Consider the following 57,671-nt stretch of genomic DNA (forward strand, 5'->3'; position numbering starts at 1 on the left):
ATTTCATCATAAAAACGCTCACGTTTCGCTTCACTCAACTTTTTCGAGTCATTTAACCCTGGAATATAAAAATCCTCAGGAAGAACGACAGCTGCCGTCACAACAGGCCCAGCCAATGGCCCGCGCCCTACTTCATCAATACCCGCGATATATGTGACCCCTTTTTCACGCAAAGCATTTTCATACTTGGACATTTCAAAAAACTTCTCTTTTTCTTTCTGTTCTAACTCTTTTTGTTTATACCACTTCAAAACGAGCTTTTGAACACCTTTTCGATCATCTTTCATTAACAGTTGAAAGCGATCATCTTCTTCATTCATAATTTCTTTCAATACATTTTCCGCTTCTTTTATCGTCATAGTTTGCATTTATACAAGCTCCTTTTTAAACATATCCAAAAAGAAAAGACGCACAAACGCACGTCTTATACTTCTTCTATTTTTTCCACATCTTCCACTTGCTCTCCAAACTCTTCCGGTGTTTCAAACGTCATTTTTCCAAGTTTGCCACCACGAAGCTCACGAAGCACAAGCTCAGATGTCTTATCATAATCAATCATTCCGCCGCCCATTAAGCAGCCTCTATTTTTTCCAATTGCATCGAATAATTCCACAATATCTTCTGGAATCTCATTTAAATTATAGCGTTCTTTCAAGCGTTCTGGATAATGTTTCTCCATAAAACGTAATGCGTAAACAGCTACATCTTGTAAATTTAAAATTGAATCTTTAATTGCACCCGTTGTCGCTAAACGAAGACCCACTAATTGATCTTCAAATTTAGGCCACAGAATACCTGGTGTATCTAACAATTCCATTTCCTTCCCAACTTTAATCCATTGTTGAGCTGTTGTCACACCTGGACGATCTCCTGTTTTAGCAATATTTTTCTTTGCCAATTTATTAATCAATGTAGATTTACCAACATTTGGTATACCTACAATTAATGCACGAATCGCTCTCGGTCTAATACCTTTTGCAACCATTTTATCAAATTTTTCTTTAACAAGCACTTTACAAGCTGCTGCAATTTCCTTCATACCTTGTCCAGCTTGCGCGTTAATCGAAATTGCCATATGGCCTTTTTCTTTAAAATATGCGATCCATTGTTTTGTTAAACGATCATCCGCCATATCCGCTTTATTTAAAACAACAAGCCTTGGCTTATGTGTAATGATTTCATCAATCATTGGGTTTCGAGATGATAATGGTAATCGAGCATCTACAAGTTCAATTACAACATCAATTAATTTTAATTTCTCCGTTACTTGGCGTCTAGCCTTCGCCATATGCCCTGGAAACCATTGAATTACCATGTTGCCACCTTCTTTTTCATTTATTTCACAATACGTGCGTCTTCTAACGGCCAATATAACATATTAGCTTTACCAATTACTTGATCCATTGAAATCGTACCGATTGAACGGCTATCTTTACTAAAACGACGATTATCACCTAAAACAAATAATTGATCTTTTGGAACGGTTTTCTTGCCTGTCATTTCTTCAAGATTAAAATCATATGTAAGCGGTCCGTCAGCAATTTGCTTTTTCTGCTTGTCTAAATACGGCTCCTCATAAGCCTTTCCGTTAACATACAGTTTATCATTACGATACTCTATTTCATCGCCTGGCAGGCCTATAATGCGCTTAATGTAATCTTTATCTTCTGTTGCTCGAAATACGATAATATCAAAGCGTTTTGGATCTCCAATGTGATAACCAATTTTATTCACAATCATTCGATCACGATCATGTAAAGTAGGTGCCATCGATACCCCGTCTACGAGAATTGGCGCAAAGAAAAACTGTCTAATAACACCAGCTAATACAACAGCAATCAAAATTGCCTTAATCCATTCCCAAAGTGAACTCTTCTCTTTTTTCATGCATTTCCCCTCCACGGTTATGTAAACTGCTCGTATTATACCAAAATTTCATATAGATTGGAAAAAGGGAGCTTGTGCATTTACAAGCTCCCATACATGTCTTATCGAATTTCTTTAATACGTGCTTTTTTACCGCGAAGGTTACGTAAGTAGTATAACTTAGCACGACGTACTTTACCACGGCGAAGTACTTCGATTTTCGCGATTCTTGGCGTGTGAACTGGGAATGTACGCTCAACACCTACACCGTAAGAAATCTTACGAACTGTGAATGTTTCACTGATTCCGCCACCACGACGTTTAATTACAACACCTTCGAAAAGCTGAATTCTTTCACGAGTTCCCTCAACAACTTTTACGTGTACACGTAAAGTGTCACCAGGACGGAATGAAGGAAGGTCAGTTTTTAATTGGCCTTTTGTAATTTCTGCGATTAATTGTTGCATATTAAATTCTCTCCTTTAAACAGATGCTCTTATAAAGTCTTAATAAATTACAGCGGAACATCGTTAATACGGCTACTGATTTCAGTAGCACAAATGTTATAATAGCATATTACTAGGCCTGTTGCAATAGCAAATATATGAAGTTATTACTGCTCTCGCTTTATTTCCTCAAGCCATTTTTTCTCTTGTTTAGATAACTCTCTCTCATCTAACAAATCCGGTCTACGCGTATACGTTCGACGCAAAGATTCCTTATGTCGCCATTCATCAATGTTTTTATGATTCCCTGACATTAATACATCCGGTACCTTCATACCACGAAAATCAGCCGGACGTGTATAATGAGGATGCTCTAATAAACCTGTACTAAACGAATCCTCTACTTGTGAAGCATGATTTCCTAGCACACCTGGCAAGAGACGTACAACACTATCAGTAATAACCATAGAGGCTAATTCTCCGCCCGTTAATACATAGTCACCAATAGAAATCTCATCCGTTACGAGATGCTCACGAATTCGTTCGTCATACCCTTCATAATGCCCACATACGAAGATCAAATGTTCTTCCCCTGCAAGCTCTTCCGCTTTCTTCTGCGTAAATCTTTCGCCCTGCGGACACATTAAGACAACTCTAGGCTTACGCTCTGTCTCTTTCGTCAAATCTTCTACAGCATCAAAAATAGGCTGAGGAGTAAGCACCATACCAGCTCCTCCGCCGTAAGGATAATCGTCTACACTATTATGCTTACTTGTTGTATAATCACGAAAGTTAACAACACGAAGGTTTACCGCTTCTTTTTCTTGTGCCTTCTTTAATATAGAAGATCCAAATACACCGGTAAACATGTCTGGGAACAACGTTAAAATATCAATTTTCATTATAGCAGCCCTTCCATTACATGAATGGTTACTAATTTATTTTCAATATTAACTTGAAGTACAACGTCATCGATATAAGGAATTAAGAGATCTTGACCCTTCGGGCGTTTAATTACCCAAACATCATTTGCACCAGGAGATAGAATCTCTTTGATTGTCCCTAGCGCTTCTCCTTCTTCCGTTACAACACTGCAACCAATAATTTCATGATAGTAGTATTCACCTTCAGCAAGTTCACCTAACTGCTCTTCTGGTACTTTTATTAAAGAACCTTTAAACTTCTCTACTTCATCTACATTGTTATATCCTTCAAATGTTAATAAATCGAATGTCTTATGTTGGCGATGAGAAGTTACCTTCACCGGAAGGTAGTCTGTGCCTTTCTCATTCGATATGTATAACGTGTTTCCTACTTTATATCGCTCTTCTGGAAAATCAGTACGAGAAATAACACGGATTTCTCCTCTTACGCCATGAGTATTTACAATTTTCCCTACGTTAAACCATTTTGTCATAAATAGTATGTCACCCCTGGTTTCTATATAAATTAAGCATCTCCATTTCACAGATGGAACATGCACTCTCTATTTAAATGTTAAAAAAGGGAGAGGAATAACTCCTCGCCCTTTTTTACGTTTATTGAATTTCCAGTGTTACTTTTTCATCATTATGATGTCCCACTGAATACAAGAGCATTCGAATCGCTTTCGCAACTCTCCCTTGCTTTCCAATGACTTTTCCAACATCCTCAGGATGTACAGTTAATCGATACTTTATCTCTCCGTTGCAAAGTTCCTGTGTAACTTTTACATCTTCAGGATAATCGACAAGAGGCTTGACAATCGTCTCGACTAACTTCTTCATAGTCATTGCCTCAATTACTTACCTTGTTTAGATAAGTGGAATTTCTCCATGATACCTTGGTTAGAGAATAAGTTACGAACTGTATCAGATGGTTTAGCACCATTTCCTAACCATTTTAATGCTGCTTCTTCGTTGATCTTAACTTCAGCTGGTTGAGCAACTGGATTGTAAGTTCCGATTTCCTCAATGAAACGTCCGTCACGAGGAGAACGAGAATCTGCAACAACTACACGATAGAAAGGAGTTTTTTTAGCTCCCATACGTTTTAAACGAATTTTAACTGCCATTTATAAAGCACCTCCGAATTTATTTCACACAGATAATTATATTAGCAAAAAGACTATTGCTTTGTAAAGTATTTTTTCTTAACAGAGCCATCTTTTTTTCCTTACATGAATGGAAACTTCAATCCACCTAGTCCTTTTTTCTTACCTTTTTGCATTCCCGTCATCGTCTTCATCATTTTTTTCATGTCATCGAATTGTTTAATTAGACGATTGATTTCTTGTACAGTTGTACCGCTACCTTTGGCAATGCGCTTTTTGCGACTAGCATTGATTATTTCCGGTTGTTCTCGTTCTAATTTAGTCATAGAACGAATAATTGCCTCAATATGCCCAATTTGTTTTTCATCAACTTGTGCATTTTTCAGCCCTTTAATTTTATTTGCACCAGGAAGCATTCCTAACAATTCATCAAGCGGCCCAAGTTGACGCACTTGTCCAAGTTGTTCTAGGAAATCGTCAAGCGTAAACGAAAGCGTACGCATTTTTTGCTCAAGTTCTTTCGCTTTCTCTTCATCAACTGTAGCTTGCGCTTTTTCAATCAATGTTAAGACATCGCCCATCCCTAAAATACGGGATGCCATACGCTCTGGATGGAACGCTTCAATTGCATCTAGTTTTTCACCCATACCAGCAAATTTAATCGGCGTGTTTGTTACAGCCTTAATAGATAATGCAGCACCACCGCGCGTATCACCATCTAATTTCGTTAATACAACACCTGTTAAACCTAACTGTTCATGGAAACTTTGCGCAACATTTACCGCGTCTTGTCCCGTCATCGCATCGACAACAAGGAAAATTTCATCCGGTTTCGCAACTTCTTTAACTTTCGCTAATTCATCCATTAGTTCTTCATCAATATGCAGGCGACCCGCTGTATCGATTAAAACATAATCGTGATGATCTTCTTTTGCTTTTGCAATCGCTTGTTTCGCAATTTCAACAGGACTTACTTGATCTCCTAAAGAGAATACAGGCATGTCCAATTGCTTCCCTAATGTTTCAAGCTGTTTAATCGCTGCTGGACGGTAAATATCCGCTGCAACAAGCATCGGTTTACGGTTATGCTTTTTACGAAGCAAATTCGCAAGCTTACCTGTCGTCGTTGTTTTACCCGCACCTTGCAGACCAACCATCATAATAACAGTCGGTGGCTTATTAGCAACAGCAATTTTGCTTTGCTCTCCGCCCATAAGTTCTGTAAGTTCTTCCTGTACAACTTTAATTACTTGTTGTCCAGGTGTCAAACTTTTCATTACATCTTGTCCGACAGCACGTTCAGACACACGCTTCACAAAATCTTTTACTACTTTAAAGTTAACATCTGCTTCTAAAAGAGCTAGACGAACTTCTCTCATCATTTCTTTCACATCGGCTTCAGAAACTTTTCCTTTGCCGCGGATTTTTTGCATTGTCTGTTGAAGTCGGTCGGCTAATCCTTCAAATGCCATATTGCCGCCCTCCTAATCTAATTTTTCGATAGCTTCAACAACTTGTTTCATTTCTTCATTTACATGCTCTTCTTCGCTGATTAGCTGTTTTAGCTTTGCAACAAGTCGCTGTCGCTCTTGAAACTTTTGAAGTAATACTAATTTTTCTTCATATTCTTCAAGCATCGCTTCAGTCCGTTTAATGTTATCATACACGGCTTGGCGACTTACATCAAATTCTTCCGCAATTTCACCAAGAGATAAATCATCTAGATAATAAAGCGACATATAACTTCTTTGTTTTTGCGTTAACAACGATTGATAAAAATCAAATAAATAGTTCATTCTCGTTGTTTTTTCGAGCATGTTGGATCATCCTTTGTTAAGTGATTTCCCTTTACATGAATTAGTTTACATGTAGTCCAAAAGAGTGTCAAGTTTTTTTCTTAACATCATATATTTTTTATAGAAAAAGAAGCGGAAATACCGCTCCTTTCACTTATACTTCTTCTGTTTCTACTAAGTTCGCAAATAAACCATACACATATTGTTCTGGATCAAACTGTTGCAAGTCATCCATTTGCTCTCCTAATCCAACAAACTTCACTGGTACATCCATTTCGTTACGAATCGCTAATACAATACCACCTTTAGCAGTTCCATCTAACTTCGTTAAAACAATACCAGTTACATTCGTTGCTTCACGGAATGTTTTCGCTTGGCTTAAACCGTTTTGTCCTGTTGTTGCATCAATAACAAGTAATACTTCATGAGGAGCACCTGGTACTTCACGCTCAATTACACGCTTCACCTTCTCTAATTCTTTCATTAAATTTACTTTATTTTGCAAGCGTCCTGCTGTGTCACATAGTAATACATCTACCTTACGTGCTTTCGCAGCTTGTACAGCGTCATACATAACCGCCGCTGGATCAGATCCAGATCCTTGTTTAATCACTTCTACACCAACGCGATCGCCCCATACTTCTAATTGTTCAATCGCTCCAGCACGGAATGTGTCTCCTGCCGCTAATAGGACTGACTTACCTTCTGATTTAAACTTATGCGCCAGTTTACCAATTGTCGTCGTTTTTCCTACACCATTAACACCAACAAATAAAACAACCGTTAATTGGTCCTCTTGCATATTAATTTCGTTACTAAAATCGCTGTCGCCTTTGTAAATTCCTACTAGTTTTTCTGAAATAACAGCTTGTACTTCTTTTGGATCTTGAATGTTACGACGTTGTACTTCTTCTTTCAATTGGTCAATTAATTCCATTACCGTCGCAACGCCAACGTCTGCACCGATTAAGATCTCTTCTAACTCTTCGAAAAAATCTTCGTCCACTTTACGGTAACGATAAACTAAATCATTCACTTTATCCGCAAATGAATTTCTCGTTTTTTCTAATCCTTGTTTAAATTTCTCTGTAACTGTATCCGTTTGTTTTGAAATTTTTTCTTTTAGTTTTTTAAAAAAACTCATACTTTCCCATCCTTCCTATTCACTTGCAATAAGTTCTTCTCCGGCGTCTAAACGAACCGAAACAAGTTTAGATACCCCTGATTCTTGCATTGTTACACCGTACAACACATCAGACTCTTCCATTGTACCTTTTCTATGTGTAATTACAATAAACTGCGTCTCATTACTGAATTTCTTTAAATACTGTGCAAAACGAGCTACATTCGCCTCATCAAGGGCTGCCTCTACCTCATCTAGTACACAGAATGGTACTGGGCGTACTTTTAAAATACCAAATAAAAGCGCAATTGCTGTTAAAGCACGCTCTCCACCTGAAAGTAAACCTAAGTTCTGCAGTTTCTTCCCTGGCGGTTGTGCTACAATATCAATACCCGTATTTAGTAAATCCTCTGGATTAGTCATTACTAAATCCGCTCTACCGCCTCCAAATAATTCAGAGAATACCGATTGAAACTCCATTCTAATGCCTTCAAACGTAGTAGAAAAGCGTTTTTTCATTTCTTCATCCATTTCGGTAATAAGCTGGTGCAATGTCGCTTTCGCTTCTTCTAGGTCGTCTCTCTGCTCTAGTAAGAATGTATGACGCTCCGCTACACGTTCATATTCATCAATTGCCCCTAGGTTCACTGTACCTAACTCTTCTATAGATAATTTGATTAATTTTACTTTCTTACGCGCATCTTCTGCAGGCATTGTCATTGTATATTTTAGTTTTGCCGCTTCAAATGAAATCGTATATGTTTCACGTAAATGTTGTAATCTATTTTCCAACTCTACATCAAGTCGATTTATTCTCACTTCTTGATCTTTCAACATTTCAAGAATATATTTATGTTTACCTGTCGTTTCTTTCAAATTGCGCTCTAAATGTTCTACCCTCTCTTGCAACGATACACGTTGTTCACGACGAGAGCGAATTAATTCTGAAGTTTGATTACGATCATATGCTTTCTTCTCAATCATATTCGTAATTTGCTCTTCACCACTTGAATTAGATGTCATTTCTTGTTTTAAGAACGCTAAATCCTCTTTCGTTTTTACAAGTGTCGCATCCGTTTCTTCTTTTTCCTTCGTCAATCGTTCAACTTTTTCTTTTTGATTAAATAAGCGTTGTTGCTTTTCAGCTACCAGCACTTTTAACTCCGTCATTTCTTTTTGAACTTTTTCTTTCGAAGAATGTTGCTCACTTTTTTGTTTTGTTAAAGCTACAATTTTACTATCTAACTTAGTGATATCAGCTTGAAGATTCGTTAAAATCCCTTCTAACTCCTCTTTACGCCCTTGCATTTTTACTCGATCTTGTAAAAACCCTTCAATCTCTAAATCATAAATAGACAATCGATCATTAATACGATGTTCTTCTAATTCTAGACGATTAATCTCTTCTCTTAATTTCTGCTCATCTACACGATCTACTTCTACAGTTTGCCTTAGTTCGCGTATTTTCACTTCTTTTTCTTGAATCTCTTGTTTTACTGCTTTAACAAAGTTTTCTAACTTCATTGTTTTTTCTTCCATATCAGTTAACTTGCGAGTCCACTCTTCCAGTTCACGTTGGCGTCCTAATAAAGAAGATTTCGCTTGCTTTACCGCCCCACCAGTCATAGAACCGCCAGGATTCACTACATCACCTTCGATTGTTACAATGCGATAACGGTATTGCAGTTGTTTCGCCAACTCATTTGCTCCGCGTAAATCTTTCGCAACAATAACCGTACCTAATAAATTTGAAACTACATTTTCATATTTATTGTTGTACTGCACAAGTTCTGCCGCCACACCTACAAACGATGGGTGTTGATTTGCAATGCGTAATTGCTCAAATGATAAAGACCTGCTTTTAATAACAGCTTGCGGTAAAAACGTTGCACGTCCATGTTTATTTTGCTTTAAAAATGCTATCGCATTACGAGCATGCTCCTCTGTTTGTACAACAATATGCTGCATCGCTGCACCTAGAGCAATTTCCATTGCAACTTCGTATTCTTTCGGTACCGTTAACAGTTCCGCAACAGCGCCCTCGATACCTTGCAACCTATTTTCTCTAGCTTTCAATACTTCACGTACACCTTGATAGAATCCAGAATAATCTTCTTGCATCTCTTCAAGCATTTCTTTTCGAGAACGTGCCTGTTGCACAAATTGATATGCTTGATACAGTTTTGTTTCATTTTCACTATACTGCGTCTTACATTTCCCAAGCGCCGCCTCTGTCTTCTGTATGTTTGAGAGAATGCCAGCTACTTTTTCTTTCGCTTGTTCGTAACTTTCTACAAGTTTCGTCTTTTTCGCTGTAATTTCCATACGCATTTCTACATATTTCGCATTCTCTTCATCTAGACGCTCGTTTTTAGACGTTTGCTGTTTAGATTGTTCTTCAATCATAGATAATTCATTACGATGACTAGCTTGTTGATTTAAAAGCTCAATATAGTCACCTTTTAAATTCTCAATCTGTTCCTCTAAATTGTCAGCAAAAGTAGCAAGCAGTTGCTCATTATCATGCAATTTTTGCTCCAACTCTTTTACTTCATTCACAAATTGCATTAAAGCTTCTGTACTTGACTCAATCTCACCATCGTAACTTTTAGCTTTCTCTGTTAATTCAACAATTAACTGCTCAAGTTGCGCACAATGCGTCGTAGCATTTTGCTTTCTCTCTTTTAACAACTCGCGCTGCCCTTCAAGTTTTTCTAGCTCTTTACTAGAAAGAAGAAGTACTTCTTGCAACGAGTCTACAGACTCATCTACCGCTTGTAATTGTCCTCGTAATTCCTCAAGCTCTTCTTCACTTTTTTGTAAATTCGTTGACATTTTAGCTTCTTCGTTTTTATTATGCCCAAACTGATTTCGAAGCGCTTCCCATTTCTCGTGCAATTCTTCAATTTCATGGACAATAAGCGCAGCTTCTACTTTCTCTAATTCTTCTTTATTCTCAAGATAATCTTTCGCAATAGAAGCTTGTCTTTCTAAAGGTTCTACTTGACTACTTAATTCATGAATTATATCTTGTACACGATTTAAGTTTTCTTGTGTTTCTGCTAATTTCCCTTCAGCTTTCTTTTTGCGAAGTTTGTATTTTAGTACGCCTGCCGCTTCTTCAAATACACCTCGACGCTCTTCTGACTTACTACTTAAAATCTCTTCCACTTTCCCCTGGCTAATAATTGAAAAAGCTTCTCTTCCCATACCAGAGTCCATAAATAAATCGATAATATCTTTCAATCTACATGATTGTTTATTAATATAAAAATCACTATCACCTGAACGAGATACACGACGTGTTACACACACCTCATTGTATTCAATTGGTAAACGTTGATCTTCATTATTTAAAGTTATTGTTACTTCAGCAACATTAACCGCTCTCCTCGTATCACTGCCTGCAAAAATAATATCCTCCATCTTTGCACCACGTAATGATTTTGCAGATTGTTCACCAAGTACCCAGCGAATTGCATCAGTAATATTACTTTTCCCGCTTCCATTAGGTCCTACTACAGAAGTTACACCTGGGACAAAATCAACAGATACACGCTCAGCAAAAGACTTAAACCCTGCTATTTCTAATCTTTTTAAAAACACGAAAGGCCTTCCTCCTATTCTCCGTCGTTATAAATGTTCTCTATACAAAAACAAGTATTATACGGATTTACCTTCTTTTTCATTATAAACAAAAAGAAAGTTTCATTCTATGCACAAGGAATCCCCCTCATTCAAAGGGGGATTCCTTATAGTTGTTCTTTTAATTTTTTCAATGCTTCTGCAGCAGCTTGTTGCTCTGCTTCTTTTTTCGACTTACCACTACCAAGACCTAAAGCTACGTTATTTAACGTAACACGTGACACAAATTCTCGATTGTGAGCTGGTCCTTTTTCTTGCAAAATTTGATACTCAACATTGCCACTGCCATCACGCTGAATCAATTCTTGCAACTGACTCTTATAATCCATCACATGAGAAAAAGCACCCTCATTAATTTTCGGATATACAATTTCTTTTAAGAATCCCCAAACTGTTTCTAGCCCTTGATCAAGATAAAGGGCACCAATAAACGCTTCAAAGACATCCGCTAATAAAGCTGGTCGTTCACGTCCACCTGTCATTTCTTCACCTTTTCCTAATAAAACAAGGCTACCAAATGACAATTCGTTCGCAAAACGAACAAGAGATGGCTCACATACAATAGCTGCACGTAGTTTTGTTAACTCTCCTTCGCTCATTGTCGGATATTTTTGAAACAGATACTGCGATACAGTCAGTTCCAATACTGCATCTCCAAGAAATTCAAGACGCTCATTATCTTCATGCGGTTTTTTTCGATGCTCATTCACATACGATGAATGCGTAAATGCTTGAATCAATAATTTTTCATCTGTAAACGTAATACCTATCTTTTCTTGAAACACTTTAAATGCTTCACGATATTTTGTTTCGTATTTTTTTTCTCTATATTTTCGGTACGGCATAGGTCCCTCCAGATATAAGCCAGAAAGCCCCGCTAAAAAACGGGACTTCACTTAAGCATTATAGATGACTCTCTATGTAAGTCACAGCATCGCCAACAGTAGCAATCTTTTCAGCATCTTCATCAGAAATTTCCATTTCGAATTCATCTTCTAATTGCATTACAAGTTCTACTACATCTAGGGAGTCTGCTCCTAAATCTTCCTTGAAGCTTGCAGCTGGTACTACCTCAGTCTCTTCTACTCCTAAACGATCAACGATGATTTTTGTTACGCGCTCTAAAACATCTGCCATTCCATTCACCTCCCCTCAAATATTATATTAAATATTGACCAAAAAAACTAGGTGAAATCGATTCTTTTATTACATTACCATACCGCCATCAACATTTAACGTTTGACCTGTAACATATTTGCTTTGATCAGAAGCAAAAAACGTTACAGCATTCGCGATATCTTTCGCTTCACCAAATTGAGCAGCTGGAATAACTTTTAACATTTCGGCTTTAATATTCTCATCTAGTACATCCGTCATATCAGTCGCAATAAAGCCCGGCGCAATTGCATTCACTGTAATATTTCGACTTGCTAACTCTTTTGCAGATGTTTTTGTTAATCCAATAACACCCGCTTTAGCAGCAACATAGTTAGCTTGTCCTGGGTTTCCTATAACACCAACAACCGAAGCGATGTTTATAATTCTACCGTGACGTTGACGCATCATATAACGAGATACTGCTTTTGTACATAAGAATACACCTTTTAAGTTTGTATTAATAACTGTATCCCATTCTTCTTCTTTCATACGCATTAATAAATTATCTTTCGTTACACCAGCATTATTTACAAGAATATCAACTTGTCCAAATGTATCTACTATTTGTTTCACCATATTTGTAACATCATCAGCATTTGCAACATCTGCTCTTACCGCAATTGCATCAGAACCTAATTTTTTAATTTCATCTACTACTTCATTTGCTTTTTGTTCATTACCAGCATAATTTACCACTACATTTGCCCCTTGTTTCGCTAAATCGATCGCAATCGCGCGACCAATTCCACGTGAAGCGCCAGTTACTAATGCTACCTTCCCTTTTAACATCAGTTTTCTCCTCTCAAATTTGAAATGGTATCTTTTAATGTCTCTTCATCGTATATCGCATATGCTTTTACTGATGAATCAATTGACTTCATAAGTCCAGCAAGTACTTTTCCAGGTCCAACTTCAATAAATGTATCTACTCCCTGGTTCACCATATATTCAATAGACGGGTACCATAATACAGGCGAATAAAGCTGTTCGATTAACTTTTCTTGAATGTCTGCACCACGTGTAATAACTTCCGCCGTAACATTTGCAATAACAGGAATATTCGTGTCATGAATTGTAATTTCATTTAAAACACTTTGGAACTTCTCAGCTGCCGGCTTCATAAGTGAAGAATGGAATGGCCCACTTACTTTTAGTGGAATCGCTCTCTTTGCACCATTTTCCTTCGCTCTTTGAGAAGCAACCTCTACGCCTTGCTTCGTTCCAGAAATCACAATTTGCTTCGTACTATTCATATTAGCGATTTGCACTGCATATCCTTCACTTGTTACTTCTTCTGTAACTTGTTTCAGCATATGTGGGTCAGCACCTAATATAGCTGCCATTGCGCCTTCCCCGCCCGGAACAGCTTCTTCCATATATTCGCCACGTTTCCTTACAGCATATACAGCATCTTCAAAAGTTAATGCACCAGCTGCTACAAGAGCACTATATTCACCTAAACTATGACCAGCGACAAAGTCAGGTGTAATGTCATACTCTTTCAAAGCTGTCAAAATAGCAAAACTCGTTGTTAATAATGCAGGCTGCGCATTTGTTGTTAATGTAAGCTTTTCCTGCGGTCCTTCAAAAATCACTTCTGAAAGTGAATCTTCCAACACCTCATCTGCTTTTGCAAACACTTTTGCAACCTCTTTATTATTCTCTGCTAATTGTTTACCCATTCCAACTGCCTGTGAACCTTGGCCCGGAAAAAGAAATGCTATTTTTCCCATTTCAAATCCTCCTCTTATTGGAGTGACTCTTTCTCCATTACGCTTGAAATCGTAGGAATTACTTCTTTCGCTACCATTTCTCTCGTTTGACGAATCGCACTAAATATCGACTGATCATTAGAAGAACCGTGAGCCTTAATGACAGGTGCTTTCAATCCAAATAATGCAGCTCCTCCATACTCCGAATAATCCATTTTATCTTTTAATACCATAAGTTTTGGCTTTAATACCGCCGCTGCTAATTTGCTCGTAAATGAACTCATTAACTGTTCTTTCAACATAGAGAATAGCGCAAGTGCTGTTCCCTCTAATGATTTCAACGCTACATTCCCTGTAAAACCATCACATACAACAACATCTGCTACACCTTGCAATAAATCTCTTGATTCAACGTTCCCCACGAAATTAATTGGCGCATCTTTAAGCATTGCAAATACTTGCTTTGAAAGCTCGTTTCCTTTTCCATCCTCTGTTCCAACGTTTAATAGTCCAACGCGAGGATTTTCAATTCCTCTTACCTTCTCAGCATAAACAGATCCCATTACTGCATATTGATATAAATGAATTGGTTTTGCATCAACATTTGCTCCAACATCTAACATAACAAAACCTTTTCCATCTACAGTTGGCATTGTAGGCGATAAAGCTGGTCTCTCAATTCCTTCCATACGACCGACTACAAATAATCCAGCTGCCATTAAAGCTCCTGTACTACCTGCGGATATACAAGCGTCTGCTTCTCCATCCTTTACTTGTTGTGCCGCAAGCACCATTGAAGCTTGTTTTTTTCGACGAACCGCTCTTACTGGTTCCTCCGTTGATTCTATTTTTTCGTCTGTATGAAGAATAGTAATTCGTTCATCACTCGTTAAGTATTGACGAATTTCCTCTTCTTTCCCTACTAACGTAATATGTAAATCAGAATATTCCTTAATAGCTTTCATTGCCCCTAATACTACAGCCTTTGGAGCGTGATCTCCGCCCATTGCATCTATTGCGATTTTCATAAGTTGTTACCTTCCTCACTATAATTACTAGATCGATACATTTCAAAAGTGCCTGTAAAAACAAGTTCTTCTCCAACGAAGCTACGCACTTTGACAACCGTCCGTCCTTTATCATTCTCTACATCTTCAACGCGCGCTTTTGCAACAACACGCTCTCCTAATTTTACAGGGCGAATGTATCGAATGGTAGACTTTGCAGTTAAAGCTAATTCTTCATCAATAACCGCAACAGCTAGTGAGTTTGCTTGCGCAAACAGATGATGCCCACGAGCGATTTGATTTCTTTTGAATACATGTTCTATCTTTACTTCAAAGATAGAGATTGCATGTCTATCTAATTCAATATCAATAATTTCTCCAACAACCTCTTCTAACGGTAAAGATTTCACATCTTCTTCATGTTGCTTTGTAGCTACATGTTTAATTCTCTCTCTTAATTCAGGAATAGACAATTCCATACGATCAAGTCGTACCGTTTGTATACTCACTTGAAATTTTTCCGCTAAATCTTCATCCGTAATAAAAGGATTTGATTCGATTGTTTGTTGTAATAACTCTTGTCTTTCTTTTTTACTTCTTCTTTTTTTCATACCGCACCATCCATTTTTATGACTAGGTACTAACAGTAGTATATAATCATTAAAAGTAGAATGCAACAAAAACTTTTGTTGACTCCCTTTAATCGAGCTTCTCTCCTTGGAACACACCTGTCCCATCAAGATACGTACGCAAGGCAGCATACTGATCATTGTGCCAAAACGCTTCTGAATCTACTAGTATCGCCGCATCTTGCCTTGCCGTTTCTAACGCTCGATAATCATGTACCATGTCAGCAACCTTAAATTCTGGTAAGCCACTTTGCTTACTCCCAAAGAAATCTCCAGGACCTCGTAATTCTAAATCTTTTTCTGACAATACAAATCCATCATTTGTTTCAGTCATTATGCGCATTCTTTCTTTCCCTGTTTCTGATTTAGGGTCTGCTATTAATAAACAATATGATTGTTCACTACCACGGCCGACACGCCCTCTAAGCTGATGAAGCTGCGATAAACCGAAACGTTCTGCATCATAAATAACCATTACAGTCGCATTCGGTACGTTCACACCTACTTCAACAACTGTTGTCGATACAAGAATTTGTACTTTATTTTCACTAAACTGTCCCATTATCTCTTCTTTTTCCTGAGACGATAATCTCCCATGCATCAATCCAACTTGGCATTTCCCTTGGTAATGATGCGTCAGCATACTATGTAAGTCGATAGCATTTTGCACATCAAGTTTCTCAGATTCTTCAATTAAAGGACAAATAACGTATGCCTGTCTTCCTTTTTTTATCTCCTTTTCAACGAAACCGAGAACGCGATCTAACATATCATGTTTTGCCCAGTATGTTTCAATCACCTTTCTACCTGCTGGCATCTCATCGATTATCGAAACATCCATCTCTCCAAATGCAGTAATTGCAAGCGTACGCGGAATTGGTGTCGCTGTCATAAATAATACATCTGGACTTTCACCTTTCTCCCGTAAAACTCGGCGCTGCGCTACACCAAATCGATGCTGTTCATCTGTAATAACGAGACCCAACCTATGAAATATAACTTCATCTTGAATTAAGGCATGCGTTCCAACAAGAATATCTATTTCTCCTTGTTCTAACTTCGCTAAAATTTCTCGACGTCTCGCCCCTTTAACAGAACTTGTTAACAGTTCCACCTTCATACCAAAATGCGAAAACGTTTCAGCAAGCGACTGATAATGTTGCTCAGCTAAAATTTCTGTAGGAACCATTAAAGCACCTTGATAATGGGCTAATTTCGATGCATAAAGGCCAATCGCAGCAACAACTGTTTTCCCAGAACCAACGTCACCTTGCAATAGTCGGTTCATCCGATAAGGAGATGTCATATCTTTCAAAATTTCATCTACAACTCGGCGCTGCGCACCCGTTAATGGAAACGGCAGTGCATCGATAAATTCTTGTAATTCTACTGACGGAATCTCTTTCTTCGTCCCTTTTGAATTTTCCCTCTCCATTTTCCGGAGCGTTTGCATTTTCAGCTGAAATAAGAAAAATTCTTCATATACAAAACGGCGACGCGCTTGCTTCAAATCTTCCTGTCCTACCGGAAAATGCAATGCCCTGAGCGCTTCATATCTTGGTAATAATTTATATCGCCCTAACAAACCATCCGGTAACACTTCGACTATAGAATCTCCATATTCCTTTAACGCTTGAGCAATAAAACGACGCATCTGTTTTACTGTAAGTTTCCCCTTTACTGAATAAACAGGTTCCACTTCTTGTTGACGTACAACCGGTCCAAAATGAAGTTCTGATACAGCAATTGTTTGACGATGTTGATCCCATTTACCAGTAATCGTTATCGTTTCATCTAACTTTAATTTTTGCTTATAGTAAGGCCTATTAAAACATACCGCCGTAATTAAATAACGACCGACGAGAACACGAACTGTTAAACGCGATTTCTTCTTACCATAATATTGCAGCAAAGGAGCACTATGAACCTTCCCTTCAACCGTTACACGTTCATCATGCTTTACTTCAGCAAGATCTTTCATCGCATAATCTTCATAACGGTACGGAAAATGTTCTAATAGATGAGAAACTGTATAAATACCCATCTCATGTAGTAACTCAGATGTTTCTCCTCCGATCCCCTTTACATCCGTAACAGGAACTTGTACAACATCATTCAAGATTCTCACACCCCGTCACATTATTTTCTTTATTGCATTTTGTTTGAGTACCAATTAGCATCTGTAATCGCTCTCTTTCACCTTATATATTCTATCATAGGCATTCTAAGAGAAACTACTCAAATCCCTTATATAAAACAAGTAAAAAAGAGCCTCACTATTAGCAGCAAGGCTCTTTTCTCTCTTCAATATGCTAGCCTTTTGAATAAAAACTAGTAATAAACTTCATATTACTACTTCTTATTCATTAGCAAGTAAGTAATCCATTTATTTTCAAAACGAATCTTATCTTATTCTACAGAGAAGATGAAAGAATACACTGGTTGGTTTCCAGCATGTACTTCTACTTCTGCATCTTCAAATTTCTCTTCTACAAATTCAACTAACTCCGCTACTTCTTCGTCAGTTGCATCTTCCCCTTGTAGAATCGTTACGATTTCAGAATCTTCATCAATAAGCGCTTCTAGTAATTGCTTCGCAGCTCCTACTTTTTCAGCATTTGTAGATACAATTTTCCCATCTGCAATACACATGAAATCATCTTTTTGAATTGCTACACCATCAATTTCCGTATCACGTACAGCATACGTAATTTGACCTGTTTTCACATGAGATAAAGCTTCTTGCATGTTTTCTTCATTCTCTTCTAACGTTCCAACTGGGTTAAATGCTAACATTGCTGCCATACCTTGAGGAACTGTTTTCGAACGAACAACAATAACTTCTTGATCTACAACTGATGCCGCTTGTTCTGCTGCCATTACAATATTTCCGTTATTCGGTAAAATAATGATTTTTTCAGCATTTGCTTCTTCAATTGCCTTCACGATATCCTCCGTACTTGGATTCATCGTTTGACCACCTTCGATAACTTTCGTTGCGCCGATGCTCTCAAATAAAGTTTTAATACCAGAACCCATAGCTACAGTTACGATACCATATGGTTGTTTTTCCTTCGATTGAGCTGGTTGCTCAGGAACCATAGTAGGTTCATCTAACAAAGCAGTATGCTGTTCACGCATATTTTCTACTTTAATCTTAATTAAACTACCGTATTTTTGCCCGTAGTTCATAGCGTCTCCAGGATGTTCTGCATGGATATGAACCTTTACAATTTCATCATCAGACACAACTAGTAGAGAATCACCATATACACTAATATCTTCACGGAATTTTTGTTCAGAGAAATTATGCTCTTTCACCTTTTCAGCCTCTAATTTCACCATGAACTCCGTACAATATCCATACTTAATATCTTCTGTACTCAATTGGCTTTGTACACTACGGTGATGTTCTGCGCGTACCATTTCATTCATAGATGGTTGCGTCGGTGCATCAGAAGAAATCGTTTCTCCTTTTAAGTCAGCTAAAAATCCTTCGTATACCACTACAAGACCTTTACCACCGCTATCTACAACGCCAACTTGTTTTAATACAGGTAATAAATCTGGCGTACGATTTAACGATGCGTTTGCTTCTTTCACAACGTCTTCCATAAACAAAACAAAGTCGCGCTGTTTTTTCGCAACTGTTACTGCATATTTACCCGTTTCTCTTGCAACCGTTAAAATCGTTCCTTCAATCGGTTTCATAACCGCTTTATAAGCCGCCTCTACTCCAGCTTCTAGTGCTGCAGCAAAATCAACTGTTGTTAATTCTTCTTTTTGTTCAATGGATTTAGAGAAACCACGGAACAACTGAGATAAAATAACTCCAGAGTTACCACGAGCTCCCATTAATAATCCTTTGGCTAAACTTACGCCGACTTTACCAGCATGCTGTGAAGGATTTGCTTTCACTTCACGCGCACCTGAAGTCATAGATAAGTTCATGTTTGTACCGGTATCGCCATCTGGAACTGGAAATACGTTTAATGCATCAACAAGCTGAACATTATTTGTTAAATTATTCGCTCCTTGCATGATCATTTGTGATAAACGTTTTCCATCAATTTTTTGAATTGACACAGATTTTCCTCCTTAATGCACATTACAAGTTTATTACTTTAACTCCTTGTACGTAGATGTTTACAGAATCTACTGCTAGTCCTACAGTTTGATCTAATGTATATTTCACTTTCGTCTGCACATTATGTGCCACTTCTGAAATTTTCGTACCATAGCTCACAATAATATACATATCAATATGTACTTCATCTTCATCTTTACGAACAATAACACCTCTAGTGAAGTTTTCTTTTCGTAAAATGTCTGTTAATCCATCTTTTAACTGATTTTTTGATGCCATACCTACGATACCGTAGCAATCTACCGCGGCACCTCCAGCAATTGTTGCAATTACATCTGTACTAATATCAATTTGACCGTACTTCGTTTTAATTTCAATTGACATCTCGTTTCCCCCTTCATAAATGGTGAAAGTGAGCTAGACTACTTTAGTTACTATCATATAATCTTTTTAAAGAAAATTCCATCGTTCTTTCTTTTCACTCTCATATTTTATGTTTTAAATTACACTTTTTTATGATGAGCAAAATAGTCCATTGTTATTATACAACATGTACCACTATAATATGTCAAGCAATTTTTATGGATTTCAACTTTTCTTCATTGACATATAGTGTCAAGTAAATTTTCTTGATTTCTTTTTTCTACGGTGTTGCATTCTCTTTTTAGTTGTGTTAAATTATAGTAGTGTTTTTAGCATCGCATAAAAGACTAACATTGAAAAATTACGTATGGTAAGGTATCAAGGGAGGGAAATATAAATGGCTCGTGTTTGTGCTATTACTGGAAGAAAAGCTCGTTCTGGTAACTCTCGTTCTCACGCAATGAACGCTACAAAACGTAAGTGGGGCGCTAACCTTCAAAAAGTTCGCGTACGCATCGACGGAAAAGTTCAACGTGTTTACGTTTCTGCTAGAGCATTAAAATCTGGCAAAATCGAACGTGTTTAATAATAAAAAAAAGAGCCGATAGGCTCTTTTTTTACTATAACAATGGAAAAAGCACCGGTGATAGGTGCTTTTTTTAATCTTTTTTGAAGGTATTTAACATTGCACGAACAATTCCACCAAGAAATTTAGGTAACTTAATTGTATAAAATCTCATGGTTTCCCTCCTAATCCCCATTACTCCACTTGGTCACTATATGATGTAAGGAGCAAAATTGTTTCTTCAATCAGTGCTTCTTATCAACATTAATATGCCAGAAGTAAATGAAAAAGTACCTTTTTCCTCAACGAGTTCGTTACTAATACAAAGTGTTGATCCCCACTCTATTGTTTTATTAGTAAGCGGGTACTTAAAACCAAACAATGTAATCCCTTCCACTATTTCAGTAACTGGTACAAAAGATACATAAGGAAAATTTTTATTTTCTTCAATTATATGTGTACCCACTTTTTTAACTGTTATTTCATTTTTATTGTCCACAATACACATTTCTATCTCTACTTCTAACCCTTTTAAAAGCATCTGTATATTTGCCAAACCGTGATCAAGCCTTCCACCGGTAGCACCAAAAATACGAATTAGTGCCGGCTTCTGTCCTAATGCCCAGTTAATTGCAATTTCTAAATCCGTTTGATTTTTTTCTCGCGGAACAATATGTAATTCGTTCGTTTGCTGTCCCATCCATACTAATTCTTCTTCGGTAACTGAATCGTAATCTCCAAACGCAACAGCCGGTGTAATCCCTTTCTTTAATAGACGGTATACTCCCCTATCAACCGCTGCCCACACTACTTCCTCATTCTCATATCGAGCAAAATCTGCACAATATTCCGAAGGTCCTCCTGCCAAAATATGAATAATCATTTTTTCTTCCCCTTCCATTGTAAAAAGGCAATCTGCCATTCGGTAGATTGCCTTTTTACATATTTTTACCCTATCCTATAAATACCTTACTAGGATAAAAGTTCATCACTACCCACGAATTACGCGAATTGCTTCACCGCGGTCTTTTTGATTGTATACTGCTGACCCAGCTACAAGTACATTTGCTCCTGCTTCCACACAAAGTCTTGCTGTTTCAGCATTTACACCACCATCAACTTCAATTTCTACTTCTAGATTGCGCTCTTTCACCATGTCTGCAACTTGTTTAATTTTCGGTAATACAGAATGGATAAACTTCTGTCCACCAAATCCAGGGTTTACTGTCATAAGTAATACCATATCTATATCTTCTAATACATGCTCAATTACTGAAACTGGCGTATGTGGATTTAATACAACGCCCGCTTTAATACCATGAGATTTAATTAACTGAATTGTACGATGTAGATGTGGACACGCCTCTACGTGAACAGTAATAATATCCGCTCCCGCTTGTGCGAAAGTCGGGATATAGTTATCAGGATTTTCAATCATTAAATGTACATCTAATGGTAATGATGTAATCGGACGGATTGCTTCTACAATTAACGGTCCAATCGTAATATTTGGTACGAAATGTCCATCCATTACGTCAACGTGAATGTAATCCGCTCCGCCCTTTTCTACATCTTTAATCTCTTCCCCTAATTTTGAAAAATCTGCTGATAAAATCGATGGTGCAATTTTAATCATAACTAATACCTCGGCTTTCTCTCTCTAATTTCTTCTACGAATTGTTTATAGTTCTTATAGCGATATTCTGTAATCTTCCCTTCTTCAACCGCAGCTTTCACCGCACATTTCGGTTCAGAAAGATGTGTACACCCTCTAAATTTACAGTATTGGCTCGCTTCTTTCAACTCTGGAAAACAATATGTAAGATCTTCTACTTCTATATCAATGAAATCTAGTGAACTAAACCCCGGTGTATCTGCTACTAGTCCACTCCCAATTGCAATTAATTCTACGTGTCTTGTCGTATGCTTCCCGCGTCCTAAATGGGAGGAAATATCATTTGTTTTCAGCTCTAATTCTGGACGTAGCACATTAAGCATTGAAGATTTCCCCACACCAGATTGACCCGCAACGACAGAAACACAATTTTCTAAGTATGGTTTTAATATATCAATACTTTCTGACGTATTAATAGAAGTAAATAAAACATCATAACCCATCTCACGATAATCATTCGCATAAGCTTCAACAGTTGCTTTCATCTTTTCATCTACTAAATCCATCTTGCTAATACAAATAATTGGCTTAATGTTATGATATTCAATCAGCACTAAAAATCGATCTAACAGTCCAGGATTAAAATCTGGTTCTACTGCAGAGAACACAAGGATCGCTTGATCGACATTAGCAATAGGAGGTCTAACAAGTTCATTTTTTCGATCAAACACTTCAAGCACATAACCTTCAGTTGGATTATCTGCCTGAAAAACAACTTGGTCTCCTACAAGTGGTGTAATTTTATTTTTTCTAAATACACCTCGTCCACGACATTGCGTAACCCCTTCTTCATGCTGCACGTAATAAAACCCACTTAAAGCTTTTATAATTTTTCCTTGTGGCATAGAATTCTCCTTTTTTGTATAAGGTGATGCTGAATTTAAAAATGAATGGATTTAAATTTTCTAAATAACGATTTCAAAACCTACCATATATACTTTCGCTAATATACATTAAATTTCCCATTAAATGCAAAAAAATATTTACAGCTGCATCACGTTACTAGCTTTTTGAATCATATATTTTTGCCTGCTATACCGTCCACTTTGTAGACAGCATAACAGGCAATAATAATAAGTAGACTTTCACTATTATTGAGTTGGATATGGTACTTCTTTATCAATAATCGTTACTCCATCTCGTACAATTTTATAGTGTCCCTTTGAACCTTCTTGAATTACAAATTCTAAAGAAATAGTCGCTGATTCAGTAATTGTTCTCGTTTCAACCGGTCTATCCATTTTTTGCTGCATGTCTTCTTTATAAATTTCTATTGTTTGCGGCTTTTTTTCACCTGTTACAGCAGGCTCATATGGGATAGAGATATTGTCCAATTTTACCGTTTTAGTCACTTTAGGCTTTTGACCATCAGAGATAATAATAGTTACTTTATCTCCCTCTTTTAATGGTGTACCTGGTTTTGGAAATTGCGAAATTACAAGTCCTTTTTCGACTGTATCTGAATACTCTCGTTTTATATCTGACGTTAGTTTTCTCTCATTCAAATAACCAGTTACACTATTTTCAGTCCACCCCGAAAAGTCACCTGGTCTAATTTGATAAGGACCTTTACTTACCCAGATTTTCAGTTCTTGCTCCGCTTCTATAACCATTTGATCAGGCGTCGGAATTTGCTCTACAATTTCACCTTTCGGCTTATCATTTTCAATATAATTTACTGTAACTTGTTTATATTTTTCTTCTAACTCAGCTTTTACACTCTCAAAGTTTTGCCCTGTGAAATTCGCCATCTTACTTTTCTTTTTCCCACCTGATTGATAGATAGTAATTTTAGCGTTTTCTTTTACGACTCTTCCTGCTACAGGGTCCGTTTTTATTACATCCCCAACTTCAACATCATCTGTATATACAATATTAGGCTCCGTCACCTCAAAGCCCTTTTCTACTAATGTATTTACAGCTGTCGTGTATTTCATACCAGCCACATCAGGAACTTTCACATCTTTCGGAATAAATAATCCTGGAATAACCGTAAGCGCTAATGTTATTCCTATTGCTAAAAATAAAAATGTTGAAATTAAAACTTTAAGCCACTTGTTACTCCGTTTTTTCTTCTTATCTAACTCAGCTGCTTCTGCTCTTATCGGTTCTTCCACCTTACTCCCTTTTAAAACAATCGTTTCATCACTTACATTTTCAAATAATTGTTCTTGTTGAATAATCGGAATCGCTTTCGTCGCTTCCATATCTTCTGGTATGTAAAACGGTTGCTCATTTATCCTCTCTGGATATAGCGCAGTTTCAATATCTCGCTTCATCGCATTGGCAGATTGATATCGATGGAACGGATCTTTTGCAGTTGCTTTTAATATAATATTTTCAACACTTTGCGGAATATTTTCATTCCATCTTTTTGGTGATGGGATTTCACTTTGTAAATGTTTTAAAGCTATAGCAACAGCAGATTCGCCAGAAAACGGTTGTCTTCCTGTTAACAATTCAAACATAACTATCCCAAGAGAATAGATATCTGATTGTTTATTTGCTATTCCGCCACGTGCCTGTTCTGGTGATAAATAATGGACTGAACCGAGCACTGAATTTGTATGTGTAATTGTTGTTGCACTTGTAGCTGTCGCAATTCCAAAATCTGTTACTTTTATTATTCCATCAGCTCGAATTAAAATATTGTGCGGCTTTATATCACGATGCACAATTTCAAAATGATGGGCGTGTGCCATAGCGGATGTTAACTGCTCCATAATATCAAGAGCTTCTCCTATAGGTAACATCCCTCGCTCAATTATGTATTGCTTCAATGTTTGTCCTGGTACATATTCCATGACAAGATAGTATATACCATCTTCTTCTCCGACATCATACATATTCACAATATTTGGATGCGACAACGTTGTAACAGACTGCGCTTCTCGATGGAAACGTTTAATAAACTCTTCGTTATTTGAGTAGTCGAGTCTTAATATTTTTACCGCTACATCTCGGCCAAGTATATCATCATGAGCTAAATATACATTGGCCATTCCGCCACCACCAATCATTTTCAGCAGCTTATAACGGTCATTTAAGCGTTTTCCAATCAGCACGTTGCACTTCACCTACTTTCGTTTGTCGAACCCGCATAATCAATAAGAACAAGTGTGATATTATCTTCTCCACCGCGATCATTTGCCAATTGAATGAGACACTGCCCTTTACCTTCAAGCTGTTCATTTAACTGTAAAATTTGTCGCATATCATCAATAGAAACTTTGTTTGATAACCCATCAGAGCAAAGAAGTAATTGATCATCTTCCTCAATCACCAACGTTTTAACATCTAACCCAACTTTTTCTTCTGTTCCTAATGCTCTTAATAACACATTCTTTTTCGGATGATACTCTGCGTCTTCCTTTGAAATTTCACCATGTTTCACAAGCTCATTTACAAGCGAATGATCTTCCGTTACTAGCGTCATTTCTCCTTCTGATACCATATAGCAACGACTATCTCCTATATGCCCTATTGTCACAAAGCTTGGTGTACAAACAGCTATTATAAGCGTTGTTCCCATACCATTACATTCTGCATTTTGCTGAGCATATTCATATATACGCTCATTAATAATCCCAACACTAGTATGTAACCATTGTTCTACTTTTTTCGGCTCATTCATATTATGTGTTTGCTTCCAATAATCATGGAATAATTGAATGGTCATCGAGCTAGCTACATCACCAGCTCGATGACCTCCCATTCCATCTGCTACTACCGCTAATACATTTCCATCTAAATTGTGAAAAACTCCTGCACTATCTTCATTATGTTGACGAACTTTTCCTTTATCCGATAGAAATACGGCTTTCATCTCGTCACCTCGTCTCTTCTTTGCGCTCCTTCGCACGCAACTGACCGCAGGCTGCATCAATATCATGACCTTGTTCACGGCGAATCGTTACATTCACTCCACGATCTTTTAACGTTTTTTCGAACAAGAAAATTTGTTCACGTGGCGTACGTACATAATCACGTTCAGGTACGTAGTTTACCGGAATCAAGTTCACATGACATTTTACACCTTTTAAGAGCGCAGCAAGCTCTTCAGCATGCTCTACTTGGTCATTTTCTCCTCCAAATAATCCATATTCAAAAGTAATACGACGCCCTGTTCTATTTACATAGTATTTAATAGCTTCCATTAAATCTGGTAATTTATAAGCACGGTTAATCGGCATTAATTTTGAACGTAATTCTGAGTTTGGAGCATGTAATGAAATCGCAAAATTAATTTGTAGATCTTCTTCAGCAAACTTATAAATTTTCGGGATAATTCCACTCGTCGAAACAGTCATATGTCTCGCACCAATATGAAGTCCTTTTTCATGGTTAATGATGCGTAAGAATCCCATTAAATTATCATAGTTATCAAATGGTTCTCCAATCCCCATAACAACAAGAGAACTTACACGTTCTTCTGTTTCATCAAGCGCACGCTGAACTTCTACTACTTGCGCTACGATTTCTCCAGCTTCTAGGTTTCGCTTTAATCCACCAAGTGTCGAAGCACAGAACGTACACCCAATACGACAACCAACTTGCGTTGTTACACAAATGGAATTTCCATATTCGTGTCGCATTAATACCGTTTCAATAGAATATCCGTCATATAATTGGAATAAGAATTTAATTGTTCCATCCGAAGACGTTTGTTTTACTAACGTTTTTAAAGTAGTAATATCAAAGGAATTCGACAATTTATCACGCAATCCTTTAGAAAGGTTTGACATATCCTCATAATTTTTTACACGTTTTTTATATAACCAATCAAAAATTTGTCCAGCACGGAACTTCGGTTCTCCTTGTTCCTTTAACCAATCTTGCATTTCATGAAGTTGTAAAGAGTAAATTGATGGTTTCTTCGTTTCTAAATTTTTCTTTTGTTTTCTTACAGTCGTTTCCATGATGCTACACCTTCTTCCTTAAACAAGCAATATAAAAGCCATCCGTCGCAAAATAATGCGGTAAAATTTGCACTTGACCTTCATCAATATACGGAGTTAATTTTTCTGGCATACGCTCTTTAAGCGTAGTATCCCATTCAAATTCAGGATGTTCTTGTAAAAATTTCTCTATTACTTGTTCATTTTCTATTTTCTCAATTGTGCACGTACTATAAACAAGACGACCGCCTTGTTTTAATAATGGTGCTATTTTTTCTAGTATTGCAATTTGAATCGTCGATAATCTTTCACTATCGCCTTTATCTTTTCCTAACTTAATATCAGGTTTACGTCTAATTACACCAAATCCAGAACACGGTGCATCTACCAATATTTTATCAAACGTTTCATTTGCAAAGTGCTCTTGCACTTTTCTAGCATCTAGCGCTTTAGTTTCGACATTTTCTAGACCAAGTCGCTCTGCTTGCTGTTTAATTAAACGTACTTTGTGTGCATGTAAATCAAGGGACATGACCTTACCAGTTCCCTTTAATCGTTCCGCGATATGCGTTGTTTTTCCGCCTGGAGCAGCACAACTATCAAGAACTGCATCTCCCGTATTCGGTTCTAAAGCGCGTGCTACAAGCATAGAACTTTCATCTTGAATAGAAAGAAATCCTTTTTTAAACGCTTCTGTATGCGCTACATTTCCTCTTTCAATCTGAATAGCATCATCTGATAAGTCACCACGTTTTGCTTCTATACCTTCACTTGCTAACAACTCAATCGCTTCTTCTACAGTTACCTTATCAACATTCACACGCGCTGTTGGTACAGGGGGTAACATGTTTACTTCGCACATTTTTTCTGCAGTTTCTAAACCGTATTCTGAAGTCCACTCTTGGACAAGCCAAACTGGATGACTTGTTGTAATTGCAAGACGTTCTACTGGATCCTTGATTTCATCTACAGAAGGTACACCTTCTCTCTGAATCGAACGTAATACACCGTTCACCATACCAGCAATTCCTTTATGCCCGCGACGCTTTGCAATCTCAACCGCTTCATGAATAGCCGCTCTTTCTGGCACTCGGTCTAAATAAATCATTTGATATAAAGATAAGCGAAGCAATACTCTTACCCACGCCTCAACCTTCTTTTTTAAAAAAGGCTGTAAATAATAATCTAATGTGTCACGACGTTGAATCGTTCCATATACAATTTCAGTTAATAAACCAATATCTTTTCTATCAATTGCACTTTTTTCAATTAGATTATTTAAAAGTAAGTTGCTATATGCACCACTTTTTTCCACTTGAATTAAACCATCAAGAGCTAATTCACGAACATTTTGTCTCATGCATTTTCTCCTAACTTCGTTCCAATTTCAGGTTTTGTTCCACGTAAAAATTGTGAACAACTCATACGCTTTTTACCAGAAGGTTGCAATTCAGTAATTTTAACACCTGTTTCATTACTCGTTGCTACAACAAAACCATCTTCTTCGATTGCAACAATCGTACCTGCTTCAGCCGGTTCAGTTATAGGCACTTTTTCCCCCCACCATACTTTAACAACTTGTCCTGCTAATGTTGTATAAGCAACTGGCCATGGATTCAATCCGCGAATGTGATTGTATACTTCTTCACCTGTTTTTGTCCAATCAATTTTCTCTTGCTCACGTTTTATATTGTACGCAAACGTTACTTCTTCTTCGTTTTGTTTAATCGGTTCTAACTTACCTTGAATTAATAAAGGCACTGTTTTAGATAGAAGGTGTGCTCCTGCTTCACTTAATTTATCAAATAATGAGCCTGTCGTTTCACGCTCTTCAATTTCAACTTCCACTTGCGTTAAGATATCACCAGCATCCAATTTTTCTACCATATACATAATTGTAATACCTGTTTTTTCTTTACCTTCCATAATTGCATAATGAATTGGTGCACCACCACGAAGTTCAGGAAGTAAAGAAGCGTGAACATTAATACACCCATACTTTGGTGCTTCTAAAATTTCATTTGGTACAATCTGCCCAAATGCAGCTGTTACAATTAAATCTGGCTCTAATGCCAATACTTTTTCATATTCATCTTTTTCACGAATTTTTAACGGCTGTAACACAGGGATACCATGTTTTTCCGCTTCAACTTTAACAGGTGTAGGTGTTAATACTTTTTTTCTACCTACTGGACGATCAGGTTGCGTCACAACACCTACTACCTCATAGCCATCTTCAATAAGACGACGAAGCACCGGCACTGAAAAGTCCGGTGTTCCCATAAACACTACTTTTATCATTTAAAAACCGCTCCTTTTAACACCTATTCTAGTTCGTTTTCTTCATAATATCTTGTCACTTTCGATGTAAATAAAACACCGTGTAAATGATCAATTTCATGTTGAATTGCACGCGCTAAAAATCCTTCCGCTTCTAATAAGAATACTTTCCCACGGCGATTTTGCGCTCTTACTTTAATATAATCGGCACGTTCTACTTCACCATAAAGTCCCGGGAAGCTTAAACAGCCTTCGGGACCTACTTGTTCACCACGTTTTTCTAATATTGATGGATTGATTAACTCGATTTTCCCAGTATCATCATCGACATCAACAACCGCTACTTGCAAGCTTACACCTACTTGAGGCGCAGCTAAACCGACTCCGTCCGCAATTAACATTGTTTCATGCATATCTTTCAACAATTTCACTAACTTTTTATCAAAGTTAATTACTCTTTCGCATGGTGTTTCTAACACTTCATTTGGATGCTTTATTATTTCTAAAACTGCCATATTTCCCTCCGCTACATTAACATTGTTGGATTAAAATCAATTGAGATTTGTAGCTCTTTTTGCATTTCTGCTTGATAATGTTCATTTACCATTTTGAGCACGTTCTTTAAGTTTGGTTCCCGTTTGTATTTTATCATGCATTGATAACGATATCTATCTTTTATCCTTGGAATCGCTGAAGCAACTGGTCCTAGCACCATTGTTTGCTGTGAGCAATGCGTTCGTAAATACGAGGCAATTTTTTCCGTCACTTGTACCGCTTTTAATAATTCTGGATGAGATACAGTTACGAGTACAACATAGTAATATGGGGGATATTGTCTTGTTCGTCTCATTTGCATTTCTTGGTCAAAAAACACATCATATTGTTGGTTCTTCGCTAACTCTATACTGTAATGTTCTGGCGTATACGTTTGAATCACAACTTCCCCTGGCAATTCATGTCTACCCGCTCGTCCACTTACTTGCGTCAATAACTGATATGTCTTTTCACTCGCCCGAAAATCAGGTAAGTGAAGCATCGTATCTGCAGTTAAAACCCCAACGAGCGTTACTTTCGGAAAATCTAATCCTTTAGCAATCATTTGTGTTCCAAGTAATATATCTGCTTTTTCTTCCCCAAACGCCTTTAATAATTTTTCATGCATTCCTTTTCGACTTGTCGTATCTACATCCATTCGAATGACTCGCGCCTCTGGAAATAGTTTTGTAATTTCTTCTTCTACCTTTTGTGTACCTGTACCAAAGAAACGAATGTATGTACTTTGACAAGCTGGACACTCAGTTGGCATATTCTCTTCGTAACTACAATAATGACATTTTAAACGATGATTCATTTTATGATATGTCAATGAAATATCACAATGCGGACATTGGACAACATACCCACAATCACGGCACATAACAAATGTAGAATGACCTCTTCTATTTAAAAAGAGTACCATTTGTTCTTTCTTTTCTAATCGATCTGCTATTTTTTCATGCAGCGCCTTAGAAAACATTGATCGATTCCCGTCACGAAGTTCTTCTCGCATGTCAACAATCTCTACCGTTGGTAAAGCTTGTTCATTCATACGTTTTTCCATTGTTAATAGTTCATAAACACCTTTTTTCGCCCTTGCAAACGATTCAAGTGTTGGTGTCGCACTACCAAGAACGATAGGACATTTATGATATTGTCCTCTCCAGACAGCTACATCTCTTGCATGATACCTCGGATTATCTTCTTGTTTGTAACTTGATTCATGCTCTTCATCAATAATAATAATCCCTAAATTCTCAAAAGGCGCAAAAACAGCTGAACGCGCACCAACTACAACTTTCACTTCTTTTCTTAAAATCTTACGCCACTCGTCATACTTTTCTCCAACAGACAACGCACTATGAAGAACTGCAACTTGCGAGCCAAACCTACCTTTAAAACGATCCACCATTTGGGGCGTTAGTGCAATTTCAGGAACAAGAACGATAGCTTCTTTTCCTTTCTTGAGCACTGCTGCTATAGATTGTAAATATACTTCTGTCTTTCCACTTCCTGTAACACCATATAGTAAAAATGGATTATAAGTTTCATTTGTAATTGATGATAAAATCGGTGTAATAACTTGTTTTTGTTCCTCCGTAAGTGGAAATGGTTTTGTTTGTTCAAAATCATCATCGTCATACGGATTTCGGTATACTTCCACATACTTTTCTGAAATGAATCCCTTTTTAACAAGTGCTTTTATTGGAGTATCTGTTATTTGTAACTCTTCTGTAATTACTTTCAACGGTACACTTTTATAATTTTCCACAAAATAATAAAGTACATCTTGTTGTTTTTTACTTTTCAGTTCAAATGCCGCTAATTCCAATTTATCTTCTGGCAACTCCGGCTGAACCACTCTTTGCTTCTTCTTTTGTACTTTATCTTTCACTTGATAAACGACTTCAACCGTACCATTTTTAATTTCTTGTTGAATAGTTCGGTATAAATGTGGCTGTTGCTCGATTACTTCAAAATCAATTGCTTCTTTATCCTGAAATAAATATAGTATTTCAGGTGCTATTTCTTCCTGTTTACAAAGTTGTAGACGTTTTTTATACGTTGCTTTTATCGCAGTTGGAAGCATCACTTGAAAAGCTGAAATCATGTAACATAACGTTTCACTTGTAAGCCAATATCCAAGCTTTAATAATTCATCATTTAAAACCGGTGTTACATCTAATATTTCATGGATTGTCTTTAACTTCTTACTTTCTACATCCACCGAATCTTTAATCCCAATAATAAAACCTTGCAATTTTCTTGGCCCAAACGGAACTACTACACGCATTCCTGTCTGTACAATATCTTCCCATTTTTTAGGGATAATGTAATCAAATGGTCGATCTGTCTGACGGGCAGGTACATCAACAATTACACTTGCAAATTTCATAAACGATCATCTTCTAACATCATTTCAATTTGCTTCAATATTTCACGAGCTACCTCTTTTTTCATTAAAAGTGGCAACTCAATAACTTTTCCATCTTTTCTATACATTGTTACAATATTCGTATCCGTGCCAAATCCAGCTCCTTGTGCTTTTACATCATTCGCGACAATCATATCTGCATTTTTCTCACGTAGTTTTTTCGTTGCATATTCCTCTACATTTGTCGTTTCAGCAGCAAAACCGATAAGTAACTGTTTATCCTTTTTCTGACCTAACGTTTTTAAAATATCCACCGTTCTTTCAAGTTCAATGACAGCATCACCATTTTGCTTTTTCATTTTATTCTCATGCACATATTTCGGACGATAATCTGCAACTGCTGCTGTTTTAATGACAACGTCTACGTTTTGATAATGTTGAAGAACTGCTTCTAACATATCTTGTGCAGATTCCACTTGTACTGTCGTTACATGTAACGGTGGATTTAATGCTGTCGGTCCTGAAACGAGTATAACATCAGCGCCTAAATTTGCTGCCACTTCCGCAATCGCATACCCCATTTTTCCAGAAGAAAAATTCGTCATAAAACGAACTGGATCAACCTTTTCACGTGTTGGGCCAGCAGTTATTAATATTCTTTTTCCCTGCAATGGTTTGTGTTCTGAGAAAGCTTCCTCTAACCGTGCAATAATTGCTTCTGGTTCTTCTAGTCGTCCCTTCGCTACATATCCACATGCTAAAAAGCCTTCCCCAGGCTCAATAAATGTATATCCTAGCGTTTTCAATGTCATCATATTTTTTTGAACTATTTTATTTTCATACATATGCACATTCATAGCAGGCGCAATCCATACCGGAGCTGTAGTAGCTAACAAAGTAGTTGTAATCATATCATCTGCAATACCACCAGCTAACTTTCCAATACAATTGGCAGTAGCAGGTGCGACAAGTACAACATCCGCCCAATCTGCTAAATCAATATGAGCAATAACAGCTGAGTCTTTCTCATCAAATGTATCCGTATATACATCATGGCGAGAAAGCGCTTGGAATGTAAGAGGCGTAACAAACTTCATTGCCGACTCACTCATCATTACTTTTACAATCGCGCCAGATTGTGTCAATTTACTCGTTAACGCAGCTGCTTTAAAAACCGCAATGCCTCCTGTTACACATAGAAGTATCTTTTTCCCTTTTAGCATATGACTCGTCCTCTTTCTTTTTCAAACTTATAATACTGAAATAGAATTCTCAGCTCGTCAGTACCGATATTTCATTCCTTTCGTAAAAAAATAACAACCTACTTGTAAATAGGTTGTTACCGTTACATAGAAAATTATAAAGTCTATGTTTTATTTTGTCGAAGGCAAAGGCTTATTCAGCTACTTTATCTTCACTTGGTACGTAGCTTAATGCTTCTGCATCGATTTCTTCTAATGCTTTACCTACACATTTATGAGAAACAGGTTTTTCTACAACACAGTTATTAGCAAGTTGCATTTCACGCGCGCGTTTTGCAGCTACTGTTACTAATGTGTACTTAGAATCGATTTTTTGTAGTAATGAGTCAATTGATGGATTTAACATAATTATAGACCCTCCGTCATTTCTTTATAATATTTTGCTACCCTTTCGCGGCGGCAATGTTCGCCAACCACAATTGCTTTAATTCTATCACAAGCTAATTCAACTTGATCGTTTTCTACTACATAGTCGTAAGCGTCCATCATCTCGATTTCTTCTTTCGCTACAGTTAAACGATTTTCAATAACATCTTCAGTCTCTGTACCACGTCCGACAATACGGCTCTTTAGTTCAGATAAACTTGGAGGTGCTAAGAAAATAAATACACCTTCTGGGAAAGCTTTCTTAACTTGAATTGCTCCTTGCACTTCAATTTCTAAGAATACATCTTTTCCTTCTTGTAATGTTTTTTCAACATAGTCAATCGGTGTTCCGTAATAATTACCTACGAACTCAGCCCACTCAAGTAATTTTTCATTACGAATCATTTCCTCGAATTCTTCTCTTTCTTTAAAGAAATAATCCACACCATCTACTTCACCTTCACGCGGCTTACGTGTCGTTACTGAAATAGAGTACTGAAAACGTGTATCCTCATGGCTAAACAGCTCTTTACGAACCGTCCCTTTTCCAACCCCAGAAGGCCCTGAAAGAACGATGAGCAATCCTCTTCTACTTCTCATAAATATGTAAAACCTACCCTTCCTCACTTAAATCTTCTTTATTATTCAAACGATGTGCAATCGTCTCTGGTTGAATTGGACTTAATACAACATGCCCATCATCCATAACAATAACCGCCCTTGTTTTTCTCCCATACGTAGCATCAAGCAAAGCATTATGTTCGCGTGCTTCCTGTACTGTTCGTTTAATAGGAGCTGACTCCGGACTTACAATAGCAATAATTCGATGAGCAGATACAATATTTCCGTATCCAATATTTAAAAACCGCATGGCCATAGTTTGCGCCTCCTAGTAAGTCTATCCGATTTCTCCACCACGTATAACTTTATATATTTTTTGAAAGCTACTCAATATTTTGTACTTGTTCACGAATTTTTTCAAGGTTATTTTTCATTTCTACAACATATTTTGAAATTGTTAAGTCATTTGCCTTAGAACCAATCGTATTAATTTCTCTATGCATCTCTTGCACGATGAAATCCATTTTCCTTCCAACAGGCTCTTCAATCTGCAATGTTTCACGAAATTGCTCTAAATGACTTTGCAAACGAACTAACTCTTCATGAATATCACAACGCTCTGCAAAGATTGCGACTTCTGTTAGCAATCTTTGTTCATCTAGATCTTGATTATGTAATTCTTTTAAGCGATTTTCTAATCGTTCACGATATTTTTGTGTAACAATTGGTGCATGTGGAATAATTGCATTTACACAATTGCTAATCTCTTGTAAACGATACGCTATATCTTTATGTAATCGTTCTCCTTCGCCATCTCTCATCGTTTTCAACATATGAGCAGCTTGACGAACAGCCTCATATAAACTGTTCTCAAAATGTTCATTTACATTTTCTATTTCTTCAATTGCTGTTACTTCTGGCATTGCCATTAATTGCTGAAGTGTAATAGAATCTTGTAATTGAAATTTCCCTTTTATATCTTCCATCATCGATTGGTACTGCTCAAGAAGTGACCAATTCACACTTAATTTTCTTTCAACAAGTCCTTCACCCGCTATACTAATAGACACTTCAATGCGTCCACGTCGAACTTGCTGTGCAATTATTTTACGAATTTTGTCCTCAAATACCATCATTTGCTTAGGAAGTCGAATACTCATCTCTAAAAAACGGTGGTTCACCGATTTCATTTCTACTGTAATTTGAAAAGTATCACTTTCTACTTTCGATCTTCCAAACCCTGTCATACTAGAAATCATTTTTATCACATCCAAGCCATAAAATAACTCAATGAAAAAGGTAATAGAGACAAGGCTCTACTACCTTCTGTAAATTATATCACATTTTCATAACATTGACTATTTCAAGTTTAATCCCTTCTTATATAACATCGGCTTTTTCTTCTTAGCCTTTTTCCCTGTTAATAAAGAACCTACTAGTAAGAAAGTCGGAATTGATGACAAACCTCCAATTAATAACCAATCTCTTGCTTGTATCGGCATTGTGCTAAAGATCGGTTGTAACGGTGGATAATATATAACCACTAGCATAAGTAGTAACGAAATAATAACCGCCCCTACTAAATACACGTTCCCAAATGGATTACGGTGAAAGACAGAATGCTCACTACGACAATCAAATACATGAATAAGCTGTGCAAGTACCAACGTCGCGAACGCTACAGTTTGTGCATATTTCAGTTCATTTGGATGTTGGTTATACGCAATAATAAACGCCACTAACGTCACTGCTCCAATTAAAAACCCTCGACTTATTATTTTCCACGCAAGCCCTCTAGCGAATACCCCTTCTTTCGGGTGACGCGGTGTTCTCTTCATCACATCTCCTTCAGCCTTATCCAAACCTAATGCCATCGCTGGTAAACCATCAGTAACTAAGTTCACCCATAAAATTTGAATAGGAACCATCGGCAGTGGTAATGCAAGTAACATCGCAAATAACATAACTAAAATTTCTCCAACATTTGACGCCAATAAGTAGCGAATGAACTTACGTATGTTCTCGTATATATTTCTTCCTTCTTTAATCGCTGACTTAATTGTAGCAAAATTATCATCTAGTAAAACAAGTGAAGAGGCTTCTTTTGCAACATCTGTCCCTGTAATCCCCATCGCTATCCCAATATCCGCTGTTTTTATAGCTGGAGCATCGTTCACTCCATCACCTGTCATCGCTACTATATGTCCTTGATTTTGCAATGCTTTAACAATTTTCAATTTATGCTCAGGTGATACACGAGCGAATACATACGTATCTTCTACAACATTTTCTAATTCCTCCACATCCATATTCGCGAGTTCTACTCCTTCAACAACGCGTCCATCTGGTGGTAAAACTCCTAATTGTTCAGCAATCGCCATTGCTGTCACTTTATGATCACCTGTAATCATTACTGTTCGAATACCAGCTTCTTTACACTCTTTTACCGCCTGCGCGACTTCTGGCCTTGGCGGGTCAATCATACCTTGTATCCCAACCAACATAAAATCTTTTTCAACGTCTCTTTCATGTTCAATAGAATCCGTGACTTTTAAAGGTTTAAACGCAACTGCAATTGTTCGAAGCGCTTGACTACCTAAGCTATGAATAGCCGCCTGTACTTCTTTTCTATATAGCTCACTTAACGGCTGCTGCTTATCCCCCCATAAGATTGTTTGACTCATTTGCAAAAGAACATCCGGTGCTCCTTTCGTAACAATAAACTTTTTCCCCTCTCGATCTCGTACAATAACACTCATCATTTTTCGAGTTGAATCAAATGGAAATTCACGAATAATTTCAAATTTCCCTTTCAATGCCTCACGTGTTATCCCAGCTTTCATTGCTGCAGCTACAAGCGCTCCCTCTGTTGGATCCCCATCTAATACGTACGCCTTTTTCTTTTGCATAATATTTGCATTGTTACATAGTGAACCAAATGCAAGTAGCTGATAAAGTGATTTTGTCTTAGCTGGATTCACTTCTTTTTCACCTTTCATAAAAGAGCCATTAGGTTCATATCCTTGCCCTGTCACTTTCCACAATTCTCCGCCTGACCACATATGTGTTACCATCATTTTGTTTTGTGTCATTGTTCCCGTTTTATCAGAGCATATAACAGAAGCGCAGCCTAACGTTTCTACGGCCGGTAACTTCCTTACAATTGCTCTCTTTTTTATCATACGCTGTACACCAAGTGATAAAGCTACTGTAACAATTGCTGGCAATCCTTCTGGAATAGCCGCAACAGCTAGCGATACGCCAGCTAAAAACATATGATATACTTCATTCCCTTGATACACACCAGCCAATACAACGAGCGCTGTCAAAATAAGAGCTACAATAATTAATATTTTTCCGAGCTGTTCTAACCTTCTTTGCAGTGGCGTTTCCATTTGCTCTGCATTTTGCAACATATTTGCAATTTGCCCCATCGCTGTATTCATACCAGTTGCTACAACGACTCCTGTACCAGATCCTCGCGTAATCATTGTCCCCATAAAAGCCATATTTTTTTGATCCCCAATTGCAACATCTTGCCCTTGCAGTGCTTCTACCTTCTTTTGTACAGGTACGGACTCCCCTGTCAAAGCAGACTCTTCAATATATAAACTTGATGCCTCAACAAGACGCACATCAGCCCCAATACGATCACCACTGGAAAACTTAATAATATCACCTAAAACAAGTGCTTTAGATGGTGCTTTTACCCACTTTCCATTCCGCATTACAGTAACTTGCGGGGCAGCTAGTTCCTTTAAAGCTTCCAATGATTTTTCAGCTTTTCTTTCTTGAAAAAAGCCGAGAATACCATTGATAATAACAATGGCAACAATAGCAATAGAATCAATGTATTCACCTAAAAACGCAGAAACAATTGTTGCTCCAAACAAAACGAGTACCATGAAATCTTTAAACTGTGCTAAAAATACCATTAGTGCAGAAGGCCTTTTTGCTTCTTCTAATTCATTAGTACCAAATTTCTTTACTCGCCCTTCTGCTTCTTTCTCTGTAAGTCCAACCTTTACATTCGTATTCGTTCTTTCTTCCACTTCATGTGCTCGCATTCCATACCAGTTCATCCTGCTATCGACCTCCTGATTCCAGACATACTCTATTGAAAGCTTATTCAGCCTCGTCCAAAAAAATGCTATAATTAACATTTAGTTAGAAAGGAGTGTTCATTTATGGCATTCGATGGATTATTTACAAGAGCGATTACACATGAAATTGAAAATTCTCTTTACACAGGAAGAATTTCCAAAATATATCAACCTTCAAAATACGAGATTTTATTACATATTCGAGCGAATGGAAAGAACCAAAAACTAATTCTTTCATCTCATCCTACATATGCGCGTATGCACTTAACGAATCAAAACTACGATTCGCCAGCAATACCGCCGATGTTCTGTATGCTTCTTCGCAAACATTTAGAAGGTGGATTTATTGAAAAAATTGAACAAATCGACTTAGAACGCATTATTCAAATTACAGTTCGCAGTCGTAATGAAATCGGAGACGAATCATTAAAAACATTAGTAATTGAAATAATGGGACGACATAGTAACATTATCTTATTAGATACGAAAACAAACGTGATTTTAGATAGCTTAAAACACGTTTCATTAGCCGTAAACCGTCACCGAACTGTATATGCTGGTGCTGAGTACGTCGCGCCACCAGCCCAACATAAAATCAATCCTCTGCAAATTGAAACCGCAGATGATTTTATTAGACCGCTAGACTTTCTATCTGGAAATATGGATAAACAACTGGTTGGTGCTTTCATGGGAATATCCCCATTATTTGCAAAAGAAGTAGTAAAGAAAGCCGGTATGGTAAACGAGAAAGCATTATCAGAAGCATTTTTCTCTATACAAACACCATTACTATCTCATGCATATACACCTACAATGATTACTGCAAATGGAAAAGAATTCTTTTATCTTTTCCCTCTTACACACTTGCAAGGAGAAGAAAAAACATTCTCATCAGTGAGCGAATTGTTAGATCGTTTCTTCTTTGGCAAAGCAGAACGTGATCGTGTAAAACAACAAGCTCATGATTTAGAACGCTTTATGCAAAACGAAAAAAATAAAAACGAGAAAAAACTCATTAAACTCGAAAAAACACTGCAAGATGCTGGAAAAGCAGATAAATATCAACTATTTGGAGAGCTACTTACAGCCAATATGTACGCTTTAAAAAAGGGCGATAAAGATATTGAGGTCGTTAATTATTACGATGAGGATGGTGGAACTGTAAAAATCACATTAGATCCTTTAAAAACACCATCTGAAAATGCACAACGCTATTTCCAAAAGTATCAAAAAGCAAAAAATTCGGTTGCTGTTGTAGAAGAACAAATCGAAAAAACAAATGAAGAAATTCTTTATTTTGATAGCTTACTTCAACAAATGGAAGCTGCTTCTTCAAAAGATATTGAAGAAATTCGTGAGGAATTAGCTGAAGAAGGTTATGTGCGCAATCGCAAAACGAAAAACGCAAAGAAAAAGCCTACTAAACCAGTATTAGATAAATATGTAGCAAGTGATGGCACAGAGATTTTCGTTGGTAAAAACAATAAACAAAATGATTATTTAACAACGAAGTTTGCCCGCCGTGATGAAATTTGGTTACATACGAAAGACATACCTGGCTCTCACGTTGTCATTCGTTCTTTAGAGCCTGCTGAAGAAACTTTACTAGAAGCTGCCAAAATTGCTGCCTATTACAGTAAAGCGAAAGAGTCTAGCTCTGTACCTGTTGATTTCACCAAAATACGCCATGTCAAAAAACCGAGTGGTGCAAAACTTGGTTTTGTTACGTACGACAATCAGCAAACCGTATATGTAACACCAGATGCTGATATTGTAATGAAATTAAAAGCGTAAATAAAAAAATGCGTTGCTTGTATGCAGCGCATTTTTTATATGTTTTCAATTTCGTTGCTATATCCATTCAATATTGTCAAAAAAATTGACAGTATCATTTCACATTTGTATAAATTTTTTTACAGCATGTAAATAAAGTACAAGTGTAACTCCAATCATTTTTCCCCCATCCCCCTGCTATTCATTGAAGCAATCTAGATTTTATGAACAAACCGTCTCCCACAAATTACGGGCTATTTTTTTATCTCCCCTAAAATATATGTTGTCCCTACTATCCTTTCTTCAAATATACATTTTGGCACGCTATTTGCTTTATTCAATACTATGAATAGGAGGAATTAACATGACTTTAAAAATTAATAAAATCCAAAATCAACTACAAAACTATGAAATTGACGGGTTACTTATTACAAAAAAAGAAAACCGCCAATATGCAACAGGCTTTACAGGTAGTGCTGGCGTCGTCTTAATCTCTGCCGATCAAGCTGTTTTCATCACTGATTTCCGCTATGTAGATCAAGCGAAATCACAAATAAAAGATGCTGAAATTATTATGCATAAAGGAAATTTAGAAAAAGAAATTGCACATCAAGTATCGAAATTAAACATTCAAAAACTTGGAATTGAAGAAAACAACATGACATTGCAACAATATAAAAACTTGCAAAAATACGTACAGGCGGAAATGATTCAAGTGTGCGAAATTATCGAAAATATTCGTATCATTAAAGACACGCCTGAAATAGAAACAATGAAAATTGCAGCTAATATCGCGGACGAAGCATTTCATCATATCCTTACGTTTCTAAAACCAGGAATAAGTGAAAATGCTGTACGAGATGAATTAGAATTTTTCATGCGAAAAAAAGGTGCTACATCTTCATCATTTCAAATTATTGTAGCTTCTGGTGTTCGTTCTTCTCTTCCACATGGAGTTGCATCAAATAAAATAATTGAACGAGGCGACATCGTTACATTAGACTTTGGTGCACTTTACGACGGATATTGTTCCGATATAACACGTACCGTAGCAATAGGGGAACCATCGGAAGAATTCAAAAAAATATACAATGTTGTACGAGAAGCGTTAAAACGTGGGACTGAAGCGATTAAGCCTGGAGAAACTGCGAAAAGTATCGATGATGTAACGAGGGATTACATTACAGAACATGGATACGGTCAATACTTTGGCCACTCTACTGGGCACGGTCTTGGGTTAGAAATACATGAACCGCTTCGCCTATCCCAAGAAAGTAAGGTAACTTTACAAGAAGGTATGGTTGTTACAGTTGAGCCGGGCATTTACATACCGAACTGGGGCGGTTGTAGAATTGAAGATGATATCGTCATTACAAAAGACGGATATGAAGTTATTACAAAATCAAATAGAGAACTAATTGTAATCCCTTGTTAAAATCATGGCCTTTTTAAAAGGAGTTTTTTTCTACACATAGAATTCCTTCTCTGGAGTGTTCATTTAAAGAGGGGGAATTTAAATTGAATTTTGTAATTGATAAAATAGATGGTTTACAAGTTGAGTTTTCAAAACTTGTTTCCATGATGAATTACGCTCGTTATACAACAATGCAAGCAGTGGAAAGTTTAACAATTGAAGAACTTGATTATTTATATGATAAAGAAGCCAATTCAATTGGCATGCTGTTATATCACATGGCTGCTATTGAATTTTACTACCAAATCCATACCTTTGAGGATCGTGAACCGACGGAAGTTGAATTAGAACATTGGTTGCCAGCTATTGAGTTAGGGAATCTTGGACGAGAAAAAATAAAGGGAAACTCTTTAGAATTTTACATTAATACATTACAAGAAGTACGCTCTAAAACAATTGAAACATTTCAATCTTTACCTGATGAATGGCTATTTAAAACGACAGACTTTTGGTATAACAAACCAGCTAACAACTACTTTAAATGGTTTCACGTATTTGAAGATGAAATCAATCATCGCGGACAAATTCGCTTAATTAGGAAGATGCAAAAAGCTCATGCAGTAAAATAAGAAAGTGCCACCAGATAAGGTGGCACTTTCTTTTATTCATTTTTTAGGATTAACTGTATTGTAACATCCATTTATCGTTCTCATCATTACAGTACATGAAATTTTACTTTTTTCTTTTTCCTATACTCACATACTTTCACTGCTTTCATACAATAAACTACACGAATGCCTAAAGGATGTGAATGTTATGGGAGTTGAATTAACGCTATTACACGCTCTCTACATTATTTGTTTACTCACTATTATTACCTTTTTTATTCTCCGGAAAGATACGACTATCATTTGTATCGTTTTTATCTTTTTATTAGCATTAACTGCAACAAGTTCTATCCCTCTTGCCATTAGCGGGATTTTTCAAAGTTTCATTTACGCCATTACTGAGCTATTACCAACTATATTAATCATCTCCATTATCGTATCAATGAGCAATTTACTCGTTCATACTGGCATAAATGATACGATGATTTCACCATTTACAAAAATGATTCGTACACCTACACTCGCCTACTGGATTATCGGCCTTTTAATGATGACCATTTCTTTCTTCTTTTGGCCTTCTCCAGCTGTCGCCTTAATGGGAGCTATTTTATTACCGGTTGCTGTACGTGTCGGCCTTCCTCCAATTGGGGTTGCAATTGCTATGAACTTATTTGGGCACGGCATCGCCTTATCTGGCGACTTCGTTATTCAAGGTGCACCGAAATTAACTGCAGACGCGGCTGGTCTCCCTGTTTCCAGCGTCGTATCTGCAAGTGTTCCACTCGTTATCGTTATGGGCATTGTGACAACTTCCGTCGCTTTTTTCTTCTTACGAAAAGAGTTTCATACAGGCTTATCTATACAAGAATCTATGCCATCAACTGATTCTTCTAAAACGCTCTCTTCATTATCTCCTCGCATAAAAAAATGGCTCGCTATATGTATTCCTATCATATATATCATTGATATCCTTTGCATGATTCAATTTAAACTACAAGGAAGCGACGCAACTGCACTTATCGGCGGAACGACTGTTATTATGATTATCATCATTTCTCTCATCGCCTACAAAGGTAATGGACTGAATAAAACGACCGATTATTTCATAGAAGGGCTCCAATTTGGCTTTAAAATTTTCGGACCAGTTATTCCTATCGCTGCACTCTTTTATTTAGGAGATAGTGGCTTTGTGAAAATTATCGGAGACTATTTACCGAAAGGTTCACACGGAATCATTAACGACTTAGGCATCGCTTTATCTCAAACTGTTCCTTTAAACCAATACGTATCAGCGGGAACATTAACTATCGTTGGTGTCATAACAGGCTTAGATGGATCTGGTTTTTCCGGTATATCGCTTGCTGGTTCCATTGCAAACCTTTTCGGAACAGCTTTAGGTCATGGAACAGCTACATTAACAGCACTCGGACAAATTGCGGCTATATGGACCGGGGGCGGGACGTTAATTCCTTGGGCGCTTATTCCTGCTGCTGCAATTTGCAAGGTAGATCCATTTGAACTGGCACGCCGAAACTTTTTACCGGTTGTTATCGGTTTAATTGTCACCACTATCTTTGCGATGTTTATTTTATAACGTAAGCAAGTGTTCTCTTGCTTACGTTTTTTCTTGTAAAATTCATCATGAATTACTGGTTTTCAACAGGGATTCGTTATCCCTTAGCGAAATTATATTAGGAGAGTAATTTTTTCAAAACGTTTACGAGAAACAGATTACTGCAATTAGAAAAGGGGACATAACTATGAATGAATTGATTTTCGTCTTATTAATTTGTCCGTTACTTATCTTTATCGTTTCTGTTATTGGAACGCGCAAGACGAAAACGTATTACGTAATGCCGATTGTAACGTTTGCTAGTTTTTTAATAATAGGTGTTATCGCCTTTACTCCAAAATTTTTCTTTTGGGTCGGCATGTATAGCATTTTCTCATTTATTGTTTCTTATGTGACTCTATTGTTTGTAAAAGGATATAAGCTTGCAGAAAGCACTAAGTAGTTAAGGAGATTGTAATATGATTTTCTTTGATATTGATGGAACTTTACTTGAATATGAGGCTGCTGAAAGAAATGGTATTATAGATTTTTTTCAAATATATAATACTATTTTTTCAGGCAATGAATTAGAGGCCACGAAAGTCTGGCATGAATTATCAGAAGAATATTTCAACAAATTTTTGTCCAAAGAATTATCTTTTCAGGAACAACAAAGGATGCGAATGTATCATTTATTTAAAGCATATGGAGTAAACTTATCCCCCGAGGAATCTCAGCATAAATTCAATCAATATATAGAACTATATAAGAACAACTGGACCGCGTTTGAAGATGTAAACTATACATTACAGACCTTGCAGGAAAAAGGGTACTCATTAGGTATCATTAGTAATGGTGAATATGAGCAACAAGTCGAAAAGTTAACTACTCTAAACATTCTACAATATTTCAAATATATATTTACTTCTAGTGAACTTGGGATATCGAAACCAGATCCTGAAATTTTTCACAGTAGTGTATTACAATCGAATCTTGAAATGAAAGACTGCTATTATATTGGCGATCGATTATAGACTGATGCGATTAGTAGTACAGCAGCTGGGATGCAAGGGATATGGTTGAATCGGGATAACTCACAACTCAAGTACGATATTCCTACTATCTGTTCGTTACATGAAATTATAACAATGATATAAAAAAACGACCGCGTTCCCCCGCAGTCGTTTTTTTCGTGTTACGCTGTGATCCAAGCTTCGTTAGCTGGATTTTTACGCCACTCTTGTAATTTTTTCGTTTCAGCTTGTCCGATCATACCTTTTTCTGCTGCTACTTCAGTTAATGCACTGTAGTCGCTTAAAGAGTATGATGCTACGTTAGCTGCTTCTAGTTTTTCTTTTCCTGCTTCTAACTCATATGTGAAGATTGATACGATTCCTAATACTTCACATCCAGCTTCGCGAAGTGCTTCTACACATGTAATTGCACTACCGCCAGTTGAAATTAAGTCTTCTACTACTACGACTTTTTGACCTTTTTCAGCTTTCCCTTCGATTTGGTTCCCTTTACCGTGACCTTTTGCTTTACTACGTACGTAGCACATTGGTAAATCCATACGATCGCTTACCCATGCAGCGTGCGCAATACCAGCAGTTGCTGTTCCTGCAATAATTTCTACAGTTGGGAAGTGCTCTTTAATTAACTCTTCTAATCCAGCTGCAATCGCTTGACGTACTTTTGGATAAGATAAAGTTAAACGGTTATCACAATAAATTGGTGATTTCATACCTGAAGACCAAGTGAATGGATCATTCGGTTGTAAAAATACTGCTCCAATTTCTAATAAATGCGATGCGATTTCTTTTTTCATACTGTTACACCTTCCCACTGTTGTTTTACTGTTTTATACGCTTCAAGCGGATTTTCTGCTTTTGTAATACTACGTCCAACTACGATGTAGCTTGAGCCAAGTTCCCTCGCACGTTTCGGTGTTGCTACGCGCACTTGGTCATTTACATCATCGCTTGCAAGACGAATCCCCGGTGTTACTGTTACAAATTCATTTCCGCATACTTCACGTAATTTTGGAACTTCAAGTGTTGAACAAACAACGCCATCAAGTCCACTTTCTTTCGTTAATTTTGCATAATGAGCAACCGCTTCTTCTAACGTTTTCTCAATGCCGATCTCTTTTTTCATCATAGCTTCCGAAGTGCTTGTTAGTTGTGTAACTGCAATACAAATCGGTCTCTCTTTTCCTTCTTGCTTACCTTCCTCTAATCCCTCAATCGCAGCTTTCATCATGCTGCTTCCCCCAGCAGCATGAACATTTACCATATCAACATCTAGACTAGCTAGGCTACGCATAGCGCTTTTTACTGTATTCGGAATATCATGAAGTTTTAAATCTAAGAAGATCTTATGTCCCTTTTCTTTTAAGTACGTAATAATCGCAGGGCCTTCTTTGTAAAATAACTCCATACCTACTTTGACAAATAACTCTTCCCCTTCAAAGTGGTGTAAGAATTGTTCTACTTCTTGTTTCCCTGGAAAATCTAGTGCAACGATTAACGACTGTGACATGTTTGCTTCCAGCTCCTTCCTTGACATTCCGAAATGTGATCAAACCCTAATTCATCTAATAATGCTGGTAACTCTTCAATAATTGTCGGACATACGAACGGATCGATAAAGTTCGCTGTACCTACTGCAACTGCGCTTGCGCCAGCATAGAAGAATTCAATTACATCTTCAGCTGTTTCAATACCACCCATTCCGATAATTGGAATGTTAACCGCTTGGCTTACTTCATGTACCATGCGAATTGCTACTGGCTTAATCGCAGGACCTGATAATCCGCCTGTACGGTTTGCTAAAATTGGTTTAGCTGTTTTTAAATCTAGACGCATACCAAGCAATGTATTAATCATCGTTAAACCATCTGCACCTGCATTTTCAATCGCTTTTGCAATTTCTACTATGTTTGCCACGTTCGGTGACAATTTCACGTATACAGGTACTTCAGAAACCTCTTTTACTCGCTTCGTTAAATCAGCAGCAATTTCAGGATTTGTACCAAAGGCGATACCACCTGTTTTTACGTTCGGACAAGAAATGTTTAATTCTAGTGCATGGACATTAGGCGCTTTAGAAATTTCCTTCGCAACCGCTACGTAATCCTCAGCTTGTGAGCCTGCAACGTTTGCAATAATTGGAAGGTCAAATTGTTCTAACCATGGTAATTCCGAATTCATTACTTTGTCTAATCCCGGGTTTTGAAGTCCGATTGCATTTAGCATGCCGCCTGGTGTTTCAGCAACACGAGGCGTTGGATTTCCATAACGTGGTTGTTCTGTCGTCGCTTTAATCATGATTGATCCTAGTACACTTAAATCGTAAAACTGTGCATATTCACGACCAAACCCAAAGCATCCAGATGCCGGTATAATTGGATTTTTTAATGATAATCCTGGTAATTCAACTTGCAATCTGTTCATAGTACAACCTCCCCAATTGGAAATACTGGTCCGTCGCTACACACCTTCTTGTAAGAATGTCCACTTGGATCTTCTTGTAAGTGGCATACACATGCGAAACAAGCTCCAATACCACAGCCCATACGTTCTTCTAATGAAATATAGGCTTTTTTCTCTTTGTAACGTCCTTCTAATGCACGAAGCATCGCTAGCGGACCACATGAATAAAGAATATCAAAGTCAATTCCGTAATTATCAATTACATCTGTGACAAATCCTTTTGTACCGTGTGTACCGTCTACTGTCGCAACGTACGTATCACCAAGTTCTGCAAATTTTTCTTCATAGAAAACTACATCTTTCGTTTGAAAGCCTAAGATGTGAATAACACGTACACCTTTTGCAACGAGGCGCTGTGATAATTCATAAAGTGGTGGTACACCAATTCCCCCACCTACTAGTAAAGCTGTTTGACCAGCTTCTGCTTCTTCTACAGGAAAACCGTGTCCTAATGGTCCTAGTACATCTACCATTTCACCTTGTTTTCTAGTTGCTAATGTTTTTGTCCCTTGTCCTTCGGCACGATATAGCATTGTAAATTCGTTCTTCTCTCGATCTACATTACAAATACTAATTGGGCGGCGCAGAAGGGGCGCAATGCCCTCTGCTACCTTAATGTGTACAAACTGCCCTGGTTCGTTCATTTGCTGTACTAACGTTCCTTGAAGCACTAATTCGTAAATATTTTTTGCGATTTCTTTTTGGTTAACGACGATCATATTTTGCTTTTGCATCATGCATGTACCACCTCGTGACGCTTTGTTTGCGTAATTTCTTTCATTGAATGAGCTGAGAATGTCATAGATTCTAATACTCGTAAGATTGCTCTTGTTGTATCAAGTGATGTTAAGCAAGCCACACCATTTTCTACTGATTCACGGCGAATGCGGAAACCATCACGCGCTGGTTGTTTACCTTTTGTTAATGTGTTAATTACAAACTGTGCTTTTCCTTGACGGATAATATCTAGTAAGTTGTAGTCTTCAGAATCAATTTTGTTTACAACTTGTACTGGGATATTTTGCTCTTCTAATGATTGTGCTGTTCCAGCTGTTGCTAATAAGTTATAGCCGATTTCGTGGAAACGTTTTGCAATTTCCATCGCCTCTTCTTTATCTTTATCCGCTACAGTAATGATTACTGAGCCGTGCGTTGGGATGTTAATTCCAGAAGCAACTAATCCTTTATATAATGCTTTTTCAAGCGTTAAGTCTTTACCCATTACTTCCCCTGTTGATTTCATTTCAGGTCCTAATGTTGTATCAACTGAGCGTAGTTTCGCGAATGAGAATACCGGAGCTTTTACATATACTTCTTTCTCTTCTGGGTGATAGCCAGTTCCGTATCCTTGCTCTACTAGGTCTTGCCCTAAAATAACTTTCGTTGCAACATTCGCCATCGGTACGCCTGTAATTTTACTTAAGAACGGTACTGTACGGCTTGCACGTGGATTTACTTCAATTACGTACACTTGATCTTTGAATACTACAAACTGGATATTTAGTAATCCAACAATGTTTAATCCTTTTCCAAGTGCAATTGTATGTTCAATGATTTGTTCTTTTAGTTTTTCAGATAAACTTTGTGGTGGATATACTCCAATTGAGTCACCAGAGTGAACTCCAGCGCGTTCAATATGTTCCATAATACCTGGAATGAATACATTCTCACCATCGGAAATTGCATCTACTTCAATTTCTTTACCAACCATGTAACGATCGATTAATACTGGGTGATCTGCATGAACTTTAACTGCATTTTTCATGTAGTGCAGTAGTTCTTCTTGACGATATACGATTTCCATCGCACGTCCACCTAGTACGTAAGATGGTCTTACTAATACTGGGTAACCAATTTCTTCTGCGATTGCTACCGCTTGTTCTACAGTCGTTGCTGTTTTACCAACTGGTTGCGGGATGCCAAGTTTTGTTAAAGCAGCTTCAAATTTATCACGATCTTCTGCACGGTCTAAGTCTTCAAGTGATGTTCCTAAAATTTTCACACCGTGTTCTTCTAGTTTCGCTGCTAAGTTAATTGCCGTTTGTCCACCGAACTGAACGATAACACCTTCTGGTTTTTCTAAATCGATAATATGCATTACATCTTCAATCGTTAATGGTTCAAAGTATAATTTGTCAGAAATACTGAAGTCTGTTGAAACTGTTTCTGGGTTGTTGTTAATGATAATTGCTTCATATCCAGCTTCTTTAATTGCCCATACTGAGTGAACTGTTGCGTAATCAAACTCAACACCTTGACCAATACGGATCGGACCAGATCCTAGAACTACTACACTCTTACGATCTGTTACAATCGATTCATTTTCGTCCGCATATGTGCTGTAGTAATATGGCGTTGCAGATTCAAACTCTGCCGCACAAGTATCTACCATTTTGAATACTGGCATCATATTATTTTCTTTACGCATATCGTAAATTTCGCGCTCCGTTTTGTTCCAAGCTGCTGCAATGTAGTGATCGCTGAAGCCCATTTCTTTTGCAGTTTGTAGTACTTCCATATTTCCTACATTCGCTTTTACTTCACGTTCCATATTTACGATGTTTTCAACTTTTTGTAAGAAGAAGAAGTCCATTTCACACCATTCATTGATTTCTTCTTTCGTTACACCTTGGCGAATTGCTTCTGCTACAATAAACAGTCGTTCATCATCCGCTTTAATGATACGTTTTTTCATCGTTTCTTTATCAAGTTCTTTTAAGTGGTCTAATTCTAAGTGATAAATGCCAAGCTCTAAAGAACGAACTGCTTTTAGTAATGATTCTTCTAAGTTACGTCCGATTGACATAACTTCACCAGTTGCTTTCATTTGTGTTCCAAGCGTTCTGTTCGCTGATTCAAACTTATCAAACGGCCAACGTGGAATTTTTGAAACAACATAGTCTAACGCTGGCTCGAAGCAAGCGTAAGTTTTTTGTGTTACTGGGTTTACGATTTCATCTAACGTTAAGCCGACTGCAATTTTTGCTGCTAATTTCGCAATTGGATATCCAGTTGCTTTAGATGCTAGTGCAGATGAACGACTTACACGTGGATTTACTTCGATTACATAGTATTGGAAGCTATATGGATCTAGTGCAAGCTGAACGTTACATCCACCTTCAATTCCTAGTGCACGAATAATTCGTAATGACGTGTTACGTAACATTTGGTATTCACGGTCGCTTAGCGTTTGGCTCGGTGCTACAACGATTGAATCACCTGTATGAACACCAACTGGATCGATATTTTCCATGTTACACACTACAATCGCGTTATCATTTGAATCACGCATTACTTCGTATTCAATTTCTTTACAGCCAGCAATACTTTTCTCTAATAAACATTGTGTTACTGGGCTATGTTTTAAACCACTTGTTACGATTTCAATTAGCTCTTCTTCGTTATGACAAATTCCGCCGCCCGTTCCTCCTAATGTGAACGCTGGTCGAACGATTACTGGGTAACCAATTTCGTTTACAAATCCATATGCTTCATCAAGGTTATGAATAATTTCACTTGGTGGTGTTGGTTCATTTAAATCTTGCATTAATGTACGGAATAAATCACGATCTTCCGCTTGCTCGATTGCTGATAATTTTGTTCCTAAAATTTCAACTCCGCACTCGTCAAGTACGCCTGATTTTGCAAGTTCAACAGCCATGTTTAAACCTGTTTGACCACCTAATGTTGGTAGGATTGCATCAGGACGTTCTTTACGAATAATACGGCTTACGAATTCTAATGTTAATGGCTCGATGTATACTTTATCTGCTGTTGCAGTATCCGTCATAATTGTTGCTGGGTTAGAGTTAACAAGGATTACTTTGTAACCTTCCTCTTTAAGAGATTGACAAGCTTGTGTACCAGAGTAGTCAAACTCCGCTGCTTGCCCAATTACAATTGGTCCTGATCCGATTACTAAAATTGTGTTAATGTCTAGGCGTTTTGGCATAACTCTTCCCCTTCTTTCTTGAAGTTTTCAATCATTGTTAAGAAATCTTCGAATAAATCATTTGCATCTTCTGGTCCCGCTGAAGCTTCTGGATGGTATTGTACTGTAAATGCCGGGAACTTCTTATGACGAAGACCTTCTACCGTTCCATCGTTTAAAGCAACATGTGTAATTTCAAGATCTGTATTTTCAACTGATTCTTCTTCTACTGCGTATCCGTGGTTTTGAGATGTAATTGCTACTTTTCCAGTTGCAAGATTTTTTACTGGATGGTTTAAACCACGGTGACCAAATTTCAACTTACTTGTATTTGCACCTGATGCTAGAGCGAACAATTGATGTCCTAGGCAAATTCCGAATAAAGGAACTTTACCGATAATGTCTTTTAACATTTCAATTGCTTCTGGTACATCTTTCGGATCTCCAGGTCCATTACTTAACATAATTCCATCTGGGCTAAGGCGTAAAATTTCTTCCGCTGTTGTGTTGTAAGGAACTACAATTACATCACAGTCACGCTTATTTAATTCTCGTAAAATACCATGTTTCATACCGAAGTCTACTAGTACAACTCGGTGACCACGACCTGGGCTTGGGTATGGATCTTTCGTTGATACGCGTTTTACATGATCTGTAAATACTGTCGCTTTTAATTGGCTTACAATGTACTCTACATCTGCATCCATGTTACAAAGGCGTCCACGTAATGTACCGTATTGACGAATTTTTCTCGTTAATTTTCTCGTATCAATCCCTGCTAATCCTGGGATATTTCTTTCTTTCAAGTAATCATTTAACGAAATTTCATTACGGAAGTTTGATGGGTGATCACAAATTTCGTTTACGATTAAACCATTTACAGATGGGTGAATGGATTCAAAATCGTCACGGTTAATGCCGTAGTTTCCGATTAATGGGTACGTGAATGTTACGATTTGACCGCAATATGATGGATCAGATAATGTTTCTTGATATCCAGTCATTCCTGTTGTAAATACAACCTCACCTGACTTTTCGATTTCGCCTCCGAAACCTGTTCCAATTAATACTGTTCCATCTTCTAAGATAAGTTGTCTTTTCATACTAATGCACTCTCCTTTTGCCATGCGATCTTACCACCAACGATTGTCATTACCGGCCATCCTTGGCATTTCCAACCTGCGAATGGTGTATTTTTTCCTTTTGATAAGAATGTTGTTGGGTCAATCTCTTCTTCTTGTTCTAAATCAATGATTGTAATATCAGCTGCTCTACCTTCTTTTAGGCGACCTGCTTCTAAGCCGAATGTATCAGCTGGCTTTTCTGTTAAGAATTGAATTAACTGTTCTAGCGTAATAACTCCCTTTTTCACAAGGTTTGTGTATAGAAGCGGGAATGCTGTTTCAAAACCAGTAATTCCAAACGGTGCTCTTTCAATTCCTTGTGCTTTCTCTTCCGCTGTATGCGGTGCATGGTCAGTTGCGATCATATCGATCGTTCCATCTAATAAACCTTCAATTAATGCTGCATGGTCTTCTTTTCCACGAAGCGGTGGGTTCATTTTAAAGTTAGGATCAGCTGATGGGATATCATCTTCACATAACACTAGGTGATGCGGTGTTACTTCTGCTGTTACTTTAATTCCAGCGCGTTTCGCATCACGGATTACACGTACAGAACCTTTCGTACTTACATGACATACGTGATAGTGGCAATCTGCTGCTTCAGCAAGCAGTATATCCCTTGCAATATGTACAGATTCACATACTGATGGGATACCGTTTAATCCGTGTTTCTCAGAAAACTTCCCTTCATGTACACAACCTTTATTAATAAGCGTATTCTCTTCACAGTGCGCAACTACTGCCATATCTAATTTTGCTGCACGTTTCATAGCCGCTAACATCATGCTCGCATCTTGTACGCCTACGCCGTCATCTGTGAAAGCAAATGCTCCAAGTTCTTTTAATGTTTCGAAATCTGTCATTTCAGAACCAGCTTGACGTACTGTAATTGCTCCGTATGGTAGTACGTTAACATGAGCTTTTTCTTCAATACGTTTTTGCAAGTCTTCCATATGTTCTCTGCAATCTGGTACCGGGCGTGTATTTGGCATTGCGCAAATTGTAGTGAATCCACCTTTTGCCGCTGCTAGTGTACCTGTTTCAATTGTTTCTTTATGTTCACCACCTGGTTCACGAAGATGTACGTGTACATCTACTAATCCAGGTGCGATTAACTTTCCGTTCACATCGATTACTTCAGCATTATCTGCCGTAATATTTTCTGCTACCTTAGCGATTTTACCGTCTTGTACGAGAAGATCCGTTGCTACGATTTTTCCTTCTTCATTCATATAACGACCATTTTTAAACAAATAATTCATGTTTCATTCCTCCTAATACATTTGGTAAGGCGCGTTTTAGTACAGCCATTCTTACGTAAACTCCATTTTCCATTTGTTTAAATATACGTGAACGCTCACACTCAACAAGTTCACTTGCAATTTCAACATCACGGTTTACAGGAGCTGGATGCATAATAATGCTTCCTTCTTTCATACGCTTTTCTCTTTCTACTGTTAATCCGTGTTTCTCATGATATTCTTTCATAATGTCTGTTTCATAATGATCATGACGCTCATGTTGTACACGGAGTAACATCATTACATCAACTTCTGGAACAAGTTCATCTAATGGTTTGTATGTTCCAAATGTGTTGTCTTCATCTTTCCACTCTTCTGGACTTGCAAAGTAAATTGTTGCACCAAGCTTCGTTAATGCTTCTGCATTAGAACGTGCTACTCGGCTATGACGAACATCTCCTACTATTGCAATCTTCAAACCTTCAAATCTTCCAAACTCTTGTTTAATTGTAAGAAGGTCCAGTAGGCACTGTGTTGGGTGGTTTCCGCATCCATCTCCAGCATTTAAGATTGGAATATTCACCTGATCTTTTAGTTCATCGAAGTAGCGATCTTGCTCGTGGCGGATGACCACTGCTTTTGTTCCGATTGATTCTAGTGTTCTTATCGTATCGTATAGAGTTTCTCCTTTTTGTACGCTAGATGCATCAGCTGAAAAGTTTAAAACATCAAGTCCTAATCTCTTCTCAGCAACTTCAAAGCTAAATCTCGTTCTCGTACTATTCTCAAAGAACAAGTTCGCAACAAAAGTTTGCTCTGTCGTTTTGCTCTCTTTTCCATTCGCAAAATCTTCTGCATCTTTTAGGATTTCTGAAATTTCTACTTCCGATAATTCACTCATCGTTAACAAATGGCTCATCGTCATCCCTCATCTTTCTGATTTTTATGTTACCACTTTTGAATTTTTATAACAACCTTTGCATAAAAATACCCTAATCGTGTGAGACTAGGGTGCAAGAAAGAAGCCACCCTTTCCGGTCTCACAGGACTGAATTAAAAGGTTATTATTATGAAGCAATCTGCTTAGATTGTTTTATTTGTTTCGTTTCCGGTAGTAGTAGATTTAACAGTACACCTACAATTGCTGCTAGTGCCATTCCTTCTACTTGGAATGATTCTCCTACGTGAAGTACCGCTCCACCAATACCGATTACTAATATTACTGATGCAATCATTAAGTTTCGTTTGTCACTTAAATCTGTTTTATCATCTACCATCATGCGTAATCCGCTTGATGCGATTACACCGAATAGTAAGATTGATACACCACCCATAACTGGTGTTGGGATCGAATGAATCAGTGCAGAAATCTTACCGATAAATCCGAACATGATTGCGAATACTGCTGAACCGATGAATAAGTATACACTGTATGCTCTCGTAATTGCTAGCACACCGATGTTTTCACCATACGTTGTATTCGGTGGCCCACCGATTAGTGACGCGATTAATGTTGCTACTCCGTCACCGAAGATTGAACGGTGTAAACCTGGTTTTTCAATTAAATCTCTTTTAATAACATTTCCAAGAACAATTTGATGTCCGATATGTTCTGATATTGTTACTAGTGCAACTGGTACCATCAAGAGTACAATCTTCCATGAAAACTCTGGTGTGTATGTTACAAATGGTACTGTGAAATCTGGTACAACAAACCATTTTGCCTCAGCTACCGGCTTTAAGTCTACTAGCCCTTGGAAGTAAGCGAAGATATATCCGCCGATAATGCCAAGTAACACTGGTATGATACTGAAAAATCCTCTTCCAAATATCGAGCATATAATTGTAATTGCTAATGTTACTAACGCTACTGAAAAGTGTGTAAAGCTATATTCGCCATCCGCACCGTTCATCGCCATGTTAACTGCTGTATGTGCTAAAGCTAGACCGATTACCATTACTACTGGACCAACTACGATTGGTGGTAGTAATTTCATAATCCACTCTGATCCTGATTTCTTAATTCCGAGTGAGATTAAGATGTACACAAGTCCTGCTAGCAAACCACCAAGCATTGCCGCTCCCGGTCCACCTGCCGTTTTCGCTGTTATAATCGGTGCGATAAAGGCGAATGATGATCCTAGATAAGCAGGTACTTGACCTTTCGTTATAAGAAGGAACGCTAACGTTCCTAATCCACTTGATATTAATGCTACTGATGGATTCAATCCTGTTAAAAACGGAACAAGCACTGTTGATCCAAACATCGCGAACAAATGTTGTATACTTAAAAATAACCATTTTCCCGGTTTCGGTACTTCATTAACGTCTAACACTGGCTTTTGTTCCATTGTTACATCCTCCTTCAGTTTAAATCTTTGCAATAAAAAAACTCTTTGTGCCTGTGCACAAAGAGTCCTACACTTTCGTATGCCAAATTTGACATATGAAAGCCAAGACCCTTTGGCAGCCTCACAGGACTACATTTAAAAGGGCTTTACTTATCGTATATGCTTACTCGATCTTGTTGATCTGTCTCTTGCAAATCAACTTCGATACGCTCTTCACTTGATGTTGGAATATTCTTCCCTACATAATCAGCGCGAATTGGTAATTCGCGATGACCTCTATCAACAAGAACCGCCAATTGGATTTGAGATGGTCTACCTAAATCCATAAGAGCATCCATTGCTGCTCGAACTGTTCTTCCTGTATATAATACGTCATCCACAAGGATAACTTTTTTCTTCGTAATATCTACAGGGATATCAGAACCTTTTACAAGTGGTTCTTTATTTTTCGATTGTAGTGTTAAATCATCACGATATAACGTAATGTCTAACTCTCCAACTTCCATTTCTTTTCCTTCAATTTGACCAATTCGTTCTGCCAAACGTTGTGCAATAAAAATTCCACGAGTTTTAATTCCGACAAGAACACAATTATCGACACCTTTATTTCGTTCCACGATTTCATGACTAATTCGTGTTAAAGCGCGGCGAATCATTTGGTCATCTAAAACGACAGCTTTCTCTTGCATGCTCTACACCTCCAAGCTTTTTCTTGCGTGAGAGTAATGGTATAAAAAAAGTCCTCTCAGCGTGTGCGAGAGGACTTTTGAAAAAAGGGTACAACATACCCTAAGTATTTCAAACCGTTACCTTCTCAACCTCACGGGGCTGTGTTAAAGGATCATTATTTAACTGTTGTCAGTATCTCAGTTTTCTTATGATTTGTCAATACTATTTTCGTAAAATATTTAATGCGTCTTCAAACACTTCTGGAATCGGTGCCTCAAACTGAATATATTCACCCGTACGAGGATGATCAAAGCCTAAAATACCCGCATGAAGTGCTTGTCCATTCATATCTAACGTTTTCTTCGGACCATACTTCGGATCTCCTGCAAGTGGATAGCCAATATATTTCATATGAACACGAATTTGGTGCGTACGTCCCGTTTCTAAGCGACATTCTACAAGTGTAAAGTCTTTAAAGCGTTCTAACACTTGGAAGTGCGTAACAGCGTTCTTACCATTTTCATCAACTGTCATACTTTGACGCTCTTTCTTATCACGAGCAATCGGAGCATCAATCGTTCCCTTATCATGCGGAATCACACCGTGTACAATCGCTTTGTAACGTCTCGTTACTGTTTTTGCTACAAGCTGATTCACAAGCGATTCATGTGCCATATCATTTTTAGCAACCATTAATAGTCCAGATGTATCTTTATCAATACGATGCACGATACCTGGACGCATTACACCGTTAATGCCTGATAAGTCTGTACAATGATGCATAAGGCCATTTACAAGTGTACCACTTGTATGCCCTGGTGCTGGATGTACAACCATACCACGTGGCTTATTTACAACAAGCACATCTGCATCTTCATAATAAATTTCTAAATTTAAATCCTCTGGTTGAATATCTAACTCTTCTGGTTCAGGAATTGTTACTGTAATTTCATCTTCTTCTTTTACTTTATAATTCCCTTTTACCGCTTTCCCGTTTACTGTCACAACGTCATCTTTAATCCATTGCTG

The 57,671-nt window shown here is 37.5% G+C and carries 54 protein-coding genes and 2 pseudogenes (1 of these 56 running past the window's edge); 7 read left to right on the plus strand and 49 right to left on the minus strand.

The genetic code is table 11. The features are described 5' to 3' along the window. The 21 genes and pseudogenes from MR107_RS07655 to MR107_RS07755 form a co-directional block, all read right to left on the minus strand. A pseudogene (locus tag MR107_RS07655) lies at window positions 1-368 on the minus strand (ribonuclease HII); the annotation flags it as partial. Between the two features lie 56 nt (window positions 369-424). Beyond that, the gene (gene ylqF / locus MR107_RS07660; protein WP_000236704.1) at window positions 425-1,315 is read right to left on the minus strand and encodes a ribosome biogenesis GTPase YlqF; all 891 of its coding nucleotides are present in this window, start codon (window positions 1,313-1,315) and stop codon (window positions 425-427) included. 20 nt (window positions 1,316-1,335) lie between these two features. Beyond that, entirely contained in the window at window positions 1,336-1,887 is a 552-nt protein-coding gene (gene lepB / locus MR107_RS07665) for a signal peptidase I (RefSeq protein ID WP_000711853.1), read from the minus strand. Between the two features lie 101 nt (window positions 1,888-1,988). Continuing rightward, complete coding sequence (gene rplS, locus MR107_RS07670; RefSeq protein ID WP_001186516.1) at window positions 1,989-2,333, minus strand: 50S ribosomal protein L19; 345 nt, start codon at window positions 2,331-2,333, stop codon at window positions 1,989-1,991. Between the two features lie 146 nt (window positions 2,334-2,479). Further along, a complete protein-coding gene (gene trmD, locus MR107_RS07675) occupies window positions 2,480-3,214 on the minus strand; it encodes a tRNA (guanosine(37)-N1)-methyltransferase TrmD (RefSeq protein WP_000686903.1) in 735 nt (244 codons plus the stop codon). Next, window positions 3,214-3,729 (minus strand): ribosome maturation factor RimM, encoded by a 516-nt coding sequence (gene rimM / locus MR107_RS07680; RefSeq protein ID WP_000170278.1) that lies wholly within the window; start codon window positions 3,727-3,729, stop codon window positions 3,214-3,216. Before rimM ends, trmD begins: the two co-directional genes overlap by 1 nt. A 121-nt stretch (window positions 3,730-3,850) precedes the next feature. Then, entirely contained in the window at window positions 3,851-4,078 is a 228-nt protein-coding gene (locus MR107_RS07685) for a KH domain-containing protein (protein WP_000737401.1), read from the minus strand. 14 nt (window positions 4,079-4,092) lie between these two features. Beyond that, complete coding sequence (gene rpsP / locus MR107_RS07690; RefSeq protein ID WP_000268750.1) at window positions 4,093-4,365, minus strand: 30S ribosomal protein S16; 273 nt, start codon at window positions 4,363-4,365, stop codon at window positions 4,093-4,095. 101 nt (window positions 4,366-4,466) lie between these two features. Further along, window positions 4,467-5,816: a signal recognition particle protein gene (gene ffh / locus MR107_RS07695; RefSeq protein WP_000863460.1), complete on the minus strand. Its 1,350-nt coding sequence runs from the start codon at window positions 5,814-5,816 to the stop codon at window positions 4,467-4,469. Window positions 5,817-5,828: 12 nt separating this feature from the next. Continuing rightward, a complete protein-coding gene (locus MR107_RS07700) occupies window positions 5,829-6,161 on the minus strand; it encodes a putative DNA-binding protein (RefSeq protein ID WP_000891062.1) in 333 nt (110 codons plus the stop codon). A 133-nt stretch (window positions 6,162-6,294) separates the two neighbouring features. Further along, on the minus strand, window positions 6,295-7,284 hold the full coding sequence (gene ftsY / locus MR107_RS07705; RefSeq protein ID WP_000007655.1) for a signal recognition particle-docking protein FtsY: 990 nt from the start codon (window positions 7,282-7,284) through the stop codon (window positions 6,295-6,297). A gap of 15 nt (window positions 7,285-7,299) precedes the next feature. After that, entirely contained in the window at window positions 7,300-10,869 is a 3,570-nt protein-coding gene (gene smc / locus MR107_RS07710) for a chromosome segregation protein SMC (RefSeq protein WP_000478973.1), read from the minus strand. Between the two features lie 146 nt (window positions 10,870-11,015). Next, complete coding sequence (rncS, locus tag MR107_RS07715; RefSeq protein WP_242292223.1) at window positions 11,016-11,753, minus strand: ribonuclease III; 738 nt, start codon at window positions 11,751-11,753, stop codon at window positions 11,016-11,018. Between the two features lie 58 nt (window positions 11,754-11,811). Then, complete coding sequence (gene acpP / locus MR107_RS07720) at window positions 11,812-12,045, minus strand: acyl carrier protein (RefSeq protein ID WP_000786062.1); 234 nt, start codon at window positions 12,043-12,045, stop codon at window positions 11,812-11,814. A gap of 69 nt (window positions 12,046-12,114) precedes the next feature. Further along, window positions 12,115-12,855: a 3-oxoacyl-[acyl-carrier-protein] reductase gene (gene fabG / locus MR107_RS07725; RefSeq protein ID WP_242292224.1), complete on the minus strand. Its 741-nt coding sequence runs from the start codon at window positions 12,853-12,855 to the stop codon at window positions 12,115-12,117. Then, window positions 12,855-13,799, minus strand: coding sequence for an ACP S-malonyltransferase (fabD, locus tag MR107_RS07730; protein WP_242292225.1), 945 nt, complete (start codon window positions 13,797-13,799; stop codon window positions 12,855-12,857). Before fabD ends, fabG begins: the two co-directional genes overlap by 1 nt. A 14-nt stretch (window positions 13,800-13,813) precedes the next feature. Beyond that, entirely contained in the window at window positions 13,814-14,806 is a 993-nt protein-coding gene (gene plsX, locus MR107_RS07735) for a phosphate acyltransferase PlsX (RefSeq protein ID WP_000684100.1), read from the minus strand. Next, window positions 14,803-15,396, minus strand: coding sequence for a transcription factor FapR (gene fapR / locus MR107_RS07740; protein WP_000747348.1), 594 nt, complete (start codon window positions 15,394-15,396; stop codon window positions 14,803-14,805). Before fapR ends, plsX begins: the two co-directional genes overlap by 4 nt. 88 nt (window positions 15,397-15,484) lie before the next feature. Further along, a complete protein-coding gene (recG, locus tag MR107_RS07745; RefSeq protein WP_006928337.1) occupies window positions 15,485-17,533 on the minus strand; it encodes an ATP-dependent DNA helicase RecG in 2,049 nt (682 codons plus the stop codon). Window positions 17,534-17,823: 290 nt separating this feature from the next. Continuing rightward, window positions 17,824-19,500: a DAK2 domain-containing protein gene (locus MR107_RS07750; RefSeq protein ID WP_000027129.1), complete on the minus strand. Its 1,677-nt coding sequence runs from the start codon at window positions 19,498-19,500 to the stop codon at window positions 17,824-17,826. Between the two features lie 22 nt (window positions 19,501-19,522). After that, window positions 19,523-19,885: an Asp23/Gls24 family envelope stress response protein gene (locus MR107_RS07755; protein WP_000021109.1), complete on the minus strand. Its 363-nt coding sequence runs from the start codon at window positions 19,883-19,885 to the stop codon at window positions 19,523-19,525. 376 nt (window positions 19,886-20,261) lie between these two features. On the opposite strand from MR107_RS07755, the gene rpmB reads away from it, so the two are divergent. Beyond that, a complete protein-coding gene (gene rpmB, locus MR107_RS07760) occupies window positions 20,262-20,450 on the plus strand; it encodes a 50S ribosomal protein L28 (RefSeq protein ID WP_000124776.1) in 189 nt (62 codons plus the stop codon). 73 nt (window positions 20,451-20,523) lie between these two features. Here rpmB and spoVM read toward each other — a convergent pair whose 3' ends face one another. From spoVM to MR107_RS07845, 17 genes are all read right to left on the minus strand, one after another. Continuing rightward, complete coding sequence (gene spoVM / locus MR107_RS07765) at window positions 20,524-20,604, minus strand: stage V sporulation protein SpoVM (RefSeq protein WP_001213599.1); 81 nt, start codon at window positions 20,602-20,604, stop codon at window positions 20,524-20,526. A gap of 66 nt (window positions 20,605-20,670) precedes the next feature. Further along, window positions 20,671-21,351: a thiamine diphosphokinase gene (locus tag MR107_RS07770; protein ID WP_002094119.1), complete on the minus strand. Its 681-nt coding sequence runs from the start codon at window positions 21,349-21,351 to the stop codon at window positions 20,671-20,673. 69 nt (window positions 21,352-21,420) lie between these two features. Further along, window positions 21,421-22,065, minus strand: a complete 645-nt coding sequence (rpe, locus tag MR107_RS07775; protein ID WP_000589974.1) for a ribulose-phosphate 3-epimerase — start codon at window positions 22,063-22,065, stop codon at window positions 21,421-21,423. A gap of 2 nt (window positions 22,066-22,067) precedes the next feature. Beyond that, a complete protein-coding gene (gene rsgA, locus MR107_RS07780) occupies window positions 22,068-22,949 on the minus strand; it encodes a ribosome small subunit-dependent GTPase A (RefSeq protein ID WP_001135536.1) in 882 nt (293 codons plus the stop codon). Between the two features lie 246 nt (window positions 22,950-23,195). Continuing rightward, window positions 23,196-25,169, minus strand: coding sequence for a Stk1 family PASTA domain-containing Ser/Thr kinase (pknB, locus tag MR107_RS07785; protein WP_000904747.1), 1,974 nt, complete (start codon window positions 25,167-25,169; stop codon window positions 23,196-23,198). A gap of 8 nt (window positions 25,170-25,177) precedes the next feature. Beyond that, window positions 25,178-25,930, minus strand: coding sequence for a Stp1/IreP family PP2C-type Ser/Thr phosphatase (locus tag MR107_RS07790; protein ID WP_059303489.1), 753 nt, complete (start codon window positions 25,928-25,930; stop codon window positions 25,178-25,180). Window positions 25,931-25,934: 4 nt separating this feature from the next. Then, a complete protein-coding gene (gene rlmN / locus MR107_RS07795; protein ID WP_000450540.1) occupies window positions 25,935-27,023 on the minus strand; it encodes a dual-specificity RNA methyltransferase RlmN in 1,089 nt (362 codons plus the stop codon). Window positions 27,024-27,027: 4 nt separating this feature from the next. Then, on the minus strand, window positions 27,028-28,362 hold the full coding sequence (gene rsmB, locus MR107_RS07800; protein WP_001249666.1) for a 16S rRNA (cytosine(967)-C(5))-methyltransferase RsmB: 1,335 nt from the start codon (window positions 28,360-28,362) through the stop codon (window positions 27,028-27,030). After that, complete coding sequence (fmt, locus tag MR107_RS07805; RefSeq protein ID WP_000598804.1) at window positions 28,359-29,303, minus strand: methionyl-tRNA formyltransferase; 945 nt, start codon at window positions 29,301-29,303, stop codon at window positions 28,359-28,361. Before fmt ends, rsmB begins: the two co-directional genes overlap by 4 nt. A gap of 23 nt (window positions 29,304-29,326) precedes the next feature. After that, entirely contained in the window at window positions 29,327-29,797 is a 471-nt protein-coding gene (gene def, locus MR107_RS07810) for a peptide deformylase (protein WP_000279455.1), read from the minus strand. 11 nt (window positions 29,798-29,808) lie between these two features. Continuing rightward, a complete protein-coding gene (gene priA, locus MR107_RS07815) occupies window positions 29,809-32,214 on the minus strand; it encodes a primosomal protein N' (RefSeq protein ID WP_242292226.1) in 2,406 nt (801 codons plus the stop codon). Beyond that, the gene (gene coaBC, locus MR107_RS07820; protein WP_000911750.1) at window positions 32,211-33,416 is read right to left on the minus strand and encodes a bifunctional phosphopantothenoylcysteine decarboxylase/phosphopantothenate--cysteine ligase CoaBC; all 1,206 of its coding nucleotides are present in this window, start codon (window positions 33,414-33,416) and stop codon (window positions 32,211-32,213) included. The genes priA and coaBC overlap by 4 nt, the downstream gene beginning before the upstream one ends. A gap of 172 nt (window positions 33,417-33,588) precedes the next feature. Beyond that, entirely contained in the window at window positions 33,589-33,801 is a 213-nt protein-coding gene (gene rpoZ / locus MR107_RS07825; RefSeq protein ID WP_000933960.1) for a DNA-directed RNA polymerase subunit omega, read from the minus strand. A gap of 2 nt (window positions 33,802-33,803) precedes the next feature. Further along, complete coding sequence (gene gmk / locus MR107_RS07830; protein ID WP_001257741.1) at window positions 33,804-34,421, minus strand: guanylate kinase; 618 nt, start codon at window positions 34,419-34,421, stop codon at window positions 33,804-33,806. Window positions 34,422-34,434: 13 nt separating this feature from the next. Further along, window positions 34,435-34,698, minus strand: coding sequence for an extracellular matrix/biofilm regulator RemA (gene remA / locus MR107_RS07835; protein WP_001251456.1), 264 nt, complete (start codon window positions 34,696-34,698; stop codon window positions 34,435-34,437). A gap of 67 nt (window positions 34,699-34,765) precedes the next feature. Beyond that, a complete protein-coding gene (locus MR107_RS07840; protein ID WP_000625869.1) occupies window positions 34,766-35,641 on the minus strand; it encodes a YicC/YloC family endoribonuclease in 876 nt (291 codons plus the stop codon). Window positions 35,642-35,740: 99 nt separating this feature from the next. Beyond that, window positions 35,741-38,464 (minus strand): calcium-translocating P-type ATPase, SERCA-type, encoded by a 2,724-nt coding sequence (locus MR107_RS07845; protein WP_242292227.1) that lies wholly within the window; start codon window positions 38,462-38,464, stop codon window positions 35,741-35,743. A gap of 105 nt (window positions 38,465-38,569) precedes the next feature. Between MR107_RS07845 and MR107_RS07850 the strand changes: the two genes are divergently transcribed. The 6 genes and pseudogenes from MR107_RS07850 (at window position 38,570) to MR107_RS07875 (ending at window position 44,989) form a co-directional block, all read left to right on the plus strand. Next, the gene (locus tag MR107_RS07850) at window positions 38,570-40,279 is read left to right on the plus strand and encodes an Rqc2 family fibronectin-binding protein (protein ID WP_000863284.1); all 1,710 of its coding nucleotides are present in this window, start codon (window positions 38,570-38,572) and stop codon (window positions 40,277-40,279) included. Between the two features lie 343 nt (window positions 40,280-40,622). Next, the gene (locus MR107_RS07855; protein ID WP_242292228.1) at window positions 40,623-41,693 is read left to right on the plus strand and encodes a M24 family metallopeptidase; all 1,071 of its coding nucleotides are present in this window, start codon (window positions 40,623-40,625) and stop codon (window positions 41,691-41,693) included. 83 nt (window positions 41,694-41,776) lie between these two features. After that, window positions 41,777-42,301: a DinB family protein gene (locus tag MR107_RS07860; protein ID WP_242292229.1), complete on the plus strand. Its 525-nt coding sequence runs from the start codon at window positions 41,777-41,779 to the stop codon at window positions 42,299-42,301. A 187-nt stretch (window positions 42,302-42,488) separates the two neighbouring features. Further along, window positions 42,489-43,874 carry a hypothetical protein gene (locus MR107_RS07865; RefSeq protein ID WP_226368669.1) on the plus strand — a complete coding sequence of 462 codons (1,386 nt, stop codon included), beginning with the start codon at window positions 42,489-42,491 and terminating at the stop codon, window positions 43,872-43,874. A gap of 166 nt (window positions 43,875-44,040) precedes the next feature. Continuing rightward, the gene (locus MR107_RS07870) at window positions 44,041-44,295 is read left to right on the plus strand and encodes a YbeF family protein (RefSeq protein WP_001003935.1); all 255 of its coding nucleotides are present in this window, start codon (window positions 44,041-44,043) and stop codon (window positions 44,293-44,295) included. Between the two features lie 16 nt (window positions 44,296-44,311). Continuing rightward, window positions 44,312-44,989 (plus strand): annotated as a pseudogene (locus MR107_RS07875) (HAD family hydrolase). Window positions 44,990-45,027: 38 nt separating this feature from the next. Here MR107_RS07875 and pyrE read toward each other — a convergent pair. The 11 genes from pyrE to MR107_RS07930 form a co-directional block, all read right to left on the minus strand. Beyond that, entirely contained in the window at window positions 45,028-45,660 is a 633-nt protein-coding gene (gene pyrE, locus MR107_RS07880; protein WP_000711440.1) for an orotate phosphoribosyltransferase, read from the minus strand. Further along, the gene (gene pyrF / locus MR107_RS07885) at window positions 45,657-46,373 is read right to left on the minus strand and encodes an orotidine-5'-phosphate decarboxylase (protein ID WP_000083510.1); all 717 of its coding nucleotides are present in this window, start codon (window positions 46,371-46,373) and stop codon (window positions 45,657-45,659) included. Before pyrF ends, pyrE begins: the two co-directional genes overlap by 4 nt. Next, window positions 46,358-47,287 carry a dihydroorotate oxidase B catalytic subunit gene (gene pyrD, locus MR107_RS07890; RefSeq protein WP_001081049.1) on the minus strand — a complete coding sequence of 310 codons (930 nt, stop codon included), beginning with the start codon at window positions 47,285-47,287 and terminating at the stop codon, window positions 46,358-46,360. Before pyrD ends, pyrF begins: the two co-directional genes overlap by 16 nt. After that, window positions 47,284-48,063, minus strand: coding sequence for a dihydroorotate oxidase B electron transfer subunit (gene pyrK / locus MR107_RS07895; protein ID WP_197201668.1), 780 nt, complete (start codon window positions 48,061-48,063; stop codon window positions 47,284-47,286). The genes pyrD and pyrK overlap by 4 nt, the downstream gene beginning before the upstream one ends. Further along, the gene (carB, locus tag MR107_RS07900) at window positions 48,060-51,278 is read right to left on the minus strand and encodes a carbamoyl-phosphate synthase large subunit (protein ID WP_001126101.1); all 3,219 of its coding nucleotides are present in this window, start codon (window positions 51,276-51,278) and stop codon (window positions 48,060-48,062) included. The genes pyrK and carB overlap by 4 nt, the downstream gene beginning before the upstream one ends. Beyond that, window positions 51,263-52,360, minus strand: a complete 1,098-nt coding sequence (locus MR107_RS07905) for a carbamoyl phosphate synthase small subunit (protein ID WP_000828680.1) — start codon at window positions 52,358-52,360, stop codon at window positions 51,263-51,265. Before MR107_RS07905 ends, carB begins: the two co-directional genes overlap by 16 nt. Then, complete coding sequence (gene pyrC, locus MR107_RS07910; RefSeq protein WP_001108367.1) at window positions 52,357-53,643, minus strand: dihydroorotase; 1,287 nt, start codon at window positions 53,641-53,643, stop codon at window positions 52,357-52,359. The genes MR107_RS07905 and pyrC overlap by 4 nt, the downstream gene beginning before the upstream one ends. Beyond that, window positions 53,627-54,541: an aspartate carbamoyltransferase gene (gene pyrB, locus MR107_RS07915; protein WP_000018849.1), complete on the minus strand. Its 915-nt coding sequence runs from the start codon at window positions 54,539-54,541 to the stop codon at window positions 53,627-53,629. The genes pyrC and pyrB overlap by 17 nt, the downstream gene beginning before the upstream one ends. 148 nt (window positions 54,542-54,689) lie before the next feature. Then, window positions 54,690-55,973 (minus strand): uracil permease, encoded by a 1,284-nt coding sequence (gene uraA / locus MR107_RS07920; RefSeq protein WP_242292230.1) that lies wholly within the window; start codon window positions 55,971-55,973, stop codon window positions 54,690-54,692. A gap of 146 nt (window positions 55,974-56,119) precedes the next feature. After that, window positions 56,120-56,662 carry a bifunctional pyrimidine operon transcriptional regulator/uracil phosphoribosyltransferase gene (gene pyrR / locus MR107_RS07925; RefSeq protein WP_001156491.1) on the minus strand — a complete coding sequence of 181 codons (543 nt, stop codon included), beginning with the start codon at window positions 56,660-56,662 and terminating at the stop codon, window positions 56,120-56,122. A 202-nt stretch (window positions 56,663-56,864) separates the two neighbouring features. Further along, a protein-coding gene (locus tag MR107_RS07930; RefSeq protein ID WP_000005829.1) for an RluA family pseudouridine synthase crosses the window boundary here: on the minus strand, window positions 56,865-57,671 show its 3' portion. Its footprint extends 102 nt past the window's final position; 807 of the gene's 909 nt are visible here — the last part of the coding sequence; its start codon lies off the right edge, out of view — the gene reads right to left on this strand; its stop codon occupies window positions 56,865-56,867.

Source organism: Bacillus cereus group sp. BfR-BA-01441 (assembly GCF_022663075.1).
GTDB lineage: Bacteria > Bacillota > Bacilli > Bacillales > Bacillaceae_G > Bacillus_A > Bacillus_A cereus.

Excerpts from the sequence above, each read along its gene's own strand:
- MR107_RS07685 (WP_000737401.1), bottom strand. The coding sequence starts at position 4,078 with ATGAAGAAGTTAGTCGAGACGATTGTCAAGCCTCTTGTCGATTATCCT.
- pyrF (WP_000083510.1), bottom strand. The coding sequence starts at position 46,373 with ATGTCACAGTCGTTAATCGTTGCACTAGATTTTCCAGGGAAACAAGAA.
- rpmB (WP_000124776.1), top strand. The coding sequence starts at position 20,262 with ATGGCTCGTGTTTGTGCTATTACTGGAAGAAAAGCTCGTTCTGGTAAC.
- fapR (WP_000747348.1), bottom strand. The coding sequence starts at position 15,396 with ATGAAAAAAAGAAGAAGTAAAAAAGAAAGACAAGAGTTATTACAACAA.
- MR107_RS07770 (WP_002094119.1), bottom strand. The coding sequence starts at position 21,351 with ATGGCAGATTGCCTTTTTACAATGGAAGGGGAAGAAAAAATGATTATT.
- MR107_RS07855 (WP_242292228.1), top strand. The coding sequence starts at position 40,623 with ATGACTTTAAAAATTAATAAAATCCAAAATCAACTACAAAACTATGAA.
- MR107_RS07870 (WP_001003935.1), top strand. The coding sequence starts at position 44,041 with ATGAATGAATTGATTTTCGTCTTATTAATTTGTCCGTTACTTATCTTT.
- MR107_RS07790 (WP_059303489.1), bottom strand. The coding sequence starts at position 25,930 with ATGAAAGCCGTATTTCTATCGGATAAAGGAAAAGTTCGTCAACATAAT.
- MR107_RS07865 (WP_226368669.1), top strand. The coding sequence starts at position 42,489 with ATGGGAGTTGAATTAACGCTATTACACGCTCTCTACATTATTTGTTTA.
- def (WP_000279455.1), bottom strand. The coding sequence starts at position 29,797 with ATGGCAGTTTTAGAAATAATAAAGCATCCAAATGAAGTGTTAGAAACA.
- rimM (WP_000170278.1), bottom strand. The coding sequence starts at position 3,729 with ATGACAAAATGGTTTAACGTAGGGAAAATTGTAAATACTCATGGCGTA.
- rpe (WP_000589974.1), bottom strand. The coding sequence starts at position 22,065 with ATGATTAAAATTGCACCATCGATTTTATCAGCAGATTTTTCAAAATTA.
- pyrB (WP_000018849.1), bottom strand. The coding sequence starts at position 54,541 with ATGAGCCATTTGTTAACGATGAGTGAATTATCGGAAGTAGAAATTTCA.
- ffh (WP_000863460.1), bottom strand. The coding sequence starts at position 5,816 with ATGGCATTTGAAGGATTAGCCGACCGACTTCAACAGACAATGCAAAAA.
- fabG (WP_242292224.1), bottom strand. The coding sequence starts at position 12,855 with ATGTTAAAAGGGAAGGTAGCATTAGTAACTGGCGCTTCACGTGGAATT.
- remA (WP_001251456.1), bottom strand. The coding sequence starts at position 34,698 with ATGGCCATGCGGTTTTTAAATATTGGATACGGAAATATTGTATCTGCT.
- plsX (WP_000684100.1), bottom strand. The coding sequence starts at position 14,806 with ATGAAAATCGCAATAGATGCAATGGGCGGAGATCACGCTCCAAAGGCT.
- rplS (WP_001186516.1), bottom strand. The coding sequence starts at position 2,333 with ATGCAACAATTAATCGCAGAAATTACAAAAGGCCAATTAAAAACTGAC.
- fabD (WP_242292225.1), bottom strand. The coding sequence starts at position 13,799 with ATGGGAAAAATAGCATTTCTTTTTCCGGGCCAAGGTTCACAGGCAGTT.
- pyrD (WP_001081049.1), bottom strand. The coding sequence starts at position 47,287 with ATGAACAGATTGCAAGTTGAATTACCAGGATTATCATTAAAAAATCCA.
- ylqF (WP_000236704.1), bottom strand. The coding sequence starts at position 1,315 with ATGGTAATTCAATGGTTTCCAGGGCATATGGCGAAGGCTAGACGCCAA.
- rsmB (WP_001249666.1), bottom strand. The coding sequence starts at position 28,362 with ATGAGACAAAATGTTCGTGAATTAGCTCTTGATGGTTTAATTCAAGTG.
- spoVM (WP_001213599.1), bottom strand. The coding sequence starts at position 20,604 with ATGAGATTTTATACAATTAAGTTACCTAAATTTCTTGGTGGAATTGTT.
- pyrE (WP_000711440.1), bottom strand. The coding sequence starts at position 45,660 with ATGAAAAAAGAAATCGCATCGCATTTATTAGAAATTGGAGCAGTATTT.
- acpP (WP_000786062.1), bottom strand. The coding sequence starts at position 12,045 with ATGGCAGATGTTTTAGAGCGCGTAACAAAAATCATCGTTGATCGTTTA.
- fmt (WP_000598804.1), bottom strand. The coding sequence starts at position 29,303 with ATGATAAAAGTAGTGTTTATGGGAACACCGGACTTTTCAGTGCCGGTG.
- MR107_RS07845 (WP_242292227.1), bottom strand. The coding sequence starts at position 38,464 with ATGAACTGGTATGGAATGCGAGCACATGAAGTGGAAGAAAGAACGAAT.
- rpsP (WP_000268750.1), bottom strand. The coding sequence starts at position 4,365 with ATGGCAGTTAAAATTCGTTTAAAACGTATGGGAGCTAAAAAAACTCCT.
- pyrK (WP_197201668.1), bottom strand. The coding sequence starts at position 48,063 with ATGATGCAAAAGCAAAATATGATCGTCGTTAACCAAAAAGAAATCGCA.
- pyrC (WP_001108367.1), bottom strand. The coding sequence starts at position 53,643 with ATGAATTATTTGTTTAAAAATGGTCGTTATATGAATGAAGAAGGAAAA.
- rpoZ (WP_000933960.1), bottom strand. The coding sequence starts at position 33,801 with ATGTTAAATCCATCAATTGACTCATTACTACAAAAAATCGATTCTAAG.
- rncS (WP_242292223.1), bottom strand. The coding sequence starts at position 11,753 with ATGCCGTACCGAAAATATAGAGAAAAAAAATACGAAACAAAATATCGT.
- pyrR (WP_001156491.1), bottom strand. The coding sequence starts at position 56,662 with ATGCAAGAGAAAGCTGTCGTTTTAGATGACCAAATGATTCGCCGCGCT.
- uraA (WP_242292230.1), bottom strand. The coding sequence starts at position 55,973 with ATGGAACAAAAGCCAGTGTTAGACGTTAATGAAGTACCGAAACCGGGA.
- trmD (WP_000686903.1), bottom strand. The coding sequence starts at position 3,214 with ATGAAAATTGATATTTTAACGTTGTTCCCAGACATGTTTACCGGTGTA.
- rlmN (WP_000450540.1), bottom strand. The coding sequence starts at position 27,023 with ATGGAAACGACTGTAAGAAAACAAAAGAAAAATTTAGAAACGAAGAAA.
- carB (WP_001126101.1), bottom strand. The coding sequence starts at position 51,278 with ATGCCAAAACGCCTAGACATTAACACAATTTTAGTAATCGGATCAGGA.
- MR107_RS07700 (WP_000891062.1), bottom strand. The coding sequence starts at position 6,161 with ATGCTCGAAAAAACAACGAGAATGAACTATTTATTTGATTTTTATCAA.
- lepB (WP_000711853.1), bottom strand. The coding sequence starts at position 1,887 with ATGAAAAAAGAGAAGAGTTCACTTTGGGAATGGATTAAGGCAATTTTG.
- gmk (WP_001257741.1), bottom strand. The coding sequence starts at position 34,421 with ATGAGAAGTAGAAGAGGATTGCTCATCGTTCTTTCAGGGCCTTCTGGG.
- MR107_RS07755 (WP_000021109.1), bottom strand. The coding sequence starts at position 19,885 with ATGTCAATTGAAATTAAAACGAAGTACGGTCAAATTGATATTAGTACA.
- rsgA (WP_001135536.1), bottom strand. The coding sequence starts at position 22,949 with ATGCCACAAGGAAAAATTATAAAAGCTTTAAGTGGGTTTTATTACGTG.
- MR107_RS07850 (WP_000863284.1), top strand. The coding sequence starts at position 38,570 with ATGGCATTCGATGGATTATTTACAAGAGCGATTACACATGAAATTGAA.
- MR107_RS07840 (WP_000625869.1), bottom strand. The coding sequence starts at position 35,641 with ATGATTTCTAGTATGACAGGGTTTGGAAGATCGAAAGTAGAAAGTGAT.
- coaBC (WP_000911750.1), bottom strand. The coding sequence starts at position 33,416 with ATGCTAAAAGGGAAAAAGATACTTCTATGTGTAACAGGAGGCATTGCG.
- ftsY (WP_000007655.1), bottom strand. The coding sequence starts at position 7,284 with ATGAGTTTTTTTAAAAAACTAAAAGAAAAAATTTCAAAACAAACGGAT.
- MR107_RS07905 (WP_000828680.1), bottom strand. The coding sequence starts at position 52,360 with ATGAAAAGACAACTTATCTTAGAAGATGGAACAGTATTAATTGGAACA.
- priA (WP_242292226.1), bottom strand. The coding sequence starts at position 32,214 with ATGAAATTTGCAAGTGTAATTGTTGATGTACCTGCCCGTCAGACAGAT.